Origin of the sequence: Planktothrix prolifica NIVA-CYA 540 (genome assembly GCF_963864145.1) — a bacterium.
GTDB classification, from domain to species: Bacteria; Cyanobacteriota; Cyanobacteriia; order Cyanobacteriales; family Microcoleaceae; genus Planktothrix; species Planktothrix agardhii.
This window is the reverse complement of record NZ_CAWLTW010000001.1, coordinates 3,505,774-3,563,444: the sequence shown is the minus strand read 5'-3', so window position 1 is coordinate 3,563,444 and position 57,671 is coordinate 3,505,774. Positions and strand designations below refer to the sequence as shown.

Below are 57,671 nucleotides of genomic sequence, written 5' to 3'. Positions count from 1 at the left end.
CATTGGGGTATTGGGCGATCGCATTTTCTAATTCTTCTAATTCAGGATGTTCAGGCGGTTGACGATTTAGTATTTTTCGATATTGTCTTTCAAAGTTATTATCGTCTAAAATTGCCTGACTTTCATCAACCATTATGGAATGGGGAAGGGAAATAAACCGACTATTAGAAACTGGATCAATTTCTAGGGGTTGGGGAAGTCGATAAACGCGAAAATAAGCCAGAAAAATATGACCCCGTTGTTCTAGGGTTTTGTGTAAGGCTGCTGCTGTCCAAACGGTTAATTTTGATAAGGTTTCAAACTCCTCTGGTTGATCCAATGTTTGGCAAAGTTCACATTTTGCCCAAACTTTAATTTTAACTTTATCCTGATTGAGTTCTGCAATACTCTGTTTAGCAATTGGAATAAAACCCGGACGATAATATTGTTCTAAGGGTAAGGAATTAAATTCTATATCCGTCGGATAAAGGGCAAATAGTCGCCCTTGTCCCATAAATATTCTAGGCATTACTAAGATATTTCGACCTTGGTTTAAAGCCTCAATATCAGGCGCGGGTAAACAGAAAGCTGTTGCTATAGATAGCTGATTCATGATAGGTATTGATGTTGATTTTCTCCTTTTTCCTTTTTTTTCAACTGAAAAAATTTCCCCCAAAATCAATGGGCGATTTAAGAACATCTTGATCATCACTACTAGGAGGAATACTAATGGGGATATCTTCATCAATTAAACCATCGGGTGCTTGACCGGAAGGGTCACTCAGAATTTCACAAATGATGTAATTTTTGATCACTAATTCTGATTTTTCGATAAAATCAAAAATTTGTTCTGGTTTTAACCCATAACTTTCTTGATTTTTGTAAACTGCGTATATGGCTAATAAAGGTTTAATATCTTTCTCTGGGATACGAACCCATTCTCCACCTTTTTCGTCTTGCAGTTCGTTGAGATATTTGTGTGCTAATCTGGCAGTTTTGCCAATGGTTTTAGATCGAACTAAACACCCTCGCGTTAAATCAAATCTTTGATAATCCCCAAGTTGTTTAAGAATGGCTTGAAGCGCATTTCCGCCTGATTGTTGCATCACAGCTAATCCAATTTTAACAGCTTGATCGTTTTCTATGCCATTAATTTTGAAATGAAGATAACAGTTTGTCTGTTTAAATCTTTGGATACTTTCAATTTTGACATTTTCAATCGTTTTTCCAATAATGCGTTCAAAGCTAAAAGCTAAGGTTTCCGCAAGTTGATCACTGTCTTCTAAAAGGTCAGTAATCTTCTGTTTAATTTCTGCAAGTTCGTTTTCAAAAGCAGGTTTAACGATATCTAGGTTAGCTAGAGAATCAATTTTGTCTTTTTTCCACTGGGAAGCACACCAACCCAAAACATCTCTAGTCTTTGGTCTTAGCTTCCCTAATTCTATCAGTTGAGCTTCCGTAAATGGATATAAAGGATGAGGAGGAACAACTTGATGCTGGGTGTAAAATTCCTTTAACCATTGAGATACTAATGCGATGACATCATTTGGCTTTAAATAGTTTAAAGAAATTGGTTTTCCCAATTGAGGATAACTCGCAATTCTATGGATAACTGCTTCGGCTTGTTGCAAAGATTTAACATTCTGTAACCAAGTGGGTTCATACATTGCCAGAACCAATAAACCTCGCTTAATATTATTGAATAAGTCTTTAGCGAAACTCGCAGTGATTTGGGGTAAGGAAAAACCCGTTAACTCATCAATATAAGGTGCATCAAGTTCATCAAAACAGATAACCGGAATTTTATATTGACTAACTAAATTCAGAATTTGGCAAGTTGTCTTAAAAGATTCTACTTCTTTTTCTCCAGTTTTGAAGTTGGGTAATCCCATATCTTGAGCTTGTCTTTCTGCTAACTCCATCCCCGATAACCAATAAGTTGCATAGATGGCGTGGGAACGAGAAAGTGTCCATAAAATAGCTCTGATTATATAAGGATTTTCAATGATTTGATTTTGTTTGGGAAAAATTAAGTCTGTAAAATGATCTACAGCCTTAGTTGAATGTTTATTTAACCAATCAGGAAATCTTTGAATATATTGTTCTGCGGTATAGTTCCATCCTTTAGCTTCATTAATTAAATGGGCAGCTATTTCTTGCCATTGCATGATTCCTTCATATTGACCATAAGCTCTTAAACTAGAAGTTAGGGTTTCCAGAAATTTGCTTTTGATTTTAGAGAGTTTTTCTCCATATTCTCCCATATAAATAAACAAGACTTGATCGGTTTGTTTATAATGATGGCGAATGCGACTAATTACTTGAGTTTTGCCTAATCCTCGATCACCAACAACTGTAATTCCTACAGTTTGCATAGAATTTTGATTGATTTTATGAATCACATCAAAAACTGTATCAGAAACATGAGCATTAATTGAGGGGACATCAGGTAAACTTTTGCCCCAAACTTGAGAACTTCTAACCACTGTATGTCCAGCAAACGGGTTATATTGCTGAATCAAATCGTCAACCTTACTAAACTCAGAAGCAGTCATAATTTAACCAAAAATAATGGGTGAATAAGGAATCATTAGAAAAGCTTTATAACCGTTTAGCATAACAACATAAGCCGACCAGTTCGGTGCTGATAGAATCTTCAATTTTGTCTGGTGCGCTATCTTCCACACTACCTCCAATCAGTTGAACAAGATCATTAGCTTGCATTTCTAACATCCATTCATTGAACTGTGAACGACTAACTTGATCGCCGATAGTCCGACGAATGCGATAAATCGGGACTAAGTTATCGTAATTATAATCTTTATTTAATTGATCATACACTTGAAGGGCGATCGCTTTAAACTCCTCATAAGAAGCGATGGTAACTTGTTTAACAGATGTTAGAGGAATTCCTCCTTGATGCAGTTCTCGAATTAACGCAATTAACCCATTGGCTAACCGAGACGCCACAACAGTTGCATCAAACACAAAGTCAGGATTTATTAACGAATCGATTAATATTTGTTTTCCGGTATCGGTGAGTGATACCATAGGCGTTTGATTTTGTTTATAAATTTTGATTACATCCGCCGCTTGCAGTTCGTCGTAAAGACTTTGAGAAACACCAATCTTTTTTCCCTTGCGTTTTTGCTTAACTTTACTGGTCAATTCACTTTTTTTAACCGTTCCGTCCTTACAACTCATTGCCCATAATGTCAAGAGGAAACGACTTTTTTCAACTGTTTCAGTCACAGCAGAAATAGAACTAGAAGCATCTATAGAAGGTGTGGATGACATATTATTGATGACAGGATTGAATAAACCGATCAAATTTTACATCAAATGGGGATTAATTAAAAGTAAAAATGTTCATTTTAATGAGTACAAATCCGTATATTCTCGTAGAGTTTATAAAATCTTGATACCAAGGTTGATGGATTTCCAGGCTTTTGACATTGACGGGACATTTTTCTTAAAATAATTCTGTGGATTGATCAATATCTGTCCAACATCGACTAAGCTGTTCTTAAATTAGACCATCCGATTTATCGGTTTCCTCATGTCCGTTTCTTCCTCTCCAAACCCCAAATACACAGAACTACTTAATCGCCTCACGGAGATTAACGATATTAAATCGGCAATTTCCCTGTTGTATTGGGATCAAGCCACCTATATGCCGCCTGGGGGTGCTCCGGCCAGAGGGCGACAAATGGCCACATTACGCCGCCTCGCCCATGAAAAATTCACCGATCCGGTTTTGGGAGAACTCTTAGAAGACTTACGGACGGAGGAAGCTAACCGTCTCTATCCCTCCCTAGAAGCCAGTTTAATTCGTGTCACCTGTCGAGATTATCAGCGAGCGGTACGGGTTCCTTCAAAGCTGATGGCACAGATATCCCAGCATCAATCTGCCTGCTATGATGCCTGGGCTAAAGCACGGGAAGCCCAAAATTTTGCTATTGTTCAACCTTATTTAAAAACCACTTTAGAATTGAGTCAGGAATATGCCTTGTGTTTTCCAGGGTATGAACACATAGCCGATCCCTTAATTGATCAACAGGATCAGGGGATGACGGTGGCAAAGGTGCGATCGCTATTTGAACCTCTGCGTGAACAATTAGTTGCGATCGTAGAAGATATTGGTAGTTGTGTTCCGTTAAACAACTCTTGTTTACATCAAAATTTCTCTCCTAAAGAGCAGATTAAGTTTAGTCTTGGGGTAATTCGATCTTTGGGGTACGACTTAAATCGAGGACGTCAAGACAAAACCTTGCATCCGTTTATGACGAAATTCTCGATTGATGATGTTAGAATTACTACCCGTGTTTATGAACACCATCTGGAACAAGCCTTATTTAGTACCATTCATGAGGCGGGTCATGCCCTCTATGAACAGGGAATTGCACTGGAGTTAGAAGGTACTCCCTTAGCGGGGGGTGCTTCCTCTGGTTTGCACGAAAGTCAAGCTCGTTTATGGGAAAATGTCATCGGTCGCAGTCGCGGGTTTTGGGAATGGTTTTATCCTCGGTTACAGGGGGTGTTTATGCGGCAGTTAGGACAAGTTACAACTAATCAGTTTTATCAAGCAATTAATAAAGTTACTCCTTCTTTAATTCGTACCGATGCCGATGAAGTTACCTATAATTTACATATTATGATTCGGTTTGATTTAGAGTTAGCAATGTTGGAGGGAAAATTAGCCATTTCCGATTTACCTGAAGCTTGGAATGAGCGATATAAAAAAGATTTAGGGGTGATTCCAACAACAGATATTGAGGGCGTATTACAGGATGTACATTGGTATATTGGACTAATTGGGGGAATGTTTCAAAGTTATACGTTAGGGAATTTAATGGCGGCTCAAATTTATCATACTATCATTAGTTTTGATCCTGAAATTCCTTTTGAAATTGAACGGGGAAGTGTGAAGCGGTTATTAGAATGGTTGCAACAAAATATTTATCAACATGGTCGAAAATTTACCACATCAGAATTAATGGAACAGGTGACGGGTTCTCCCCTGAAAATTGATCCATTTATTCATTATCTGCATAATAAATATGAATATCTCTACAATTGTAAATTTTAATTACAAAAGATGTCGATATAAATGTAAGGGGAGTTCTGTCCGTTTTTTAAAATCCAGAAAAGATTTATAACTCCCACGCTTTTTACGTTCTAAAACAACGATTTTAGCCGCGTTGATATGGAGTCCTAAACTCACTAATTCATCTATGGATAAAACATTTAACCGTCGCCAGGAATGATGAATCTCTTTGTTTATATCAAAACCAAATGAAACTAGAGGTTCAATGCGTGTTAAAGTAGCTTCAGGAATCCCAATTAATTCTGAAAGTTCTTCTAAACTCGTGAAATTATAGCCCTCTCGTTTCATTTCTTCAATTTCATTAGCATAAACAATCGGTAAATCTAAGCCATGAACTAATTCATGTTTAGAACAATTATTGATATCAATTTTGTCTCGATGTTTAGCAATTAATTTAATCAGGTTGGATTCATTGGATTTGGTTAAAGAATTAGGATAGGTTTTAGCTAGAAATTCTTTTTTTAGGGCGATCGCCGTGGCAATTTGAGCAATCCAAATGATTCCACTTAACGAACTATTTGATAAGATAAAAGCCGTCGCTACAAACCCTAAACCGATGTAAACCCAGGATTGAGTTTTAGTTTTACTTCCCGCATAGACAATGGCTAATCCTCCTAATACGGGAAATAAAGACCAGTATAACCACTGTGGGGTTTTCTGAAACCATTGGGATAGATTAGACACCTTGAATGTCACTCCTATTAATATTTACAATTCATTTAATAATTTGCGACGTTTTTCTTCATATTCTTCGGCAGTAATCGCATCTTGATCATAGAGTTTTTTCAGTTGAGAAATGGCGATCGTAACATCCTCTCGAGAATGACTCCCCCTTAAAACTGCGGTATTTAGACCCGGATTAAATCTAGCATCAAAGGTTTGATCAGACATTAATAATAAACTCATAAAATCAAAGAAGGCGAGAATAGCAGGAATAAAAGTCCACGAAAATAAAAAATAGAGAATTCCGCCAAAATTTTCCCCTAAATAAAACTTATGAATTCCAAATGCACCTAAAAAGAAAGCGAGTAAAGCGGCTAAAAATTTATTTTTCATGAGGTATTCTCCTGAATTTAAAATATTCAAAAGACTAATCAAAGTCAAATCAGTAGGAATTAGAGATCGATTTTACGAGTTGGGCTTTTGGAAAGCCTAGCTATCATAAAGTATAACAAAACTATAGAAGTTTGTACTTCTATGAGTGTTAAATATCCTTTCACAAAAATATTAGAATCCCAAGTCGAATTGAAATAAAAAATCATAAGACCCAGTACACCGTAGGACAGGAAACGGAATCGACTCCACAAGGGCTTGGGTTGATTAGTCTTAGAAAGAGTCATATTGAATTACACATCCTTATCAGTCAAAGATAAAACCTTATAAGATTTTCAAATCCTCTATATTACTTTAACACATCTATATTAAAGGATTCCGCAATCATTGAGTATTGGCATTTCTAGCCGTTGTTGTGAAAACTCGTATCCTGTGCTACACCATCTCTAAAAATATTTGCTATCTTCATAACAACACATATCTTCCTAGAGGGTAGTGGACAATTTGTCAAATACTTGTTACACTTGTTAATAATACTGGAGAACCCGTAAGGAGTCACCCATGAACCAACCCGCAGAATTATCTCTTGAGCAACAATTCAGCCTCACCTCCTTCAAGATGCAAGTCGGTCAAATGAGTCCAGAACAGGCTCAGGATTTTTTGATTAATCTCTATGAACACATGATGGTCAGAGAAAATATGTATCAACATTTTCTCAAACACCATTGGGGACTCGAACCAAATTTTGCTCAGGAGTAGACCTTGAAACTATTGCAGTCGGCGACCTCTATCTTTCACTTCTTTCCGTTGATCGGAAACAAGTTAAGGTAATGGGGCGTCAAACTGATGAGGTCGAATGACTTGGGGTTAAATTGATATTCAAGATCAACCCTGAACTCCTATTTATGATTTACGTTCTAGGGTCGCTTCCACCACACTGATTAAATTTAGGGAATGGCCCGCCATGATTGCACTGCAATAATAGTAGTGATTAGAGTCAACTTTTCTCAGGGTTTCAAAACCATTCCGACGTTGACGTTCATCTCCTAAAACTCGATAACGTTGGACAATTGATTCGGGGCTAATTAAACCTTCGCCTTCAATTTTTCCAAGTTGACTATGTTGTAAAACAAAGGTATATTCTCTTTCATTACCATCTAATCTTCCCCGATACTGTAAAATAATATCTTCGCGATCGCTATTGGGGAAAACTAATTTTGTCACCATACTGAACCAGTCGCTTTGATGCCAAGCAACCACTGTTTTTCCGCGAAGGGCAATTGGTATTTCGCCTCGGTCGATCCAATTTCCTTCTAATAACCATTGACCAGATTCCATCAAAAATGTGTGAGCCACAGTGCCACCTTTATTTGCACCAAGATTGAAAAAATTTTGTCGATTTAATTTATTGATTGGGATCGTATCATATTAGGAGTCAAGACCGGGTGAATTTCTCCCAATAAAACCTCTGAAACCGCGCCCGTTACCGAAGGTAAATTCCCAGGAATTTCTAATAGTCGCCAATAGGCTAAAACCGCAAAAGCGATCGCCTCTTTAAAATCAGCATTTAAGCCTAGTTCAGAAGTGGAAAAAACTGGAATTGGGGCGAATAAAGTTTGTAAACGCTGTTGTAAATAGTGGTTATGGCTACCTCCCCCACATAATAAAATCTGATCGGGTAATTCCGGTAAAAATTGACAATAACTGTGATGAATTGAAACGACGGTTAATTCCGTTAAGGTAGCTAAAATATCCGCCGGACTTAAATTATAGGGTTCAGCTTCCCTTAAACAACGTTGCCAATAGTCCACCCCAAATAATTCCCGTCCCGTCGATTTTGGGGGCGGTTGTTGAAAAAAATCCTGCTGTAACCACCTTTCGACCAGAGCCATACAAGGGGTTCCCGTCGCCGCCCAAGCCCCGTCCCGGTCATAAGTTTGAGCGCCCGCAGAAAAATACTGTACGGCCAAATCTATTAAGGCATTTCCCGGCCCAGTGTCCCAGCCTAAAATCTGGTTATCGGTTTTCGGGACATAGGTGACATTGCCAATACCCCCCAAATTTTGAATGCAGCGATCATAGTTGGGATGGCGGAGGAAATAGGTATCGAGAATTGGAACTAGGGGGGCGCCGTGACCTCCGGCGGCAATATCCGCTACCCGAAAATTACTGACGGTGGTTAAACCCGTTAACTGGGCGATTAGCTCTCCCCGTCCGAGTTGCAGACTGTAACCCAGTTGATGATTTTGGGGGGGACGATGAAATACAGTTTGACCGTGGGAGCCAATCAGTTCCGCAGGTTCAGAGGACTGTTGTAAACTTAAGGCAGCATCGGCAAAAACCGTGGCGATCGCATCATCTAATTCAGCCAGTTCGGACATGGATAGAGACTTTCCAGCACATACGTCCAAAATTTGCGATCGCAAGTCCACCGGATAGGGGAGGGTTGTCCCCGCCAGCAATTCTAAATGCCAATCCCCTGGGGAACCCGAAATCTCCACCAGGGCCCCGTCAATCCCATCCACTGAAGTTCCACTAATCAAACCAATCACACGCATGGGATTAACTATGATAGTTCACTCAATCGCGACCACAATCACCGTAATATTATCCTTGCCCTCCCGATCTTTAGCCGCTTTAATTAAAGCCGTAGCTGCGGTATCGCAAGCTCGAATTGATTTCAGGTTGGAAGCAATCACCCCGTCCGAGAGTTCTTCGGTCAAGCCATCACTACATAACAATAGGCGATCTCCCGACTGGACATCCATCTGATCAATCTCAATTTCCGAGAGATCTTCGCGTCCCAAACACTGGGATAAAACATGACGCCAAGGATGGGTGCGAGCCTCATCTTGCTTGAGACGGGAGGATTTAACCGCTTGAGCTACCCAAGTCTGATCTTCTGTAATTTGTTCTAATTGATGTCCCCGTAAACGATATAAACGGGAATCCCCGACATTGGCAAACCAAGGACTATCGGGATCTCGGAATAAAGCCACAACCGCCGTTGTTCCCATGTCTGAGCGTTCAGGATGTTGTTGCTGATCCTCTAAAAGTGCTTTATTGGCGGCGACAAAGGCATTTTTGAGGATAGTTTGGGATGCTTCAGAACTATCCCAATGCTCAAGAATATGTTCTTTAATGGTTTTAGTAGCAATCAGACTGGCTTCCTGGCCGCCTGCGTGTCCACCCATGCCATCGGCGACAATAAAAAAACGGCCATCAGGATCAATATAGTAAGCATCTTGGTTGACGTTACGAACATTGCCCGTATCCGTCATTCCAGCAAAATAACGTTTCATAAACAAGTTAAAGATTGACCTCTAGCTCCCAAGCGGATTGGGTTATCAAATTTTCTTATATCCACCCCTGGGGATCACTGCAAAGCTTTACAAGACAGATGACGAGTACAGGAGACATTTACATCATCCGATCCAAGCGATCAATCCGGCGTAACAGCCTTAAGAAAGCAATCCCCAGAGCAACAGCTAAGAATACTACAAACAGAGCTAATCCCACTTTATCACTAATGAATAACAGTGTCGCCGATAGAGTCAAGGCAGCGATCAAGACGGTGTAATTCGTCCCCATTTGCACATTACTCATCCGTCTTAATGCCCGGTCGGTTTCCGCTAGACGAACCCGCATTCGCAGATCTCCTTGTTCAAGTTTTTCCAGGGTATCTTCAATGCGTCCTGGTAAACCGAAGGCCGAGGAACCGACTTGAACCGCTTGGCGACTGAATTCATTAAAAATACTATTGGCAGTATTGGGAAGATTTCCATTAGACATAAGCTGCATGGCAAAAGGCTGTGCCACCTCCATAAAGTTAAATTCGGGGTCGAGTCCTTTTCCGACTCCTTCTAAAGTGGAAAATGCCCGCATCACAAAGGTAAAGGTTGCGGGAAAACGAAACGGTTGGTCATAAGCAATTTCGTACAAATCATCACTAATGGAGGCAATGGATTGATTTTCAAAGGGTTGATCCATAAAGTTGTCCAGCATATACTGAACCGACCGACGCACTGGCCCGATATCTCCGGTGGGGGCGATCGCTCCCATGGCAATTAAGGATTTAACCACCCGATCACCATCTTTTTGAGTAATTCCAAATAGGGTTTCCATGAGTTTTTCCCGCAGATTGGAGGTAATTTGTCCCATCATGCCAAAATCATAGAAAATCAATTCTCCCCCAGGACTCACCGCAATATTACCTGGGTGGGGATCGGCATGGAAAAAGCCATGGTTAAGGAGTTGTTCTAAATAGGCTTTTGCCCCCATTTCTGCGAGTTCTTTGCGATCGAGTCCCGATGCTTCTAAGGCTTCATAATTACTAATTTTAATCCCCGGAAGATACTCTAAAGTCAGAACTCGGGGGGAGGTATATTGCCAAGAAACCCTCGGCACTTTCACCCAATTAAAACTGCGGAAATTACGCCTAAATGTATCGGCATTTCGACCTTCATTCAGGTAGTCTATTTCTAACCATAAAATCCGACAACATTCGTCATAAATTCCGACCCAATCTCGACCTTTTCCCCAACGGGGATGATTTTGGAAATAACGAGCAATGCCTCGCAAAATCGCTAAATCAATTTCAAATAATTTTTTTAGTCCGGGGCGCTGAACCTTAACCACCACGTCTGCACCCGAATGGAGTTGGGCTTTATGAACTTGGCCTAAACTGGCGGCAGCTAGGGGAATTGGATCAAAATTCTGGAATAAATTTTGAACGGTTTTACCCAGATCTTCTTGAATAATTTCTTCACTTTGTTCATAGCTAAAAGCCGGAACTTTATCTTGGAGTTTGGAAAGTTCTTCTACATATTCAACGGGGAATAAATCAGCCCGGGTGGAAAATAATTGTCCGACTTTAATAAAAGTTGGCCCTAAATCTAAAAAGGTTTCCCTTACCCAAATCGCTTGCGCTCGACGACGAGCATTTTTTTTATCTTCGGTAAAACCGCCCCAGTAACTCCATTTTTTACCATCGACCCACAACCAAGTTAACCACGTCAGAACAAACGTCCAAATATCAATAAAACGTCGTTGACGGGAATAATTTTTGCGGTTCCAACGGTAGGCTTTTCCCCCATAATTTTTGCCGGGAGGAGTGACTAAAGGCGGATTTATTCGTGGTTCTGAACCAGAACCACGAACTGAATTATCAACAGGAACTGACACAACCGTTTCCACAATGAAGTTAACCCAATAAGCGCGTATTTTGACTACAAAAGAGTTTAAACGGTACGATTACGGTACTGTTGCAGTTCGGAGCGTAATTCCGCAACTTCGGCCCGCAGTTCGTCAATAGTAGCCTGTAAGTCTACGGGTTCACTGTTAGAGGTGGGAAAGTTACTATCGCCAACAACGGTTGCCACTTCTTGGGTGGCGCGTTCCATCACCTGTTGGGTAAATGAGCGTAGATGCTCTTTCTGTTCGGCCTCAAATTTTCCGAGTTCACTCAAAGCGTTGGTCAGACTATTTCCCAGTTGTTCGTATAGTCCTTCAGCTAAGGCACGGCCTACAAAAAACGAATTCACGGCGGGTTTACTCATAAAACTTAAGTTTTGCTAACTTCGGTAACAAATTATAACCTGCCTTCCTCATCTTAAGGGTTTTATTTGGGTAAAAACACCTCTGTAGAGAGGTTGTATACAATGTCTCTACTAAATTAGACTTTTCATGCAACGTCTCTACTACATTAGTCGGGATTAATTCCTAATGCTCGGAGTCTTTCTGCTAAACGTTCAGCCCGTTGGTGTTCGGTTTCAGCCCGTTGACGTTCGGTTTCAGCCCGTTGGTGTTCGGTTTCAGCCCGTTGACGTTCGGTTTCAGCTAAGATTTGAGATTGAAGTGCGGCTTCTTGTGGGGTGGCAATTAATTCCCCGGCTGCACTAAAATAACGCAATTGATTGTGATAAATTCCCAAATATAATCCTAATACATGACTCCATAATAACCCCGATTCATTCAGTAAAATGGGTTCATACTCCTCACCACTTAAGCGAAATCCAGCTAACTCTAAATCTTCGGGAGAAAACCAGAAATATTCCGGGGTTCTAAACCGATTTTGATACAGATTTTTCTTTTCTCCTCGATCAATTTTTGCTGTAGAATCCGAGAGTAATTCTATAATTATATCGGGATATTTACCATCTTCTTGCCAGACAACCCAAGAGCGACGAGGACGTTTTGCCGTATTTTTAGCAACAAAAAAGTCTGGGCCTCTAAACTCTCGATTTTTGAGTTGTTGTTGACTATAATAAATAGTTAAATTGGCTCCAATAAAATAATCCTCTCGATCTCGCCAGAGCCAATCTAAACAAGAAGATAACAAGGCTAATTGTAAATAATGTAAAGAACTTTCCATTTCCGGTTCATCACTTTCTAATTGACTCGTATCCGGCATTAAATCTGCGATTTGTTGGGCTGTGAGTGCCATTGTATTTACCTCCGTTGTTAATAATTTTAACAGACAATCAGAACATTTATTTCATTTTTTATTCTCCATTTTTTGTGTTTTTCTTTTCATCGCATTTTTCTCCAAACATTCAATAATTTTATCGGAAATATCAATACCCGTAACGGTTTCAATTCCCTCCAGTCCGGGGGATGAATTCACCTCTAAAACCAATGGCCCTTGATGGGAACGAATCAAATCAACTCCTGCTAATTTTAATCCCATCACTTTTGCGGATTTAATCGCCATATTTCGTTCTTCTGCGGTTAATTTAACATTTTCTGCTTTCCCACCTCGATGTAAATTAGCTCGAAATTCTCCAGGGTTACTGATGCGTTTCATTGTCGCCACAACTTTATCACCAATCACTAAACAGCGTAAATCTTCCCCATCCGCTTCAGGAATAAATTCCTGAACTAAAACATCAATATTTAACCCTTGAAACGCTTCAATAATTGATTTAGCCGATTGATAGGTGTCAGCTAAAATTACCCCCATCCCTTGAGTTCCTTCCAATAATTTAATAATTAAAGGCGCACCCCCCACCTGTTGAATTAAACTATCAATATCCTTAATAGAAGTAGTAAATCCGGTTTTAGGTAAATGAATCCCTTCTTTAGCTAAACTTTGTAACGCATTTAATTTATCACGGGAACGAGCAATAGCTTGGGATTCATTCAAAGTCAATATTCCCATTAGTTCAAATTGACGGACAATCACCGTTCCATAAAAGGTTTTTGACGCGCCAATTCTGGGAATAATTGCATCAAATTCTTTTAAATATCTGCCTTCATAAATCACAGTGGGACTCTGGGAACTAAGTGAAATATGACATCTTAAATAATCAATAATTTCTATCTCATGCCCCCGTTGTTCCCCTGCTTGCCTGATTCTTCTAGTAGAATATAGGGAACCATCCTGGGATAAGATTGCAATTTTCATAAATAAACTTTGTTGTTGGGCTTTAGCCCCTCCTAAGAGCGCTAAAGCGCAACAACGAGGGCTTAGGTTTTTGGGTTTTTGGGACGATTAGGAGAACGATAGAAGGGACGTTTAACCACCGTTGCTGGGTAGGTTTTGCCCCGAATTTCAATATCTAAAGATTGACCAATTTTGGATAATGCTGTGGGAACATAGGCCATAGAAATGGCTTTTCCTAACGTTGGTGATAGGGTTCCACTGGTAATTTCTCCCACGGTTTGACCATTAAATAAAACCGGATATCCGTGACGAGCAATATGTCGTCCTTGCATTTCTAAACCCACTAATTTTTGAGTTACTCCGGCAGCTTTTTGCTGTTCTAAAGCTTGACGACCAATAAATTTTCCTTTAGTTTCCCAATGAATAATCCAATTTAAACCCGCTTCTAAGGGAGTAGTAGTTAAACTAATATCTTGTCCATATAAAGCCATTGCCGCTTCTAAACGCAGGGTATCTCTAGCACCTAAACCACAGGGAATTACCCCCGCAGTGGCTAAACTTTTCCATAATTCCACACCAACAGAAGGAGCAACCATGACTTCAAAACCATCTTCTCCGGTGTATCCGGTGCGGGCAATGAAGGCTGGTTTTCCGAGTACGGTGGTGGTAATATGACCAAAAAATTTAACTTCAGAAAGACTATCCCCGACAAAAGGCTGTAATGTGGCTTCAGCCTGGGGCCCTTGAACCGCTAATAGGACTTTATCTCGCGATAAGTCTTCTAATACTATCGCCTGATCCTCAATATGGGCAATAATCCAAGCTTTATCACGGGATTTTGTCGCCGCATTCACAATCATCACCCCTTGCGGCAGATTCGTTACCGGGTCAATCCCCTGATCATAAAAAATAATATCGTCTAAAATTCCCCCCTGGGCATTTAAAAGGGCGCTATATTGGGCTTCACCTGGCTGTAAACGGCTCAAATCCGAAGGGACAAGGGATTGTAAGGCTTCGATGAGTTTTTCCCCGCGCAGAACAAATTTGCCCATGTGGGAGATATCAAACATTCCCACCGCTTGACGGACAGCTTGATGTTCTAGGTTAATTCCGCTAAATTGAACCGCCATTTCCCAACCTGCGAAGGGCACCATGCGGCCATTCAGTTCAACGGAGACGTTATACAGGGGAGTATGAGAAAGGGTCGTTGTCATGTTCAGTATCAGGTTTCGGTTTTCGGGTGACGATGGGTTTTTGGGTCAATCGTTGAATTTCTCCCGTTGTGATTATCATACTACCGTTGTTAAACCAATTCTTAATACCCAACAACTGAGTTCTGATATTAGAATGGTTAGAACCGCTCAATTGTCGTTTTACAGGATTTATTCATGTCAATATTGGCAGCGATCGCCGTTCTTGCGGTGTTGATTTTCGTTCATGAACTGGGACATTTTTTAGCCGCCCGTTTCCAGCATATCCATGTTAATCGCTTTTCTATTGGCTTTGGCCCGATATTATGGAAATATCAAGGGTCAGAAACAGAATATGCAATTAGAGGTTTACCATTAGGGGGATATGTGGGATTTCCCGATGATGATCCTGAGAGTACCATTCCCAAAAATGATCCGAATTTACTCAGTAATCGTCCGGTTTTAGATCGTGCAATTGTGATTAGTGCCGGGGTGATTGCTAATTTGATTTTTGCCTATTTATTATTGGTGACTCAAATTGGAATTATTGGGGTTCCCAGTTTTAATCAGGAACCTGGTGTAAAAGTTGCAGAAGTTACTCAAAATGTTGATTCCGCCGCTCATCGGGCTGGAATTGAATCTAAAGATATTATTTTGGCAGTGGATGGTCAGGAATTAGGGGCTTCTGAAACTTCGATTAAAACCTTAATTGCAGCTATTCAAACCCATCCGAATCAACCTTTATCAGTACAGATTAAAAGACAGGATCAACTGGTATCTGTTAACCTGGTTCCCGATTTAGCAAGTGATGGGAAAGGTCGGATTGGAGTACAGTTAACCGCGAATGGCACTATTGTTCGTCATCGGGCTGCGAACCCAATTGAAGCATTAAGCAAGGGTGCAACGGAATTTCAACGGATTATTAACTTAACTGCATCTGGTTTTGGACAACTGATTAGTCGATTTAGTGAAACCGCAGAACAGCTATCTGGCCCGGTGGGAATTGTCAAATTTGGGGCCGATATTGCCCGTTCCGATCCATGGAATTTGTTGCAATTTGCGGCGTTAATTAGTATTAACTTAGCCTTCATTAATATTCTACCCCTTCCGGCTTTAGATGGCGGTCAGCTAGCCTTTTTGTTATTTGAAGCCCTGAGTGGTAAACCCTTACCTGAGAAAATTCAAGAAAATGTGATGCAAACGGGTTTGATGTTGTTATTAGGATTAGGGGTTTTCTTGATTATTCGAGATACGATTAATTTAACGGATTTAAGTTGGGTGCGATCGCTATTTCAACAGTAAATAATTAATATGGTGACTCAGAAAAAGCGTAACCCAAAACAACGCGCCTTGGAAATTTTATTACGACTAAAACGCTTGTATCCCGATGCAACCTGTAGTTTAAATTATCAAACTCCGGTGCAATTATTAGTCGCCACAATTCTATCGGCTCAATGCACAGATGAACGGGTAAATCAAGTGACTCCGGCTCTATTTGCTCGGTTTCCCGACGCCCAAAGTTTAGCCAAAGCCGATATTACGGAACTGGAAACCCTAGTCAGGTCAACGGGGTTCTATCGGAACAAAGCCCGCCATATACAAGGCTCCTGTCAACTGTTGGCGGAAAAATACGAGGGACAACCGCCAAAAGTGATGGAACAACTCTTAGAACTCCCAGGGGTGGCTCGTAAGACCGCTAACGTGGTGTTAGCCCATGGCTATGGGATTAATATGGGGGTGACGGTGGATACCCATGTTAAACGGCTGAGTCAACGGCTAGGACTGACTACCCATAGCGATCCAATTCGGATTGAGCGGGATCTAATGCCTTTGATTCCCCAGGAAGACTGGGAAAATTGGTCAATTCGCTTAATTTATCATGGTCGGGCCGTCTGTACAGCGCGTAGTCCAATGTGTTATAATTGTGAATTGTCTGATTTATGCCCCTCTGCTCAAGGATCAACCGTCCCCAGCGCAGGAAAAAAACTTGGCTTTAGCATAAATAATTATTTACAAGGAGAACAGCCTTAATATGGCTAAAAAAAGCATGATTGAGCGCAATAATAAGCGCAAAAGAACGGTAGAAAAATATGCGGAAAAACGCGCTGATCTGAAAGACCAGTTTGAGCAAGCTGGGTCTCAATTGGAAAAAATGGAAATTCACCGCAAAATCCAACAACTCCCCCGCGATAGTTCCAGAACCCGTGTCAGAAACCGTTGCTGGTTAACTGGACGTCCCAGAGGGTTCTATCGGGATTTTGGATTGTCTCGTAACGTTATCCGTGAAATGGCCCACGCAGGATTATTACCCGGTGTGGTTAAGTCCAGTTGGTAATAGATAGGGGCGAGATATCCGACGGTGGGTATCAAATGTCAGCTAAAAATAAGCTATAAAACTGAAAGTTAGTTGATTTTTTCTGATATAACAGGGAACAGCCCCCCCAAACCCCCCGTGCACGGGGGGCTAGGGGGGAAAACACTTTACCGTCTGGGTTCCAAGATCCGTCTGGTGTCTTAACTGCCTTGGCGGTTGCTATATCAGATCTCCCTTACCCCCCTGAATCAGTAAGGCTGTTTCATTTTACAGAATTGGGGAGTCAAATTGAGTCCCCAATTTTCGGCGAATCAGGCAAAAAAACTGAGTAATTATAAATAATTGGGATTTTTAGTTGGGAGGTTGATTATTCACCCATTTAAACCATTGTAAGAGCGATCGCCATCCCTTTAATTTGCCTAACCCCGGCGCAGAAATAGAAGCCAAACTTTCCAAAGAAATTAACGCCGCATATTGCAATCCCAAAAAGCTATCGACGGCCGCATAGGGGCCCCCCAAAGTAATTGCACCCGTGGCATACATCCGACCGCCTACAGCATCATTTAATACCGTAGAATTCCGCATTTCCACCAGTTCAAAATCATTCGCTACACTCAATCTTCCTAACGCATTTAATGGCAAATTATAATGAACTACTAAATCCTTTAATAAGGGATTTGTATTGACTTTTGCCTCTAATCCAGTCGCATCAATAATAAAATCCGCCTCTAACTCAAGGTGAGCATTTAACCCATGTTCTCGAATGGTTGTTAAAGTGCGACCCGTAGGACTGGGTTCCACCTGTTCAACGGTTCCAAAAGTAATCCGATACCACCCTTGGCGCAGTCCTTGATTAATAATATTTCGCCAGTCTTTTCGGTTAGCTGTGGTGGTTCCTCCCCACTGTTCTAAGAGTTGTAATCGTTCTTGGGGATTAGCTAATTCTAATTGTTGGCGTAAATCACCGCCCCAAGAGGCTTTGGGCCAGTTAAAGGGTTGAAATTCAAAATGATTTTCAATGGTTCTTTTTGCTTGTTGAAATTGATTTCCTTGGGCTTTGGGCGATCGCATTAAATGTAAAATTTGGATCTGAGAATTTTTAGATCTAGCTTCATAAAGACGCTGTAAAATTCGAGAAGCCACAATTCCCCGACCCCGGATAATTACTATTCCCCCCGATTGTTCTAAATGATCATAAATATGTTGATGATATTCATAGGCATTGACAACGGATTTAAAATCTTGGGTTTGTTCTCGATAAGTCTGTAAATCTGGAAGAAATTGAATCGCGGGATAACCCGTCGCTAAATGAACATATCGGGCAATAATAAAACCATGATCTCGACGATTTTCTGTAGAACAAGAATAGGCAATTGCATAACGTCCATCGGTAGTTTTTCTAATATTTTTTACCCGGCCATAGCGATATATTTTTGACCATTCAATCCGATTATCTTCTCGATCAATCGCATCAAAAACATGACCAGAACGGGGGGTATAGGTCTGGGCAAACGTTGGTTCAGAAAACACTTGCCAGAGTAAATTTAAAGCGGTGGAAAATTTGCCTTTACACCATTCTGTATAGGATTCTCGTAGGGCATAACTCGGCCATCCCCAAAGATTATCGGGACAGGAATCGGAATTAGACCGCAACCTTTCATGGGGAGGAATTTGGGAATTTGAACACAATCTTTGATAACGAGTATAGGGTTTATTTTCCATTCCTAACGCTATAATTTGATTAGATTTAACCCCGGAAATTCTGAGGGTATCAACCCAAATAAAACTCCCTAATCCTGCCCCAATAGTTAGATAATCAATTTGCTCAATCGGTAATCCTGTGGCTTGTAATTGGGTTAAAGAAACTTGAGCGGGATCGAGAAAGGATGGGGGTGGGAAACTCTCTTGATTTGATGAGGATATTGTCGGAGTAGAAAGATTGGGAACGGGTAAATCTGTTTGAGGATTAAAGGAAATTTGTGATAATTTTTGATTAGGAATGTTAAAAGTATTAGTAATAAAAGAAATTGTAATATTATATTCACCAATTTGTAAAGTATCTCCCTCTTGAATACAACAACGAGTTTGAACAATTCCATTTACTAAAATTCCATTTCGGCTTCCGGTATCTGTTAGCATCAAGTTTCCTTGTTCCCGGGTAATTAACCCATGAAAACGCGAGACTCTTTCCCCCGTTAAAACAATCCGAGAAACCTTTTCTCCATTCACCGTAGAAGGCATTCGTTCAAAAACCCTTCCTAATGCAATGGGTAAGGTTAGAACCGGGGTTCGCCATTCTCCTGTTTCTAAATTTTGCCAACTTAGTCGAATTTGCATCCGTTTTTTAGTCTTTATTTTTGAGATTTATCTATTATCTATTGGGTGGATAAAACCACACTAACTGCTGCTGCTAAGGACGTTCCACACCAAGGACAACCTATATTTAACTGTTCATAAGAGGAAACGCGATCGCATTGAGGACACTGTAAACCATATTGTACAAGATTGAGATGAACAGGAGCTTTTGATATTAGTTCATCGGGGGAAAATAATAGTGTTGGTGCAATTGAAAAATGTTCAAAAGAAACCGCAATTATTTCTAATTGCTGCTGTCCCAATTGTATGTTATTCCCTGAATTTAAAATAACCTCACTCGTTATTAACTTTTGATTATTAATTATTGGTGGGTTAGTTTCTCGTAAATTTTTCAGATAAAAGTTATGATTGGATGGATCAAAAAAAATTTCAATATGTAATCCTGATACCGTAGGATGGGATAATACAATATCGCAGCGTGTGGGATCTCGTCCAACCCGATAGGTTTTTTGATCATTTAAGGTTTGGGTGCGGGACTGACCAGCTTCTGTCCAATTTAGTGTCAGTTCGTTCATGGGTATTAATCTTGAGATATGGGGTTTTTATTTCAGTTTACCGAATACTATTTTAGGTGATCCTTAACGGTCAATTCTATCCTAGTTTTTTGATATAATTGCTTTTGTGGATCAAAAATGATTACGGTTAGATCTTAATGGTTTAGGCTGAAAGATGCGATCGCCGTTCACACTCTATAGTCTATCATATTAATCATGAATAAACTCTTAATTACAGGAGCTAGTGGTTTTTTAGGATGGCATCTTTGCCAAATTGCTCAAACTCAATGGCAAGTCTATGGCTTAACTCATTCTCAAACTATTGATATTCCTAATATTTATCTTTTTAAGACAGATTTAACGGATATTCCAGGATTAAAAAATCTGTTTCAAGAAATTAAACCCGATGCGGTTATTCATGCTGCGGCTCAATCTCAACCCAACTTTTGTCAACAGTATCCTGAAATATCCTATCAAATTAATGTTATCGCTTCTTGGGAAATTGCTAATCTTTGTGCTGAGTTAAATATTCCCTGTGTTTTTACTTCAACAGACTTAGTATTTAATGGTTTAAATCCACCCTATACAGAAACCGATCCCGTATCCCCAATTAGTTATTATGGGGAACAAAAAGTATTAGCTGAACAGGGAATGTTAGAACGCTATCCTCGAACAACTATTTGCAGAATGCCCTTAATGTTTGGGGATGTTCCTAACCATACCACCAGTTTTATTCAGCCTTTTATTAAAACTTTAAAAGCAGGAAAAGAGTTAAATTTATTTGTAGATGAATTTAGAACTCCCGTGGGGGGAAATACCGCAGCTAAGGGATTATTATTAGCCCTAGAAAATATATCAGGAATTTTGCATTTAGGAGGAAAAGAACGGATTTCTCGTTATGAATTTGGCTTACTCATGGCTGATATTTTAGAGCTTCCAAAGCATTTAATTAAACCCTGTTCTCAAGTGGATATTAAAATGTTAGCACCTCGTCCTCCTGATGTTTCTTTAGATAGTTATAAAGCCTTTAATTTAGGATATCAGCCCCGATCAATTCGGGAGGAATTAAGTAGATTAATAGTAGATTAATAATTCTCATGGTAAGCTGGAATCTATAATGCAATACATGAGCGAGAGAATAGATATCAAAAAACAACAATACCATTCGCTAAAAATAAACAAATAGGAGCATCAATTTATGTATAACACGAAAGCTTATTCCGCAGCCAGTGCAACATCAGCGCTGTCCTTCACCCAGATCGGACGACGCGATCTAACCGAACACGACGTACAGATTGAGATCCTTTTCTGCGGTATCTGCCACTCCGACATCCATTCGGTGCGTAACGAGTGGAGCAGCGTCATGCCCACTACCTACCCAATTGTCCCCGGTCATGAGATCGTCGGCCGTGTTACCCAGGTTGGCTCGGCAGTTACGAAGTACAAGCCCGATGACCTCGCCGCGGTTGGTTGCCTGGTTGACTCCGATGGTACTTGCCCCCATTGTCAAGCTAATCTTGAGCAGTTCTGCCCGAACCTGACCTTCACCTTCAACTCTCCCGACAAGCACCTCGGAGGCGTTACTTATGGGGGCTACTCCGATAGTATTGTTGTTGATGAACGCTTCGTTCTGCGAGTTCCTACTAACCTCAATCTCCCTGGAGTCGCGCCACTTCTGTGCGCCGGGATTACAACCTACTCACCCCTGCGTCACTGGGGCGTTACCAAAGGTAAGAAAGTTGGTGTGGTCGGTCTTGGTGGGCTGGGTCACATGGGGGTGAAATTTGCTCATGCGTTTGGAGCCCATGTCGTTGTCTTTACGACTTCACCCGATAAGAAAGAAGACGCGCTCCGTCTTGGTGCCGACGAAGTGGTTGTCTCCCGCAACGCCGACGAGATGCAGCAGCACGCTGGCAGTTTCGATTTTATTCTCGATACCGTCTCCGCTAATCACGATATTAACGCCTATCTCAATCTGCTTCGCCTTGACGGTAACATCACCCTTGTCGGTGCCCCGGAGAAACCCCTGGATGTCTCGGCATTCAGCCTGATCATGGCTCGCCGCAGTCTTTCTGGCTCTAGTATCGGTGGGATCGCCGAAACCCAAGAGATGCTCGACTTTTGTGGCAAACACAACATCACTGCCGATGTCGAAGTTATCCCAATCCAGAAGGTTAACGAAGCCTACGAGCGACTGCTCAAGTCCGATGTGAAGTACCGCTTCTGCATAGATATGGCATCCCTTAAATCTGCATAAGCGCCCGTCCCTATATCATTTGCAGAGGTCAAGACTTGGGCGGTTTAGAATTGATGAGGGCAGAGGCACTGATTGATAATTGGTATGAAATTCAAAGAAATTTATCTTTAGAGTGGGAATGGAACCCTAGATGTAGGGGTAATTCATGAATTACCCCTACTATTGATAGCGGTGATGCGTAAGTCCTGTATACTGTAGTTCAGGTTTTGACCTAGCCTAAAGTTCAGGTTGTTTCCCCATCTATCGGTTAGTTTAGAACTCAACTTTAAGGGAGGCTGATTTTCTGCCTTTGCTCTTAAGATTGAACTACTGGGGAAGAACACCTAAAAAACTTTATTATTCCTCGGAATATTAAGTGAAAAGGCTCAGTGTTCTTAACAACAACTACCCAATTTTTGAGTCGCTTTAGAAAAAGACATGAACACCTTAGAATATACATTGCGCTTTACTAAGGATTCTTTCCTGAAAGTTCGACCCTTAGAAACCTCCTATTTATCTCCTGATGAAATTCTGACTTATAAAGCTGGAGATGAAATTCCCATTAGTGCTTATACTCCCAATTTACAAGGGAAATATATTCGGGTTTATTTAGAGGAATTTGATGCACGTTCAATAGAAACTGCACCCAAACAATATTACTGTTTTGGGGATGATGTCGAAATCGTATTAACGGCGGTTTCTCGTGGCGAAGAACCCAGTCAAAAATATCCCCCTGTTCTCCCTCCCAAAGTCGATTTAAAAGTCCCTTATCATTCTCAACTCAATAATTTAGAACATCCTCTCGGTGCTTGTAATGTTACTTCTGTAGCAATGGTTCTCAAATATTATGGCATTGATTCTCGCAGTGCCCAAGATATTAATAATGATGTACAACTCGAAGATGTTCTATTTCGTAAAACAGAAGAATGGGATGAACAATATGGATATACAGGTGGAGAAAGAACTCGCCATATTCCGGCATTCCTTCAACGTCTTTTAAAAGAATGGGGTCAAGAATACGGGCCTGGTAAACTTCAAAATACTACCTTTAAAAATGTTACCACAGAACTAGAAATTAAACAACATTTGGCAAAAGGAAATCCGGTTATTGTTCACGGCTTTTTTACCAATTCTGGTCATATTATTGTGATCAAAGGATATGACGAGCAAGCCGGAGTTTGGATTTGCAATGATCCCTATGGCAAATGGTTAGGATATCAAGGAGGATATGATAACGATGCAAGCGGTGGAGATGTTCCCTACAGTTACAAAGATCTGCACGCCGTTTGGGATGTAAGTGGCGAAAGTTGGTGTCATTTTCCCCTATCCTAAACCTTTCTAAGAAGAGGATTTTTGGAGTTGAATTTCAGTGAATTGAGCAACCGAAACGGTCACAATACTGATAACCTTTATCACTTTCACGAATCATGAATCAGCTTGATGGAATTGCCCAAAAACTCATAGAACTTGATGAAGATACCCTCAAAGCACAACTTGCGATTCAGGAGCAAGAAATAGCAGATGAATCAACCTCTCGTTCTGCTTCTTCGTTAGACAGTTTAGAAGCGGCATTAATAGCAACGCCTAGAGGTGGGTTTGATCCAGAGATAATTAATGCAGGCGATCGCTTCTTCCAAAAATTGAACGTCAAAGCTTATCAATTAATGTGTAGTGATTTGTTTGACGATCAGGAATTGAAACAAAAAATTCAAGACGCTTACAAAGAAAACTCCGATAAAGCTGCGGCTTTATTAGCTCCAGTTTTAGCCAGTCAGTTAGGGTTAGCTTCTTCTGTAGCTGTTCTTTTGGCTGTGTTAATTATCAAAACCCTTTCATCAGCCACAACTGGTATTTCTTCCGCTACTTCTGATACGATTTGCGAACTTTGGAAAACTAAAGTTGATGATTCTATTGATAACCCTCAAGTATCAGGATCAGAAACAATTTCCTCAGAAGCGATCGCTAATTAATCAACCCCTCAGACAACAATAATTAAGGAGAAAAAAATGGAACGGACACTCGAAATTTTTCCCGATGGTAGCATTTATGAATATAAAGATGGTTTAGCCGTTAAAGCTATTCCGACTCATAAACAAGTCAAATTACTGCAAAAAGCCTTACAATTCACCCTCGCAGAAACCTTTACTATTGTTGCTGCTGATCAAGTTCCTCCTGTTGTGACAGATAGTGCAACTCGTGGCGGAATGACCATTAATTCAGAAGGAGTTAACTTAATTAAATCCTTTGAAGGGATGGAATTAGAAGCTTATTTAGATGCTGTTGATGTGTGGACAATTGGATACGGACACACCAAAACTGTAGAACCTGGAATGGTGATCACAGAAGCCCAAGCTGAAGAATTACTCCGTGAAGATTTAGCAGAATTTGAAGAAGCTGTTACAGAAGCGGTGCAAGTTTCGATTAATTTTAATCAATTTTCAGCCTTAGTTTCTTTTTGCTTTAATTTAGGTGCAGATTCTCTATTTCAATCTACCTTATTAAAGCTTTTAAATCAAGGAGACTTTCAAGGGGCGGCGGATCAATTTCCCCGGTGGAATAAAGCCGGAGGTCAAGAATTAGAAGGATTAACCCGACGAAGAAAAGCTGAAAGAGCCTTATTTTTAGGACAAGATTGGACGGTTTTTTAATCAGTAGGACGATGCTTTGCCCATCACTCACTCCTTTAAATTCAATAGGCTTATATCCCCTGATTCTAGCGAGAACCTACGACCTAAAGGGACGTTTGAAACGAGGAATCAGGGGGTCAAGTTCAGTGGAACTAGCTTTTAGGCTAGGGTAAAAACTGAACTTTTGGCTAGGTGCAGAATTGGCGAGGTGTAGTAAATTGGGCAAAGCAAGCACAATCGTAGTTTATTGTTCGTTCAGATAGACGATAGAAAGGACAAAATTCGATGGATACTTTAGGGTGCATTCAGGCGTGGTTAATTTGGCAGGAACAGCAAGAACAGTCAGAAGTTCCTGAGATTCAGATTTCCTCTATTCCTGGTTTACTGATTTTGATTTTGATTCTCACTCCTCTAATCGATTTACATCCTGTACTCGCTGCACAATTATTAGCTAGAGGAAGTCGAGGTCAAGGGGTTGTGGAGTTGCAGGATAATCTCAAACAAGCTGGGTGTATGCCTGGAAGTGTTAGAAGTACGGGCTATTATGGAAAAATTACGAAAGCTGCTGTGAAAAAACTACAACGAACTCATGGCTTGAGAGTGGATGGAGTTGTGGGAGAACAAACTCGCAATGCTTTGGACTCTGGTAAAACTTGCCAGTCATTAGCTAGTTCAGGAGTTCTTAAGATGGGAAGTCGAGGGGAGAATGTTCGTCAGCTTCAGGTTCAACTGAATAATTGGGGATTTCCAGTTAAGAAAGTAGATGGTGTTTTTGGAAAAGAAACTCGTGTGGCAGTTATTCGGTTTCAAAATTATCATGGTTTGAAGCCAGATGGTATTGTTGGGCCGAAGACAGCCAAAGTTTTGTGGACACCTCGAACTCAAGTTTCGCAAACTTCTGTTAGATCAGATAACACTGCTCAAAAAAATAAAATTTCTTACCAAGATCTTGCAAATCTTCCTAATACAAGTGTACAAGCTCTAAAGCCAAAAGAGTTTGAAACTCTTCAGAATGCTTTAGACAGCAGTGACAAGCAAATTCGCTACTTAGCAGCTTTTAAGTTAGCAAGTGAATTTGATGATCAAAGTGTTTTCAGATGTGTTGGGGTTGGTAAAGCAGACTATAATCCCTGCGATCCCAATGTTATTACTTTAATTATTAATTCATCAAATCAAGAGGATGATTCTAAAATACCACAATATAAAGAAGTTAAGCTACCAGTGGATAAAATGTTACGCATTTTCGATGATGCCATAGAGAAAGAAAATGATCCGTTTCTTCAATTTAGTGCGGCGGTGGCTCGAACCTGGATTTACCAACCCCCAACAAAGCAAGTCATTGAAATTTTAAAACTAAATCTAGAAAATAAGGATGAAATTATTGCAGAAGAAGCTCTTAATTCATTGAAACAGATAGCGAGCAATTCTCAGTATGTACAAGAGCTAACAGCAGATACAACAGTACAAGCTTTGATTACTCTTTTTAAAAGACAACCAGATTTTGGGAGTTTCACGACATTGAGTTACCTTGCTGCAACAGGTAATACAAAAGCACTACAGGCTTTAGATAATTTTTTGACAAATCCTAGTGATGGTGATTTTGCTTCAATTTTTGCTTCAATTTTAGGTAAAGAGAAAGGGCAAACAGTATTCAATACCCTCAATTCGGTTATTGAAAATAAGGAACTAGAAACACAAATACGTTCTAGTGCAACTGAAGCAATAGGACAAATTCATTTTACAGAAGAAAATGTGAGTTTGAAAAGTCAAGTTATAGATACTCTTCAGAAAGCTTTGGAAGATTCCGATGAAGACACTGAGGTTCGCTTTGCTGCTGCTGTAGCATTGGCTCAAATTGGACTTCCGAAAGACTCGCCTATTAAGAGTAGAGTTGTAGAGACTCTGAATACTATTCTACAAAATACAGATGAACAAGAAACGGTTCGCATTAATGCTGCTAACGCTCTTGCTAAAGTAGGCGGAAAAGAAGCATTAGGTATCCTCAAGGATGTTCTTAATAATATGAATGAAACTGAAGATGTACGTTCTGCCGCGGCTGGAGCATTAGCAGAAATTGGAGGAGAACAAAAAGAAGAAGCAAAAACTTTCCTCAAGAAAGCACTTAACAACTCAAAAACACCAGATCCAGTTCGGATTAATGTTGCTCTTGCTGTAAGTAAATTTGACTTAAATAGTGCGTTGTCGGCACTTACAAAAATGTATGACAAAGATCCAAAGATTGGAGCCGTAGATAGTCCAGCCGTGGCTTTGGTTTATATAGGACAAGAAAAGCCAGACAGAGTAGTAGAATCATTACAGCAATTGAGCAAAAAATATAAAAATACGGGTCGTCAAAAGAGAAGTATGGAAACAGATAAGATTATAGAATATATCAAAAATCCATCTCTTAATATATATTTTGATCCGAGAGGCGGATGTTGTGACGGTACTAAAGAAAGTCGTGATGCTTTTATAAAAGAAGCTAAAAAAAGACTTTCTAGCTCCCGTACCAAACAAAAAAGGTAAAATGCTCGTCAATTCTGATCTACATCAATTAAATAAAAAATATGAGAAAATTAAAAGGTGATTTTAAGAATCAACAACTAACAAAAAAAGATCTAAGCAATTCTGACATTAGAGGTTTAAGGTTGAATTTTTTAAACCTTAAAAGTTCAAATTTTAGCTATACAATAAATGGAGTAAGCTTATGGATTAAATATGGAATAATATTTGCTTGCCTGGTTTTTCTTACTGTATCTGGAGTGCTTATAGGTTGGTCAAGTTTTGCAATAGGTGATGAGTTATTTTTACCAGGTAACAAACTTGCCGTAGGAATAGTTACCTTATTAATTCCTCTTATATTTTTAGGACTTTGTATATATATTGAGTTTAAGAACAGTCTTGCTTCTTTTACCCTTGCAATTTTTAGTTTTCTCGTTTTTGCTGTTGCTGTCTCTCCACCTTCGGAAAAGATCAGAGAATTTACAATGCCTTTATTGTTTGGAGTGCTAATTGATATAGGATTCATAGCAGGTTTTACTATTTTAACTGAAACTATTGTCACTCTAGGAATAATTATAGTTAAAGTTTCAAAACTAAGACTTTTAAGTATTAGCTTATTTTTTGCTCTAGCTGGTGCTATTCCTAGTACGGTTTTAAACAGAATATATGACCTCATTTTTAAAGATTCTTTTGGCAGCTTTCTTGTATCATTTATACTAACTATTTTCTCGATAGTTATGGCGTTATATTTCAGTTTAAAAGCAATGAACGGAGAACGTAAATATTTAGTATTTAAATCATTTGCTATAGCTTTATGCTCGAAGAAAGGAACAAACTTTTATGGCTCAGATTTAACGGATGCTGACTTTACAGAAGCCCTTTTGGGAAATACTGATTTTAGAGAAGCTAATCTAACTCGTACTTGTTGGTTGAATGCCAAAAACCTAGATAAAGCTAGAGTTGAAGGAACCTATTTAGAAAACGAAAAAATTCGGCAACTGGTTGTTACAGGAGATGGACGAAATCAGAACTTTGATGGTTTAGATTTGCGGGGATGTAACTTACGAAATGCAGACTTAACCGATGCGAGTTTCATTAATGCCAAATTGAGTGAAGCGACCTTAGAAGGAGCAAACTTAACACGCGCTAAACTCGCCAAAGCTCAACTGTACGGGACTAACCTCAAGAATGCAATCTTAACAGGTGCTTGCATTCAAGATTGGGCAATTTCCCTCGATACCCAATTTGAAGGGATTAAATGTGAATATGTTTATATGCGTTTAGAAACCAAAGAAGACCCCGATCCTTGGCGTAAACCGGATAACCGCAATGAAACCTTTAAAGATGGGGACTTCAGTGATTTTATCGCGCCGATTATTAAAACTCAAAAACTCTACCAAACTCAAAATATTGATTTGCGGAGAGTGGCAGAAAATTATACAATTTTGGATATCTTTCACCATCAAGGAGTCGATCCAAGTGCAGCCGCGATCGCATTTCAGAAATTAATCGAAAAATACCCAGAAGCCGGACTAAAAGTGCTTTCAATCGAAGGACGAGGAAACGAAAAAATTCACTTCCAAGCTCAAGTTACTGATGATGCTAACCGTTCAATTCTGAGTCAAGAATATAGTGCCATCTATAACCAAATTAAATCGGGAACTTACAGCGACTTACAAGCATTTTTAGCCGCTGTCGCTGAAAAAGATCAGCAAATTGTCCGATTTCAAGAGTTACTAGAGAATGCGATTCAGCAACCTAAGTTTTATGTGGAAACCTATCAAGAAACTCGCGGTAATATTACCATTAGTAGTGTCCAAGGCAATATCAGTGGTGTCGTTGGCGGTGATTTAACGGGAACTGTCGATGTGTCCCAAGGCGATACAGAAATTTCAGGCGATCGCAATATTGAAATTAACAAAGGCGATTATCGGGAAACCTCCGTTAATGACCAAGGTAGTTATATTGAAGGGAATGTTCAGAACAGTTCCGAACCCGAAGAAAGCTAAATTTCGTGATGATATCTTCCTGATAATGTTATAATCAAAACAGCAATTTTTTATATTACTAATTATGTCTGAAGGATTACAAACCTCAAGGCTTCAACAAGCACTAGATACAGTAGAATCCCTCTCAATCGAGGAACAAAACCTCATCGTTGAAATCTTAGTTAAGCGCCTACAGAGAAGTCGCCGAGAACAACTACTCCAAGAAATTAAAGAAATTCGACAGGAAGCGGCAGAAGGCATGATTATAGTGGGTTCTGTAGATGATTTTCTTCGGGAGTTAGAGAGGTGAGAAAAATTGCTTGGCTTGAAAGTTAAAAGCGATCGCATTATTCTTAAAACCTTCCTAACTTTTGCTATCTTGCCATTCTTCCAAAGCACCAATTACAAAACTCGCGGCTGGATGATTGAGAACTTGCTCAAACGCACTAACACCCCCCGCTTTTAATGCACCAATAACTCGCTTCATCAACGCTGGATTACTTTCTATTTGTTCGATCACTTCCCCTGCTATTTTCATCTTTCCCGTCATCGTATTCGTGGGGTTAGTTTTGCTGAGTTGTTCAAGCAATTGTTGAATTTCATTCGCCACTTCAGCAAGATTTGACTTTTCTGCTGAATTATTATAAGAATTTGCTTCAATATAACGACCTTGACCCTTAATCGATATTTTACGGTAATCACCTGTCCCAATACTGGTATTGGTACTGGTATTCGTATAATTTCCCGTTCCAATATTAATGTTACGTTCCCCTGTCATTTTTTTATCTCCTGAGTTAGAAACAGTTGAATCGGATTGAGTGGGTTTAATCAAACGTGAAGTTTTAACAGTAGACTTTTCAACCTTTTCCCCATACCAGCGAGGAATAAATTCTTGAGAGATTCCAGCCATCATAATGGCATTACATCCTAAATTATAAGCAAAATTATAAGTTTGACCTGCTCCTAACGCATCATAAAAAGCCACAGAAAATTCAATCGCGGCTCTATCATCAATCGCCTGACTCATGCCAATCACATAATTAATATATTTGGCGATTTCTTGAGCTTGCACTTCTGAAGAACAGGCATTGAGTACCACACATTCCACCTGTTCAGAAAATAATTGAAAAAGTCCTGCGATCGCTTCCGTATCCACTAACTTTTGACATCCGCTATCATCTTCAAAAACTAAACCATTTTCCCCCGATCCATGTCCGCTAAAATGAACAATATTCGGTTGATTATCTAAAATTGCCCTGCGAATATCTCGATAGCGAGTCGCTTCTGCGGATTCAATTGAAAATAAATCCCTAGACTGCGATCGCTTCAACCCTTCTTTGATTTCTCGCATTTCTTCATCCAACCGTAAAGGACTTGTTCTTTTAGGGTTAGCCGATAAAATCAAAATCTTTCGATGAATAACATTATCATTCACAACTTTATTTCTCCTCAAAGATATTTTCAAGGGACTGCTTTAGAATTTCTGTCTCTGTTTAGTGATTCACCGCTACAACATTCTTTTCATGAACAACCTAATTTTCGAGGCGATCCAAGCCAGTAAGGGGGTTTCAGCCTCTAAAATATGCGGTTTAAATGCTTAACAGCTTATCATTATATCATGCTCTTGATAATGATTTAGGACTGCTATAATAGCAATAAACTGATAACTGATGACTGAAATTTAAGCTGAAAGTTTAATCAATAAACTTGTAACTTTTGCGCCTAAACTTTCTACATCCTGCTGTTGTTTGGGATCTTTTAAACTTCCATCGGAATTAAAGGCTTCAAAGGCTTGAGAAATAGAGCGTTGTTGAGGAATAACTAATACCCCAATACTTTCTAAAATAGCCCGAACATGAACTAACCCGCGCATTCCTCCAAACCCTCCAGGGGAGGCGCTCATAATCGCTGCAATTTTATTATTAAAACAAGCTAATCCCGGTAAATTGGGTTCGGGACGGGATGCCCAATCAATGGCATTTTTTAATAACGGTGTAATCGAACTATTATACTCAGGACAGGCAATTAATAAGCCTTGATGGGCTAACATTAAATCTTTGAATTGACGAACAGCCACCGGAATACCCTGTTGGACTTCTAAGTCTTCATCAAATAAGGGCATCGGGAAATCCCGTAAATCAATATAGGTGACTTCCGCCCCGGCTGTTTTGGCTCCGGCGGCTGCAATTTGGACTAACTTTTTATTATAGGAAGTTTCCTTAGCACTTCCAGCAAAGGCGAGAATTTTGGGGGAATTTACCATGATGGTATCCTAATTATTTCTGCGTATTATTATAAGTTAAAGTTGGGGAATTTGCCAAATTTTTTGCTTGAACAATCGGGCAAAAATCCGATAATTGTTGCAGATGATTTAGGGTAATTTCGGGTTTATCTCGGTACATGGTCACTTGTCCACTAATATAGACGTAACTCCGTCCTAACCCCGTATATCGTTTATTAATTAAATGAATGATAGGAGAATCTTTATTATTACTAGCTTCAGGAATCCATAATTTTAAACTTCGGTCTTTTGTTCCGGTATGAATAATCCCACTATTCCCAATCCATTTAGTAATTCCCTCCTGTAAATCACAGAAAATAGTAATAGATTGTTGCTTCATTGCTGCTAATAATATATTAGGATAATCTAAACGCACGGATAACACGCCATTCGGTTGTCCATAGTGACGAAAATCATCCACAATCGCAGCGCGTAACGACCACCAAGGCATTAAAATAGTATAGTTTCTAAAAGCATTACTTTCGTTGGTTTGGCGATTCCAAATCATGCGATTATGGGCTTGGGCATCGGCTTCAGCCCGCATCATTTCTTGATGATATAATCGAGAATTTCCATATTTAATAAAATAAGGACTCCAACCTTCCTTAATTAATTTTAAATTATAATTTTCTCCCTGTTTATGCACATAACAAATTAATCGTCCGTGATGATCTCGATATTTTTCTAAACACACTTCTGCTGGTTCATTGCCATCAAATTCAATATCGACTTTTGTTAAAAAACTATGTTCATTCATAAAATATTGTTGTGCCATTTCTGCGGCGGCAATTCCGGCATTTGTTCGGGGTTTAGAATCATGGTTAAGTATTTCTTCGGTATCCACACAATCGAGTCTTAAAAATTCTCGCTTATCATTGAGTAACACCTTGATTGTGTCCCCATCCACGACTTTTGTGACTTGTAAATTTTTAATCCGAGTTCCCACAATATTTGATTTTCCTTTTCGTTATAATTGATACAATTTCTCTTGGTACTGGCATTAATCGTCGTCGCCATAATACCATAGTTGGTTAAAATTGCATCCTAAATATTGATTAAGATGAAACTTATTAGGTATAATTATTAAAGATGAATGATCCTAACCTGATTTTACAGGTTGTTTTTTACAAATCCGAACTTGGCAATCAGCCTGTTAGAGAATGGCTAAAGTCCTTATCCCCTAATGAAAAGAAAATTATTGGGACAGATGTTAAAACCGTGCAGTTTGGTTGGCCTATGGGAATGCCCTTGGTTAAAAAGTTGGTAGCCAACTTATGGGAAGTTAGAATATCTTTAGACAATAAAATTGCCCGTGTTATTTTTACGGTTAAAGATGATAAAATGATCTTGTTACATGGGTTTATTAAAAAATCTCAAAAACTTCCTGAAAAAGAGTTAGACATTGCTAAAAATAGATTAAATAACTTATCAATCAATTAACATGAATAATCAATATATTGGCAGTAATTTTGATACATTTCTTGAAGAAGAAGGAATATTATCAGAGGTAGAAGCAATAGCAATCAAAAGGGTAATTGCTTACCAAATTCAAGAAGCCATGAATCAAGCCGGACTTTCAAAAAGCGAAATGGCTAAACGAATGAACACTAGCCGATCTTCTTTACAACGGCTTCTTGATCCTAAAAATTCATCTTTAAATTTACAAACAATTACTAAAGCTGCATTAGTATTGGGTAAAAAATTAAAAGTTGAATTTGTTTTAGAATCCAATAGCGATCGCGGCTTGTCCTGATAATAATTTAATCACCTCTAGGAAAATTGTTAAAGTGTGATCGCATCCGATCAAGTTTTTACCTAAATTTAGAGCTATAATATTAATCAATTCAGTTAGACAAGGAGATTTTTCTCATGGCACTGATGACAATAAAAGACTTAGAAAACTTACAAGCAACTCTCTCGGAAGCTGGACAGGATTACCAATTAGAACTTGAAAATGGGAAAATTATCGTTATGGGGCCATCAGATATTATCTCTAGCGAAATAGGTGTCCGTTTAATTGCCTTTCTTTTCGCTTGGGTTGAACCTCGTCGCTTAGGGCGAATATTTGACTCCGCAGGAGGTTTTATCATGCCCGATACTAACTTAAAAGCACCAGATGTTTCTTTTGTTCGTGCATCTCAGCTACAACAAAGTGTCCGATACTTTGCCAAATTAGTTCCAGATTTAGTTGTAGAAATTAAATCTCAAAGTGATCGAGTTAAAACACTAGAAAAAAAACTCAAAAAGTTTTTAGAATTAGGTGCAATTGTGGGAATTTTGATTGACCCTGATGAATTGACTGTTACCGTTTATCGACCGACAGGGGAACCCATTATATTAGCAAATGAAGATATTTTAACTCTACCCGAACTATTTCCCGGTTGGGAATTATCAATTTCTGCATTATGGCCGCCTATTTTCACAGAAGCAGAAGTTGATGATTAAACGAGAGGTTCTATTAAATCAATAATTTGCTCAAATTGATATTGACGCACCAGTTTAGTCAAGATTTTAGCTAAAGCAGCTTCGGTTTCAGGAATTTCTGGAATTAATCTTATGATTTCCTGATCATCTGCTTCGAGAACTGCTTGATATAATCTGAGCACCCATTCCTGGGGCATTATTTGGAATTGTTCTGTAGTTAGTTGGGATAATTCATTGATTTTTACTCCTGTTTGGCTATTTCCATCTGTCATATCTTCATAAATATATTTGATTCCTAAATGTTTAGTTAATATTTCAAAAATTGTATATTCTTTAAAGGGTTTTCTCATAAAATCATCACATCCTGCTGACAGAGTAATCGCTTTTTCTTCTTCTAAGACACTCGCAGTTAAAGCAATAATCGCGGTAGCATTACCTTGAGTCGTTGACTTAATATATTTAGTGGATTCATAACCATCCATTACAGGCATTCTCATATCCATCAATATTAAATGGGGTTGCCATTCTTGCCAAATTGCGATCGCTTCCTGTCCATTACTCGCTTCTTTTACTTCAAAGCCTAAAGGTGAAAGTAATTTAATTAATAATTGACAATTAATCGGTTTATCATCTACTGTCAAGATTTTGTAAGTCGGTTGTTCCGGTGCTAGTTTTAATACTCTTTTAGGATTAATGTGTTCAATTTTATCAGTTTCTTTACCTAATTGTACCACAATTGAAAATTGAAAAATTGTGCCTTTTCCTAATTCACTTTCTACCGTAATATCTCCCCCCATTAACTGCACAAATTGACGACTAATTACTAATCCTAATCCGGTTCCTTAATATAACGAGGTAGATTTTCACCGCGCACAAAAATTAATTCTAATCCAGCATTAAACGCCCTTAAATGTAACATATCTTCCAAGTCATCTAACAATTGATATAGGTCAAAATCCTTTTGATTTAAAGTAGTTTTTTGAGCTTCAATTTTAGAAAAATCTAAGACATTATTAATTAAAGTTAATAAATAATCACCACTTCGTTGAATAATACCCGCATTTTCGTATTGTTCAGAAGGTAGATTTTTTGTGCGTAATATTAACTGAGAAAAACCAATAATTGCGTTTAAAGGCGACCTTAATTCATGGCTCATATTAGCAATAAAGCTACTTTTCGCTTTATTTGCTACTTCGGCTTTTTCCTTAGCAATTGCTAATTCTGTTGTTCTTTGATTAACTTTTTGTTCTAAAATAATATTTTGTTCTTTAATTAATTGTTGATTAAGTTCAGCATTTTTTAAGGCTTCTGCTTGTGCTTGCACTCTTTCTTCTTTAATTAAATTAATCCGATCTGCTAAAGCAATAGAAAATAATACTACTGATAAAGTAAAACCTAATGCTAAACTTTTCTCAGTATAAAAATTATAAGGTATTAATGAAAATACACTTAAACCATGAATAGTTGTACACAAAATTGGAGCTAACATTGCTAATAAAAAATATTTAGCTGGTTTATATTTTTGTTTCCATCTAATTATAGCGATGATTAAGATCATGATCGAGATAAATAAACTATTAAAGGTTATGATAAATGAATATTGATAATTTTTGAAAAAACTAATAAATCTGATTAAGATCACACTAAGATCAAAAACAATGAGAAATATACTTGTAAAAAAGAAAAATTTATCTATTTTAGGAATATATTTTTGGGTTTGTAAGAAAGATTGAGTAAATTTAATCCACCCAATTAAAGTAAATAAGGCCATTAAAACTGAAATTTCAGGATAATTAGGGAAATTGCTCCATAAATATTGATGTCCTATTCCTTCACGGCTTAGTTGGAAAAATAAATAACCCGTAATAAATAAAATATAATATAAATAACTTCTGTCTCGTAAGGATATAAATAAAAATAAATTATAAACAATCATCACCAGAATAATTCCGTAGGATATTCCTAAGAATAAAATATTACCTTGATCCTGTTGCCAAAATATTTCTAAGGAGTAAATATTTAAAGGAATTGTGAAACCAAGTTGTGAAGTTAAACGTAAATAAATAATTTGTTCGTTTTGATGATCAAAATGTAAATTAACAATAAAATAACGGTGGTTAAATTCTCTGGTATGAAAGGGAAAATCTCTACCAGTTTTAATAAAATTAAATTTATTTCGATCTGGTTTAGGCAAATAAAAATCTACTGTGCCAATACGAGTATCACTAAAAATTAAAAGCCAATTTTTAATTTTAATTGCTTCATTTTTTACCCGAAAACGTACCCAAATGGCTGAGTTTTTTAGTCCTAAGTTGGGGACTTTTTGCTGACTAGGGATAAATTTTTGATTAACTACATCTTCAATCGTTAATTCTCTAGTTTTATCTTCAAATATTTCTAAATTTAAACCTAAAGGATATTTTGTTATTTTATCAATTAAAACAACAGGATTTACACTTTCTATTTCTTGGTTGGTTTGGGTATAAGCATGAGATATTGTTACCAATAAAAACAAGGTAGATAAGATAATAAAAGAGATAATTTGTTTAAATTTTTTGCTGCTATTTCTATTCGTAATTTATCAAAGGTTCAACTAAATCAACTAATTTCTCAAATTCAAATTGCTTGGCTAATTTTGTTAGAGATTGTATTAAAGAACTTTCTGTTTGCGGAATTTCTTTAATTAATTCTATCACATCATTTGTATTTGCTTCTAAAACAGCTTCATAAAATTGATTAATCCATGCTTGATTCATACATTTAAAACCATCAGATGTTAAAGATTTTTCTTCGATAACTGCCAAATTTTGATCATTATTTTCAGCATATATATATTTAACTCCTAAATGTTTAGTTAATACTTCAAAAATTGTATATTCTTTAAAGGGTTTACGCATAAAATCGTCACATCCTGCTGACAGAGTAATCGCTTTTTCTTCTTCTAAAACACTCGCAGTTAAAGCAATAATCGCGGTAGCATTACCTTGGGTCGTTGACTTAATATATTTAGTCGCTTCATAACCATCCATTACAGGCATTCTCATATCCATAAGAATTAAATGAGGTTGCCATTGATTCCAAATTTCTATAGCTTCCTGTCCATTACTCGCTTCTTTTACTTCAAATCCTAATGGTGTTAATAATTTCATTAATAATTGGGAATTAATCGCTTTATCATCTACTGTTAAGATTTTGTAAGTCGGTTGTTCCGGTGCTAGTGCTAATACTCGTTTAGGATTAATTCGTTCAATTTTAGTTGATTCTTGACCTAATTTTACATTAATCGAAAATTGAAAAGTTGTGCCTTGTCCTAATTGACTCTCTACCGCAATATCTCCTCCCATTAACTGCACAAATTGACGACTAATTACTAATCCTAATCCCGTGCCTTCTTGGGCTTCTCGTCCTGATTCTGTTTGGGAAAAAGCCTGAAATAAATTGCCTAATTCTTCTTGAGAAATTCCCTTTCCTGTGTCGCTAATTGTAAAATTTAAAATATAATTTTGATTGTCTTGATTTTCCTGGCTATTAACACTTAAAATTACTTCACCTTTTGATGTAAATTTAATCGCATTCCCTAATAAATTGAGTAAAATTTGGCGTAGTTTTACTCCATCAGCATAAAGATAACGAGGTAGATTTTCTCCACGGACAAAAATCAATTCTAATCCCGCATTAAATGCCCTTAAATGTAACATATCTTCCAAATCATCTAACAATTGATATAGGTCAAAATCCTTTTGATTTAAAGTAGTTTTTTGAGCTTCAATTTTAGAAAAATCTAAGATATTATTAATTAAAGTTAATAAATATTCCCCACTTCTTTGAATAATTCCCGCATTTTCATATTGTTCAGAAGGCAAATTTTTCGTGCGTAACATTAATTGAGAAAAGCCAATAATTGCATTGAGAGGACTCCGCAATTCGTGACTCATATTGGCAATAAACGTACTTTTAGCTTGATTTGCAACTTCGGCTTTTTTCTTAGCAATTTCTAACTCTGCTGTGCGTTCCTTTACACGATTTTCTAACTCTTGATTTAATTGTTTTAACTTCTTTTCTGCTTGTCTCCGTTCACTAACTGTAGCTAATAATACTAGATTAGTAATAGTTATTACAGCCATAAATGTTTGTAATAATAGTGTTGCCTCGCTGATATTTCCTGTTCTCGCTATAAATGGGCCCCACCATAAAAATTTGATAAAATCGAGATCATTGATACTAAAAATGTAGCAGTAATCGAGATTCTGTGATCAAATTTTAAAGTTGCCCAAATAATAAAAGGTAAAGGTAAATATTCTATCGGATAATTAGCAAGATGCTGATCAATTTTTTCAAAAAAGATTAGATAACTAATAATAATAATTAGGCCCAATAGAAGGAAAGATTTAACCCTTTTTCTCACCAATTTGGACTCAGATAAAATTTGCCGATCCGGTGGCTGATTATCTAAATATAATAATAGAATTAAGGGAGTAAAATTTAATATTCCCATCACATTACCTAGCCACCAATTCCAGAAAAGATTAATAAAATTACCCCAATCTCCTTCAGGAGATACGCAAATAAAATCATTCCACATCCCTTCTTTAAATAAACAAATAGTTGATATTTGCAAAATTGTTTTAATTTGAGTAGAAATTATCGCCCCCCAAAATATCAACTTAAAGACATCACTTAAACGACTTAAACGGCGATCAAACTTAAAATAATCTAAACATTTTACTGCAAATAGGGTTTGTAATATTTCACCGATTGGAGGCATAATTGATGTAGTAAAATCAACTTCATCTGGGAACAAAATGATGTTTAATAATATAAAACTAATTACTATACCTGGCCAAACCCTAACCCCAAATAATAACATTAGTGCTAGGGCGATTCCGGCGGGTGGCCAGACAGCCAGAGCAAAAGGATCTATTAACTGAAGTTTTAGTGATAGAGTCATCCCGGCAATATAAATGATAGTAAATGTGATGAGTTGAAACTTATAATTTCTGGATAGCGATCGCTTCATTTGTTGTAGATATCCCTGAATTGGTTTGAATTTTTTGCTACTTTGGTTATTTATAATTTATCAAAGGTTCTATTAAACCAATAATTTGCTCAAATTTATTTAAAAGTTACTAAGAGGCTGATTTATAAACTGTGATAAATTTTAAATACTATAAAAAATCTAGGGAAGATCACAAAATCAACACTAATAACTAATAACTAATAACTAATAACTAATAACTGATAACTAATAACTAATAACTGACAACTGATAACTGATAACTAATAACTAATAACTGATTTACGCCCCTCCCCGCAATTTCTCTAATACACTGCGATCCTGTAGCGTAGAAGTATCTCCCGTAATTTCTTGACCCGACGCCAGCGATCGCAATAACCGCCGCATAATCTTCCCAGACCGGGTTTTAGGTAGATCATCCGTAAACCGAATTTCCCCAGGACGGGCTAAGGCGCCAATTTCCTTGACAACGTGCTTCTTGAGTTCCTGTGCTAACTCATCGGACGCCTCTTTGCCTTCCTCCAAGGTGACAAAAGCCACAATCTCCTCACCCTTAATTTCATCGGGTTTCCCAACCACCGCAGCCTCAGCCACCGCGTGATGGGAGACTAAGGCTGACTCAATTTCCATCGTCCCTAAACGGTGTCCCGACACACTGATCACGTCATCTACCCGACCCATAACCCAGAAATAGCCATCTCGGTCTTGATGGGCTCCATCCCCGGCAAAATAGAGGGGAATACCATCTTTTGGTTTCAAATATTCCCAATATGTCCGCCGGAAACGGTCGGGATCACCATATATCGTCCGCATCATTCCCGGCCAGGGATAGCGCACCACCAAATAGCCGCCACTTTCATCGGTTACGGGGTTTCCTTCCGTATCTACCACATCCGCTAAAATCCCAGGAAAGGGTAAGGTAGCCGAACCGGGTTTTGTTGGGGTCGCTCCGGGTAAGGGGGTAATCATAAACCCGCCCGTTTCCGTTTGCCACCAAGTATCGACAATCGGGCATTTACCGTTACCAATTACCCGTTGATACCACATCCAAGCTTCGGGGTTAATCGGTTCTCCCACGGTTCCTAATAGGCGCAGAGACGATAAATTACGGGACTTGGGATGGTGTTCGCCCATTTTCATAAATGACCGAATTGCGGTGGGTGCCGTATAGAAAATCGTCACCCCATATTTTTCCACCACATCCCAGAAACAACCGGGGTTAGAAGTACGCGGCGCCCCTTCATACATTAGGGTTGTCGCGCCGTTGGATAGGGGCCCATAGACAATATAACTGTGTCCAGTAATCCAACCGACATCGGCCGTACACCAATAGACATCGGTATCCTGTAGGTCAAAAGCCCATTTATTGGTAATGTGGGTATAGAGGTTATATCCGCCCGTGGTGTGAACAACGCCCTTGGGTTTGCCCGTTGTCCCACTGGTGTAGAGGATAAATAACATATCTTCACTATCCATCGGTTCGGCGGGACAGTCGGCGGAAACTCCCTGTCTGAGATCATGCCACCAATGATCCCGTCCCGGTTCCATGTTAATTTTTTGGTTAGTTCTTTGTACCACTAAAACGTTATCAATACTGGTAGCCCCGGCTTCAATGGCTTTATCGACTTGTTCTTTTAAGGGAACAATGGCATCTTTACGCCAGCCACCATCGGCGGTAATCACTAATTTAGCTTCGGCGTCCACTAACCGATCTTTAAGTGCTTCTCCGCTAAACCCCCCAAAGACAACGGTATGGGGCGCACCAATCCGGGCACAGGCTAACATAGCAATGGCGGCTTCGGGTATCATGGGCATATAGATGCCAATCCGATCACCTTTTTGCACTCCCAACTGTTTGAGAACGTTCGCCATTTGACAGACTTCTCGATGCAGTTGCAAGTAAGTTAAAGTTCGGGTATCCCCCGGTTCTCCCTCCCAAATTAAGGCGGCTTTATTTTTCCGCCAGGTGGTTAAGTGCCGATCTAAACAATTATAGGAAATGTTAATTTTGCCATTGACAAACCATTTGGCAAAAGGGGGTTGCCAGTCTAAAACCTGATCCCATTTTTGAAACCAATGGAGTTCTGTTTCCGCTAGTTCTGCCCAGAACGCTTCCGGGTTGGCTTTAGCTTTGTTAGAGTCGATAGGAGCGTTACCACTCCTACCTCTCCTTCAGAACCGTGCATGAAACTTTCGCTTCACACGGCTCCTTGATAATTCCACCTTTGTTATAGGTACGATTCAAAACGGATTGAGGTCGTAATTCTCGACTTGTTCTAAGGGATTAACCTTATTTTTAGTTAAGGAACCATCGTGAGCCGTTTTTATGTCGTGACAATGTTTATGTAAAAGTTGAAGGTTATCGTAGGTGTCTTTTCCACCTAACGATGTTGGTTTAATATGGTCAACTTCTACAATGTCTGTACTTGTGAAATACAGACCACAGTGAGGACAAATACCCTTTTGTTTTTTGATTAATTTGGAAACTCTGCTAGGAGTTTCAGGATATTCGCCCCTTCGTTTACTCCAGTAAATCCAGTCTCCATTAAACGGACTAGCCTTTCCTTTGACCTTTGTATGCCTTACGATTGGCGTACTGGCGTGGTTGAATAATTCTATTCCGTCTTCTGTACTGAAACACCAATCTTTATCGCCTACTGTTCTCCAGTATTTGTCTTTATTGATGCTCCCTTTTCCCCTCGTTCTTGCCCATGCTCTTAACTTATCGTAGGTTAGTGTATCTACTTTTGAAAAAGTTGCTTTACTAACCACTGTTGTGTAATAGTTTGACCAACCCCTAATAATTGGATTTAGCTTGCTAATTAAAGCAGCTTGTGGGGCTGTCTTATGGGTATCTATTACTTCAGCTATATTGACAAGATGAGTTTTAACTTTGGCTTTTGAGGGTGTGATTAATGTCTTAAAACCTAGCGGTGTTCCGTGCGTGTTGTTCGCACATCGGTAGTTGCCTACTCTGTGTTGTTGTATATGGAATCCTAAGAACTCAAACCCAACATTTCCATCAATTTTATTGAGGGTGTGGGTTAATTTTGTTTTACTTGGTTTTAATTCCAATCCCATGTCACTTAACCATTTTGCAATTATCTCTTGACACTTTTTGACTACGTTTAAATCATCATGGATTATTACGAAATCGTCGGCGTAACGGATTAAACTTAGGGATTCACGTTTATGCTGTTTGTTTTGTTTCCCTTTTAGAGTTTCGGCGTATTGCTTGACTCTTTCTTCCATACCATGTAGGGCAATATTCGCAAGTAAGGGTGAAATTACCCCGCCTTGTGGTGTACCATCATTAGTAGGAAAAAGTTCTTTTCCGTCCATGTACCCTGCTCTTAGCCACGCTTGAATTTGACGGCTTAATGTAGGGTATGTGTTTATCTTGGAGATTAATGCTTTGTGGTTTATGCGGTCGAAGCATTTGGCAATATCAGCATCCAATACATATTTGGACTTGTATCTGATACTCAAAAATATTGCTCCTATTGCATCGTGGCAGGAACGTCCTGGTCTGAAACCATAACTGTTTGGCTCAAATTTAGCCTCCCATTCTGGTTCTAACGCTAGTTTAACTAACGCTTGCAATGCGCGGTCGTTGATTGTGGGTATTCCGCCCCCCAAACCCCCCGTGCATGGGGGGCTTGGGGGGGGTTTCTGTTGTACCAGGTTTGGGAATATTAACTCTGCGAGTTGGTTTTACCTTATTGGTTAACTTTAATCGTCCTACCAAGTTCATACGTTGCTTTGGGGTAAGAGATTTAATTCCATCTACTCCAGCCGTATTTTTGCCTTGGTTATCTTGTGTTACCCTGCGAACCGCAATACATTTAGCACTCCAGGAATTAATCAGGGTCTTTTGAAGTTTACGAACTGCTTTAACATCGCCTCGTTCACTCGCTTGAAATATGCGCTTTTGCAACTTGAAAGTTACCCTTTCCAGCTTGCGCCAGTTAAGGTCTTTCCATTCCACCGTCTGAGTTTTAATCAGCGTTTTAGACATTTGTATTGCTACTTGTTCTATTTCTTTGGAATTACCGAGTATCTGTCAGCATATCCTTGTCATTACAACAAGGCATTCGCTTTTGATACCATCCTTTCCCCATATACCATTCGTTAGCTACTTACTGGACGCACGACCTCTCCAGAGATATACAGGGGTTACTTCGTTCCGATTACACATTTGTTTGAAGTCTTTAGCGTGATGCTATCCACCGGGTTTTTTGGGCGGTGCTTATAAGTCGTTAAGAAATACGCTTATGCCCTATCCTTGCCTTTTGGCTTGGTGTTAATCAAGATTGTTCTTGATTTAGCCATTACACCATCACAACTAACGATGGTTCAGACACATCTTTGCTTTCGCTACGCATGGACTTCTTGCTCAGTAGTTACCAGATTTGGCTTCCAGTAGTTCTACCCTTTTAACCCCGCTTTAGCTTGTTGGTTGCTACCCAGTCAAACTAGGGGTTATGCTTTCACCTCAGCACTTGAGGGATGGGACTTGTAAATTTTTGTTACTTATCTCTTAATTTCGTAACATTTCGTTACTTTTTAGAGATTTTGTGGCATTTCTTTACTCACCCATAAATGTAATCAGTTATCACCAGTTTCATCAACTGGGTTAACCGTCCCATAAGCTTTTCGGCTTATTTTAGGTTAAACGAATCGCACTTCATAGAGTTGTTTATACTCCTCTAAGGTTTTAATGTGGGCATTCTGGGAAAACTCTGGTGTTGGTTTAAACAACCGATTTTCTTGCAAAATCGATTCTATCGTAGGTTGTGACATAATCAGTAATCAGTCATCAAGTATTGGCATTACCAGTGTAAGAGTTAAGAGTTAAGGGTTAAGAATGGGCTTGATAATTCTTAACTTTTCGGATTACTGATTACTTTTGACTGATTACTGTTTACTGATTACTAATTATGGAAATGATTGGTCAATTATTAGATCGGAGATACCGAATTGTTCAAGTCCTAAGTTCGGGAGCCTTTGGACAAACCTATCTGTCTGCGGATACCCGACGTCCGGGTCATCCTCAATGTGTTGTGAAACAATTGCGACCACCTAATAATAATTCTAATACTTTAAAGACCGCATTACGATTATTTCGCCAAGAGGCAGAAATTTTAGAACGGTTGGGAAAACATGATCAAATTCCCCAATTATTAGCTTATTTTGAAGATCATAATCAATTTTATTTGATCGAAGAATTTGTTAGTGGACAGCCTCTTATGAAAGAGTTAGTTCCCGGGGTTCCTTGGTCAGAAGAACAGGTGATTTTATTAATCGAAGATATTTTAGAGATTTTAGTATTTGTCCATGATAATCAAGTGATTCATCGGGATGTCAACCCTTCTAATTTAATCCGTCGTAAATCTGATAAAAAATTAGTATTAATTGATTTTGGTTCCGTCAAAGAAGTCAGTACCCGACTCGCCGATGGTAATGGTCAAGGATTACGAACCATAGCCACGGGAACTCCGTTTTATATGCCCATTGAACAGTTCCAAGGTCATCCCCAATATAATAGTGATATTTATGCTGTGGGGATGATTGCCATTCAAGCAATTACGGGGTTAGAAGCTTCAGATTTACCTAAATTACAAGACCCAAGTTTATCGAGTACCGGAGAACCGAGTTGGCGAAATTATAGCAAAGCTAGTGCAGGGTTAGCCCAGGTTATTGATCAGATGGTACATCCTTATTATAGCAAACGCTATCTGACTGTAATTGATGTCTTAGATGACTTAAGAAAGGCAACCGGACGATCAGGATTTAATATTAATAAGTTAAAAAGTTTCCCAATTTATCAAGAAGAAAAAAAACCGATTCCTTGGCCTAAAATAATTGCAATTACCACAACAGGATTAGTCAGTTTAATCGTGATTTTTGGCTTGCTCCAAGTTTTAAATCGTCCCGATCCCGTCAAAGCTGAAAATGCCTTAAAAAGAGGCGTGGAAAAAGTCAATCAAGGTGATCCAAAAGGTGCAATTCGAGCCTTTAATCAAGCCATTAAATTTAATCCTAATAATCCCGAAGCCTATCATAAACGTGCCAATGCTTACTATGATTTGAAGGAATATGAACAAGCCTTGGCAGATTACACTAAAGCCATTGAACTAAATCCTAAGTATGTCAATGCTTATTTTAACCGGGGTTTAACTCGTTATGATATGTCGGATTTATCTGGGGCTTTGGCTGATTTTAACCAAGTCTTAAAACAAGAACCTCAAGACGGAGATGCTTTCTATAAAAGAGGTTTAATTCATTATGATTTAGAAGATTATACCGCCGCCATTAATGATTATAATACGGTTTTACGACTGCAACCGAAAGAAAGTAAAGTCTATCGTGCTAGGGGGACTGCATTGGTGAAATCAGGGGATTTACAAGCAGGAATGGCCGATTATACCGAAGCTATTCGCCTAGAACCAAAGAACCCGATAGGATATTATGATCGAGGTCGAGCCAGATTTCATTTAGGGGATTATCAAGGGGCGTTAGCTGATTATAATACCGTCCTACAAATTGATCCTAATAATTCTGAAGCCTATGCAAATCGTTGTAGTGTTTATATTAATTTATGGGACTATGATCAAGCGATTAAAGATTGCACCGAAGCGATTAATAGAACTCCGAATGAAGTTGCCTATAATAATCGTTGTATTGCTAATTTGAATTTAAAAGATTACCCCAAAGCGATTGAAGATTGCTCAAAAGCTATTGAAATTAAAGGAGATGATTATAAAGCCTATAGTAATCGAGGATTAGCCCGTTCCGCCGCCCAGGATTATGAAGGAGCAATTGCTGATTATACCCAAGGAATTAATATTAATCCCAATGATGCCGAAGCTTATGGGAATCGTGCCCAAGTTCATGTTAGAATGAAAAATTATGATAAGGCGATCGCCGATTATGCTCAAGCTATTCGTCTGAAACCTAACTATGCTGCGGCTTATTATGGACGAGGATTAGTTAGAGTTGAAATCGGTGATAAAAGTGGCGCTATTAGTGATTTTGAACAGGCGGGAAAACTCTATTTGGAACAAGGCTTAACGGGAGGTTATAAGGATGCCCAGTTCCAAATTAAACGCTTACAATCAGGAAGTTAGTCGAGTTTATCTCCCAATTCGATTTTTAAAACCAGAGGCTTTAAATTGTTTGAGTTGCAGAGGAGTTTCCAGGTTAGAAGGAATCGAAATTCTAAATTCAAAATCACTAATTCCAGGGGGAACTGTATCAATACTCCCTAACCGTCCTCGATTTTGCATCACTGGGTTATTGGTCGCATCATAAATCCGACCAAAAATATCGGCATCTACAACAACTTTTCCCGATGTATTATTCGCTTTTCCGGTAATAATAAAACAGTTGGCATCTTGACTAGAACCACTAGATATATACCCTTCTGCTAATTCAGGAGGACAGTCTTTGTAACTTAAATCTTGAAGTTGAATCGGAATTAATGCCCAAGCTGGGGGAGTCCAAAAACCGATGATTAAAATGCAGAAACAAAGGCAAAAAATAATCGGTGAAATTCTAAATTTCATACAATTTTTGAGTTATTTTATATTTAGATATTGTTGGAGAGACTGACGCATAATCTCGACGGGAACAGGTTGCTGTAACCACAATTCTAAGGCGGCGGCTCCCTGAATTACTAACATTGGTAATCCATTTAAAATCAGCGCACCTCTAGCCCCTGCTAAAGTCAAAAATTGGGTGGTTTCAGGAACATAAATTAAATCATAAGCGATCGCACCCAATTTAATTTTATCCAGCACCGACGCCTCAACGGGAGACTCCTGAACGTGAGGATACATTCCCACCGGGGTCGTATTTACCAATAAGTCCGCTTGGGGAAGCAGACTCGATAATTGTTCCCAGGGACAGGTTTTGACCGCAACCGATAGGGGGGAAGTGATCCAACTCTGTTGAAATGTGGCCAATTTTTGGGGGTCACGACCGACAACATAAATTTCCCCGATCCCTAACTGGGCACATCCAGCCACCACCGCCCGCGCCGCCCCGCCATATCCCAAAATCACGGCCACTTGATCATGCCAATGTTGATGATACACCTCTAGGGGAGTCAGAAAACCCACAACATCGGTATTGGTGCCACTCCAACCCTTATGAGTCCGCCAAACAGTATTCACCGCCCCGACGGACTGGGCCAGGGTTGTCACTTCCGATAAAAAGGGTAAAATCGCCTGTTTGTGGGGAATAGTAATATTAAATCCCTGAATTCCAATAGCTGCAAATCCTTCGAGGGCGGTTTTTAAATGATTAGGAGAAATAGCAAATGGCAGATAAACATAATCCACTCCTAAATGGGCGATCGCGGCATTGTGCATCACCGGAGAAAGGGAATGTGCAATCGGATCACCGATTACTCCTAATAGTTTGGTTGTGCCTTTAATCATAATAACGGGAATTCAATATCTATTTGATTATAGTGGTGATCCCAAGAATATGAAAACATTATATATTTCGATATAATGAATGTATTAATTGGGATAAGTTGATATATGCCAATCGCAACCGACCGACCAATTCAACAGAAAGCACTCAGCTTTGACGAGTTTATCGTTACTTATCGTGACGATAACCGTTATGAACTTATTGATGGAGATATATTTGACTTGGAACCAACAGGCTTGCATGAAGAAGTTGCAGCCTTTATTACCACAAAGGTATGCGTCCAAATCGACCAAATGGGATTGCCTTGGTTTGTGCTTCAGCGAGGACTTATTCGCCCTTCTAACATGGGAATGACTGCATTTCGACCCGATGTGGCAGTTATTGACCGACATGAGCTTACTAAAGAACCAATTTGGAGTGAGCAGTCAATTCTGACCCTAGGCAGTTCAATTAAATTTGTAGCGGAAGTTGTGAGTAGCAACTGGCAAAATGATTATGCCCGTAAAGTTGAAGACTATGCAACTCTGGGCATTCCCGAATATTGGATTGCCGACTACGCTGGATTGGGAGGGGTTCGACATATTGGGAAGTCCAAACAGCCTACTCTCTCTATCTGCACACTAGCAAATGGAGAGTATGAAATTCAGCAATTCCGTGGCAATCAGATAGTTATTTCGACTACTTTCCCTAACCTAAAATTGACAGCCGCAGAAATTTTGAAGACTTTTTAAAAAATTATTAATCTAAAGTGTGATCGCTTTACAATGTGAGGTAAGGGTGAAATAGATAATCTTGACATATCGAATTCTTTATTATGTCAAAAATGTATTGATTATTGAAACTAAATCGTTTAATTTTGTTATTTTACTTGCGATTTTTATGTAAATATTTGCATAATCCAAACATTCTATAGTTCTTTCTACGGTATCTTTTTTCTTATTTTTATATGCTTTACCTACAAGCTGATAGATATCATGTAAATCCTGGGCTGGATGGGAGCGTAAAGTCATATCATCAATACAAGGGTCAAAGCCTACTCTTGATACTATAAAAGAGTTTGTCAGAATCGTATCAACACAGGTGAAGTGATTGCATTCAGATAAGAACCACGACTCAATTTCATTCACAGCCACCACAATTGCAGTGTTAGCAGGTAAAGGCGGAGTTACTTGGCGATTTCGTTTTACAGTACCATTTAGCAACTCATTTTCAAATTGAGTTAAGTTCGTTTCTGGACATAGATTTTGCGGATAAAAATCTAACAGACCAATTATTTGAGTATGCCCTTGTGAAAATAATGTCTGATAGTTGTCTATAATTCTTGATCTTACACTGCTATCACCCCTACAATCGTGAATCAAAGCATAATGCTTAGGAGAAACTGGATTTGAAGCTGTTTTAGGATAAATATTTTTTGTAGGTCTTCTTCCATAACCTTGAAATTGCTCTAGTTCAACTGAAATATTTTTTTGTCCTGCTATTTCTATGAGTAGCTTATTTATAAAAAGCTGTTCTGTTTGTCCTTCAACAAAAAAAGTAATTTTTTTCATGGTTATTCTTCAATTTCAAAATCTTCAATGTAGTATTCGTAGGATAGGAAATCAAAGTTATTAAGCCCTGTACGTTGAAATTCTTCAAAAGTTGATTTAGAATTTCTATAATTATAAAATAAAGACTTTTTGGGTATTCTTTGAATAACAGACCAATATTCCAAAGGAACTTTATTCATTACAAATCTATCATTTGTGGTCATGATAACTTGGACAGATGAATCTTTTATCTTCTCAATAATAAGTTCAATAAGGCTGTTAGATCTATCGTAATCTAATCCTTCTCCGATATCGTCAATCAAAATGCAACTTGGAGTCTTGCTTAACAAAGAATAATTGAGTTGCACAAGGAGTGATAAAGCCCTGAACATTCCTTGAGACATTTCTGTCTGATCTGTAATACCCTTTAAATCTCTCTCTTGTACATTTAAGCCATATACAGGAATAGGAAATTTTTTTAAGGGACTTACTTCTATTTTTTGTAGATCGTATGAAATTGCTTTCATATCCTCAAGTATGGTATTTACAAATGAATCGGGAAATTGCTTCTCCCCCATACAAAAAATTCGAGTTACCTCATCACCATCTTTTAAATCTACTTCGTCACTATCATATTTGACCAGATTTATATCTTTTAGAAAAGCGTTTTTACCTAATGGAGTCCCAAAAGGATAGTAATTTAAGTTTTTCCCCCAAGAATATAACGTTTCAAAGAAAGAATGTTGTTTTTTATCTCTTTTTGATACAGCTAATACATCATCATCTGTCTCAAAAGCTAATTTTTTCTCAGCTCCCTCATACCAGAGAATCCCTTCAGTACGGTTTAACTTTTCTACATTATTAACCGTTAAAGTCTCCTGAATGATTTTCCCATCTTTGAAATCCAAATAGTATTGTATTTCTCCCTCATCACTATCGAACCTTAAATTATATTCAGTAGTTCCAAAGCCTAATGAATTAAGCCGGGATATTTGCACATCCCCACAAAATAGGTCTGCAATATGGCGTATGGCATCGATTGTTTTACTTTTGCCTGTTGCATTTTTCCCTACGATGAGATTCATCCCAACGAAAGAGAGCCATTGTCCAAATTCATTATTTAGAGGTTTCCCTTCAATTGACCACTCATCAGGTTGATTCTTAAAACGGGAAATCTTTATTTCTTTTAATTGCACTTTTTTCTTTCCCTATACTAGGTAGTTGACCTAAAACACTTTAATCTTAATCTAAAAAATAGTTAAGTTTTGGTGGATTGCTTCGTCTTACAACACTTCGGACAGTTTGCGATCGCCAACGGTGGAATAAGGGGTTTAGGCTTTCGTTTAGCCTCGATCGCTAACGGTAGAATAAGGGGTCTAGGCTTTTACTCAAAAACTGTCCGGGGTATTGATCTTACACCAAAATGTAAAACATTAGTTGAGCAAGCGAAATGAAAAAAACTTTTTCACTTGCTCTAATTTGCTTTGCAGATCGCTCAGGTGAACTCCTATCAGATTAGAGTCCAAGCGACCATCGCACTCTAAAACACATCAAATCATCTGAGAATATTTGTAGTTGGATGAAATAGCGATCGCCAATCACAAACTTGAGAAAATGATTGTTGAGGCAATCTCTGGTAACACGACATGAAAACATTATATATTTCGATTTAAAAATAAGGTGGGCTATGCCCACCCTCCTAAAATCCTTACAATCCATCTAAAAACATCAAAAAAATCCGTGTAATCCGTGTAATCCTTCTAAATCCGTGATCAAAATTCCTGAGCTTCTGCCAAAATTGGGTTAATATCATACCAAAAATGTTGGGCTTGGTGATATTCAAACACCCATAAACTTCTTAATAGGGTTTGATATTCCATTTGACCACTTAATTTTTTAGTTGCTGCAACTTGACGTAACATTTGTTTTTCTTCGGCTTCAATAGCTAAGGTTAATTGATGGCGACGTTGTAAAATTACCTCCTCTAAGGATTGTCTAGTTAATGGAGGATCTTCTTTTTGCAAACAGCTATATAACAAAATTAACAAACTGCGAACATGACCGCCACTAATGGTACAAAGTCGATCTAAAGTGTCAGGACTATCAAAAATATTTGTTACTAAGTCTGGATATTCCTTCGGATCAATACCCGGAAAAGCTCGAGCCATTACCATTTGGCGTAATAGTTCAATTCCTGCTTCGCAGGGTGTTCCATCTTCAAATTTTACCGTCACCATTGGTAAAGTTTTTGGGTCGCTCCCAAAGCGATTCATCAGTTGTCCTAAATCATTAGAAAAAATTAAACCCAACGGAATCGTATAAACAACATGACAATTGAGTTTATTCAGTTGTTCGCCCCGATCAATAAATAAATATTCCGGTTGCGGGCGTCCGGTACTATTTTTGCTATCAATAATTCGGTCTAAATTATCAACAATTACGACCAACCCCTGTTTTCCCATTTGTTTCAATTGTTGGATCGAGGGTTCTAATAATTCTTTATTGATCGCCTCTAAAATATTATTAGTTCGAGGTTCTAAATATTGACGCAATAAAGACCTTAAATCTCGACTATCTTTGGTTTTAGCCGTAATATTTCCAATTCCCGTTGATAGGGAAAACTCCCCTTCCGTACTTGCAGCTAACGTCCCAATTCCGGGAACATTAACATCTCCTTTTAAATCAATTTCTGTATTTAAAACCCCGATCACTCCACTGAGTAAACTTTTAAAGCCTTTAGGTTTTAATTTAATTTGTAGGAGTTCAATACTTTCACTGACTTGACGGGCGATCGCTAATAAAATATCAGTAATATCCACATCCGCCATATCTAAATCCTTACTCGACTCAAAATAAACGACATGGAATCCTTCTTTTTTGAGTTGAGCTTGAAGTCGGAGTAATTCCGTTGACTTTCCCGATCCAACATGACCAGTAAAGAGTTGACAAGTGGGGCGATCGGGTGATAAACGAGTAATTGTTCGGGAAATTTGCTCAATTAGTTTCCCACCGCGTGCAGGAGAAAAATCAATATAATATTGTTGATCTTCCGGGTTTTCTACATTCAGGGTTTCAGCCGGATTAGAAGCTTTAAAAAAGCGAGATAAATCAAGTTCCATTGTTATTGAATGAGTTTGAACGTTGAATTGATTCTGTATCTATTATTAAAGGATTAGTAGGCTAACCACAACCCAAAACTAAAACCGAGACCGGAAATTATCCCTAAAATCAAAAAGGTATAAAACCCATTGTAGGACGCAAGTAATTTTTCTCCCGCCACCATTTGCGCCACAACCCCAGCAACCAAAGCGATCGCACCCCAAGCAGCAATAATAAGCTCTGGCTGTATTTGTTCAATCACCCGCATGATGGCTTTCTGACCCGCCCCAATGCCAGCCCCGATCCATCCCCCTAATAGTAATCCAAATAAACTCCCCGTTCCTAGTTTGGCTCTGGATTGAAATATTGCATCTAAAATAATCCCTAACATTAACCCCATAATCACCCCAAAACCCCCACCGAAAACTGAACCTAACCAGTTTCCCCGGCGAGTTCCGGCAATTAACCCGGCAATAGCAGCAATTCCCATCACCGTCAACAGTCCAATTACCGATTTAGAGGCTGTTTCTGAGCCTGCGATCGCCCCTAATCCGATGCCGACCATCCCCCATACCGTTGCTGTAATTACCCCCCCAGCTTCCTTTCCTAGCACCCAACCAGCGATCGCCCCAGCAAACATCAACGATATTAACCAAGGTTGAGACGAATCCGAATCCTTACTGGCGACCAAGGTAATCGTAAACCAAGCAATTAGGCCAAATATCCAAACCCAGAAGGGAATCTTCAAAGTTATTAAAATCCAAGCGATCAGCGTATAACAAACAAACACCCCCGTTAGCCAACCTAGAGGGATAGTTGGGGAAGTTGGGGAAGTTGGGGAAGTTGGGGGAGTTGGGGGAGTTGGGGGAGTTGGGGGAGTTGGGGGAGTTGGGGGAGGTGTGAAGGTTGTGAAGGTTGGGGGAGCCGGGGAGGTAGGATAACTTAAATGGGTTTTTAGGGTTTCGTAGGCGTGGCTAATTTCTTTGAATTTTGCTTCCGCTTCGATTTGTAAGAGAGAATCTTGGGGATAACGATCGGGATGCCATATCAATGCTAGATGGCGATAGGCTTGTCTCACTTCCTCTAAGCTTACCCCTGGTTTTAGGTCTAATATTTTATAATATTTTTCAATCTCCACGTTTGCAATTTGTTGACCTGCTGTTATTCTAATAAGTCCGGTTCTGCTGCGACAATTTTGTCATACAACGATTGAAAACTAAACCAACCCATATAATGGCTACCAACTTGACTAAGGGTTAAATCAGCTATTTCAGGATTAATTAATATCGGTTTTCCGGCAGCTTCCGCCATTAATTGTACCTGACAAGAGCGTTCCATTGCAATAAACCACCAGGCTGCTTCATCTACCGAATGACCGACAGTTAATAATCCATGATTTCGCAAAATAGCTGCTTTTTTATCCCCCAAAATATTAGCTATTCGTTGGCCTTCATTCGGGTCTAAAACGACTCCAGTATAATCATCAAATAAGACATGATCCTGATAAAAAGAACAAGCATCTTGAGTCAAAGGATCAAGTAATCTCCCTAAAGAAGCCCAAGTTTTTCCATATAATGAATGGGCATGGGCCGCCGCCACGACATCAGGACGGGCTTGATGGATTTGGGAATGAATGGCAAATGCGGCTGCATTCACGGGTTTATTCCCTTTGACAACTTCCCCTTGATGATTCACTAACAATAAATCCGATACCCGAATCTGGCCAAAATACATTCCAAAGGGGTTAACCCAAAAATGGTCAGGAAATTCAGGATCACGGGCGGTGATGTGACCCGCAACTCCTTCATCAAAACCATAGTGGGCAAATAACCGAAAGGAGGCAGCTAACCGTTGCTGACGATGTAGACGTTCATCTTCGACTCGTTCAAAGCTGGGGGGCTGGGGTAGATTAAACTGAATCATGATTTCCTGAATAGGTTTCCGTCTTCTGTTGTAGCTCAGGTTGAGGCAAGAAAAACTTTTTTTGAAAAAGGGGTTGACATTCCCAGAGAAACAGAGTAGATTAGTAAATTGTGAGGGAGAAACAAGCGAACCAAAAGAACGCAAAGCCCTCAAAAACAGGAAAAGTTTTATAGAGCTTTCCTGGTGTCTATGGCTCAGTGGAACCACTCCGATCCATCTCGAACTCGGAAGTGAAACGTTGACACGGCGAAGATACTTGGCGGGTAGCCGCCTGGAAAAATAGCTCGGTGCCAGGTTAATATCAAATAAAAGCCTGCTTCCAGTGATAAATCGGAAGCAGGCTTTTATATTTTAATCTCAGAAACCCGGTTTCTTTGATCCGCTTGATACCCCTAACTCCCTCACCAAGCCGGATCAGAGGATCAAAAAAAATATTTTAAAAAAGGGGTTGACATTCCTAGAGAAATCAAGTAGATTAGTAAATTGTGAGGGAGAAACGAGCGAACCACAAGAACGCAAAGCCCTCAAAAACAGGAAAAGTTTATAGAGCTTTCCTGGTGTCTATGGCTCAGTGGAACCACTCCGATCCATCTCGAACTCGGAAGTGAAACGCTGACACGGCGAAGATACTTGGCGGGTAGCCGCCTGGGAAAATAGCTCGGTGCCAGGTTAATATCAAACTAAAGCCTTCTTCCAGTGATAAATCGGAAGGAGGCTTTGGTATTAGAAACCCGGTTTCTTGTTTCTTTGACCCCCGGTATTATAGGATGTTTTGATATTTCTCGTGAATTAAATATGAATGCGATATTACCTCCTAGGGTTATTTTAGATCCCCTATTACAACAATGGTTATTAGAAGATATTGGACGAGGCGATCGCACGACCGCCGGATTATTAGTCGGAAATCAGATCAAATCCGCCGATTGGATTGTTAAAGAAAAGGGTGTGATCGCCGGATTATCTATTGCTGAAAGAGTGTTTCAACTGTTGGATCATCAGATAGAATTTACTCCTTTAGTTAAAGAGGGAGAATGGTGTGAAAAAGGGACAAAAATTGCATTTTTAGAGGGGAGTTTAGAAGCATTATTAACAGGGGAAAGAGTCGCGTTAAATTTAGCGATGCGACTGAGTGGAATTGCTACGGAGACGCGGAAATATGTAGAAGCGATCGCCGATTTACCCTGTCAATTAGTGGATACCCGCAAAACCACACCTGGATTAAGATTATTAGAAAAATATGCTATTCAAGTCGGTGGGGCAAAAAATCATCGGATGGGATTAGATGATGCGATTATGATTAAAGATAATCATATTGCGGCGGCGGGGGGAATTGCAGAAGCGATCGCAAAAATTAGAGAAACCATGCCTTATCCTTTAACTATTGAAGTCGAAGCAGAAACTTTAGAACAGGTTAAAATCGCCTTAGAACATGAAGCGGATATTATTATGTTAGATAATATGTCCTTAGAGTTAATGAAAGAATCTGTTAATATTATTCGTGAATATAACCCCAGAATTAAAATAGAAGCATCGGGAAATATTACTTTAAAAACTATTCGCTCAGTTGCAAAAACCGGAGTTGATTATATTTCAACTAGCGCCCCGATTACCCGTTCAAATTGGTTAGATTTAAGCATGAGAATCTAAATTAAACTTTAGGGGCGAGTAAACAAACCTCGCCCTAAGATTACACTTTTATTCCTAACAACTACTTAGAAATAAAATGTACCCAAAAACTACCATCAGGTATGCAAACACGGCGGATCAATAGATAGGAATAATTCAAATAAGATCCACTCAAATCCGTGCGATAACCGGAGGAAAACCATTCCCCATAAGGGTCATGAACAATAAACCCATATTCGTCATAACCCACCACAGGCATAATATGACCAAAGGAGGTGAAATATCCATGAATTACAGCAGGATTTCCAGCCGCAATCCAATCTTTGATATCATCTATGGTGCCATTTTCAGTAAAATAATCCTGACAGCCATAATCTCGAACAATTCGAGCTAAATCGTTGGGATTGTGGCGACTGTAGCCTTTATCAATAGCATATTGATAGAGTTCATCTTCAAACTGACCAGAACTGGTTTTGCGACGAGCTTTCAAGTATTCCAAACACATTGCTATGGATGTCACATTGCACGATCCCGTCGGATTAAACCAGTTATCCAATTGAGATTTATAGGGAACATTGAGACGGAAACTTTTGGGAAGCGGTTTAGGATACACCCGGCTGCCATTTTCATAAATTTCAGCGTGTTCTCCCCAAATATATAAGACCGAATATCCCCCGTAGGATTCAGTGCGTAAAGCGACTCGTAAATGTCCGCGAATGGGATCGTAGGCTAAAACACTAAATTCTTTATCGGCGGGAATCGCAAATTTTTCCGAGTCATTTAGTTGAGAAGAAGCAATCGGTTTAACTTTAAAAACTGTACTTTTGACCGTTTTCAGAATTGGGGTTGCTACGGGAATCTGTTCCCGTTTTGCTTCTATTAGCTTTTTCGCCGTTACTGCGCCCAGATAACCCGCTTCACCACACTCCATCAACTTCTGAAATTGGTGTAATCCCGCCGTTGATTTCGGGCCAAAAACCCCATCCACAGGCGGATCAAGTAGTCCTAAATCAATTAGTCGAGTCTGAACTTGGCGGGAAAGTTCGTCGTCTTCAGAAATACCTTTAATATCATATCGAGTATTTTTACCGAGAAAATCTTGTAGTTTCATCAGAAAAATGGGTAGAAACCCCGTCCCATTCGACAAGCTCAGGGCAAGCCTTATAGGACGGCTTTATATTTCCCCTTTCAGGGAGGAGGGTATGGTGGCCCTCCTAACTCCTATTTCTAGGGTAAAGTTAGCTGAGTGCTTCGCACACGCTACGCGAACGCCAAGGTTTTAAGAGCTTGTTAGGCTAGTAGCACTGTCTTACCCCTCGTAAAACTGTTTAACTACTAACGACAGAGCCAGGGACTAGCTACGCATCCAACAGGGTGTCTTGACTCACAAAAACGTAGTCAGTTAAGACTTAGGCTGGTCAACTAACTGAAGTTAGAGGCACCGGGCGCGTAGCCTGCGCTCCGCGCATAGCCCCGTCACAGAGAGTGCGGGGTGCTGACAGAGGCTAATTCTCACCAATGACTCAAAAAACATGGAGATCAAAGTTGTCAGGACAATTTTACCATTATTAGTCCCCAGAAATTTCCCAACTCTGGGTTTTCTTTAATTCAGGGAACGTGATTTTACTGATAACTCTTTAACTGTTAACTGTTAACTGTTAACTGATGACTGATGACTGATGACTGTTTGAGGAAGGTTTCAAAATCACAATTCCATAGGCATCAGGAGACAAATACCGTTGTGCCGCCTGTTGAATGGTTTCTGAACTCAAACTTTGAATATGATCGGGGTAATGGAGACCCGCAGTTAAATCCCCCACCAAAGATTGATAGTATCCATACAACCCGGCGCGATCGCTAGGAGTTTCATTTCCAAAGATAAACCGATTTGCCACCTGCATCCTAACTTTAGCAATTTCATCTTCGGTAATTAATTCGCTTTGGATTTGACGAATATGATCGGTGAGAATTCCTTCAACCAGAGCCAAATTCTCCACGGGCAAACGGGCTGAAATATAAAATACCCCCTGCCAACGCTGGGTCATATTACTCGCAGAAATCGACGAAACTAACCCCCGATTTT

The 57,671-nt window shown here is 39.1% G+C and carries 51 protein-coding genes, 2 rRNA genes and 3 pseudogenes (2 of these 56 only partly in view); 21 read left to right on the top strand and 35 right to left on the bottom strand.

The window, feature by feature from the left end:
• The 3 genes in view from AC559H_RS15955 to AC559H_RS15945 are tightly spaced (at most 46 nt apart) and all read right to left on the bottom strand, a layout consistent with a single transcriptional unit that may run on beyond the window.
• Positions 1-592, bottom strand: the start of a protein-coding gene (locus AC559H_RS15955) for a DUF1802 family protein (RefSeq protein ID WP_026795982.1). Its footprint begins 956 nt before the window's first position; 592 of the gene's 1,548 nt are visible here — the first part of the coding sequence; the start codon lies at positions 590-592; its stop codon lies beyond the left edge, outside the window.
• Positions 593-632: 40 nt separating this feature from the next.
• Positions 633-2,534, bottom strand: a complete 1,902-nt coding sequence (locus AC559H_RS15950) for a hypothetical protein (RefSeq protein ID WP_036832998.1) — start codon at positions 2,532-2,534, stop codon at positions 633-635.
• 46 nt (positions 2,535-2,580) lie between these two features.
• Entirely contained in the window at positions 2,581-3,276 is a 696-nt protein-coding gene (locus tag AC559H_RS15945; protein WP_051319672.1) for a hypothetical protein, read from the bottom strand.
• 262 nt (positions 3,277-3,538) lie between these two features.
• Between AC559H_RS15945 and AC559H_RS15940 the strand changes: the two genes are divergently transcribed.
• Positions 3,539-5,068: a carboxypeptidase M32 gene (locus AC559H_RS15940; RefSeq protein WP_026795980.1), complete on the top strand. Its 1,530-nt coding sequence runs from the start codon at positions 3,539-3,541 to the stop codon at positions 5,066-5,068.
• Here AC559H_RS15940 and AC559H_RS15935 read toward each other — a convergent pair whose 3' ends face one another.
• A complete protein-coding gene (locus AC559H_RS15935) occupies positions 5,069-5,770 on the bottom strand; it encodes a helix-hairpin-helix domain-containing protein (protein WP_026795979.1) in 702 nt (233 codons plus the stop codon).
• Positions 5,771-5,794: 24 nt separating this feature from the next.
• Positions 5,795-6,142 carry an NINE protein gene (locus tag AC559H_RS15930; RefSeq protein ID WP_026785316.1) on the bottom strand — a complete coding sequence of 116 codons (348 nt, stop codon included), beginning with the start codon at positions 6,140-6,142 and terminating at the stop codon, positions 5,795-5,797.
• A 558-nt stretch (positions 6,143-6,700) separates the two neighbouring features.
• Between AC559H_RS15930 and AC559H_RS15925 the strand changes: the two genes are divergently transcribed.
• Entirely contained in the window at positions 6,701-6,898 is a 198-nt protein-coding gene (locus tag AC559H_RS15925) for an NblA/ycf18 family protein (RefSeq protein ID WP_026785317.1), read from the top strand.
• Positions 6,899-7,042: 144 nt separating this feature from the next.
• On the opposite strand, the gene AC559H_RS15920 is transcribed toward AC559H_RS15925, so the two are convergent.
• From AC559H_RS15920 to gcvT, 8 genes are all read right to left on the bottom strand, one after another.
• Positions 7,043-7,495 carry a hypothetical protein gene (locus AC559H_RS15920; RefSeq protein ID WP_026795978.1) on the bottom strand — a complete coding sequence of 151 codons (453 nt, stop codon included), beginning with the start codon at positions 7,493-7,495 and terminating at the stop codon, positions 7,043-7,045.
• A gap of 44 nt (positions 7,496-7,539) precedes the next feature.
• A complete protein-coding gene (locus tag AC559H_RS15915) occupies positions 7,540-8,697 on the bottom strand; it encodes an anhydro-N-acetylmuramic acid kinase (RefSeq protein WP_036832992.1) in 1,158 nt (385 codons plus the stop codon).
• 18 nt (positions 8,698-8,715) lie between these two features.
• A complete protein-coding gene (locus AC559H_RS15910; RefSeq protein WP_026785320.1) occupies positions 8,716-9,441 on the bottom strand; it encodes a PP2C family protein-serine/threonine phosphatase in 726 nt (241 codons plus the stop codon).
• 118 nt (positions 9,442-9,559) lie between these two features.
• A complete protein-coding gene (locus AC559H_RS15905; protein WP_026795976.1) occupies positions 9,560-11,323 on the bottom strand; it encodes an ABC1 kinase family protein in 1,764 nt (587 codons plus the stop codon).
• A gap of 56 nt (positions 11,324-11,379) precedes the next feature.
• On the bottom strand, positions 11,380-11,697 hold the full coding sequence (locus tag AC559H_RS15900; protein WP_026795975.1) for a DUF6825 family protein: 318 nt from the start codon (positions 11,695-11,697) through the stop codon (positions 11,380-11,382).
• A 146-nt stretch (positions 11,698-11,843) separates the two neighbouring features.
• Positions 11,844-12,584 (bottom strand): Uma2 family endonuclease, encoded by a 741-nt coding sequence (locus AC559H_RS15895; RefSeq protein WP_026785323.1) that lies wholly within the window; start codon positions 12,582-12,584, stop codon positions 11,844-11,846.
• Between the two features lie 51 nt (positions 12,585-12,635).
• Complete coding sequence (rimK, locus tag AC559H_RS15890) at positions 12,636-13,544, bottom strand: 30S ribosomal protein S6--L-glutamate ligase (RefSeq protein WP_026785324.1); 909 nt, start codon at positions 13,542-13,544, stop codon at positions 12,636-12,638.
• A gap of 62 nt (positions 13,545-13,606) precedes the next feature.
• Positions 13,607-14,737 (bottom strand): glycine cleavage system aminomethyltransferase GcvT, encoded by a 1,131-nt coding sequence (gene gcvT, locus AC559H_RS15885; protein WP_026795974.1) that lies wholly within the window; start codon positions 14,735-14,737, stop codon positions 13,607-13,609.
• Between the two features lie 174 nt (positions 14,738-14,911).
• Between gcvT and rseP the strand changes: the two genes are divergently transcribed.
• Genes rseP through rpsN form a run of 3 tightly spaced genes read left to right on the top strand, consistent with a single transcriptional unit; the run spans position 14,912 to position 17,048 of the window.
• The gene (rseP, locus tag AC559H_RS15880) at positions 14,912-16,015 is read left to right on the top strand and encodes an RIP metalloprotease RseP (protein WP_026785326.1); all 1,104 of its coding nucleotides are present in this window, start codon (positions 14,912-14,914) and stop codon (positions 16,013-16,015) included.
• Between the two features lie 9 nt (positions 16,016-16,024).
• Entirely contained in the window at positions 16,025-16,744 is a 720-nt protein-coding gene (gene nth / locus AC559H_RS15875; RefSeq protein ID WP_051319671.1) for an endonuclease III, read from the top strand.
• A 1-nt stretch (position 16,745) separates the two neighbouring features.
• The gene (rpsN, locus tag AC559H_RS15870) at positions 16,746-17,048 is read left to right on the top strand and encodes a 30S ribosomal protein S14 (protein ID WP_026785328.1); all 303 of its coding nucleotides are present in this window, start codon (positions 16,746-16,748) and stop codon (positions 17,046-17,048) included.
• Positions 17,049-17,378: 330 nt separating this feature from the next.
• Here the strand turns inward: rpsN and AC559H_RS15865 are convergent, their stop codons facing one another.
• Positions 17,379-19,364, bottom strand: coding sequence for an FHA domain-containing protein (locus tag AC559H_RS15865; RefSeq protein WP_026795973.1), 1,986 nt, complete (start codon positions 19,362-19,364; stop codon positions 17,379-17,381).
• Between the two features lie 38 nt (positions 19,365-19,402).
• Positions 19,403-19,918: an FHA domain-containing protein gene (locus AC559H_RS15860; RefSeq protein WP_026795972.1), complete on the bottom strand. Its 516-nt coding sequence runs from the start codon at positions 19,916-19,918 to the stop codon at positions 19,403-19,405.
• A gap of 195 nt (positions 19,919-20,113) precedes the next feature.
• Here AC559H_RS15860 and AC559H_RS15855 point away from each other — a divergent pair, with 195 nt between their 5' ends.
• From AC559H_RS15855 to AC559H_RS15830, 6 genes are all read left to right on the top strand, one after another.
• A complete protein-coding gene (locus AC559H_RS15855) occupies positions 20,114-20,986 on the top strand; it encodes an SDR family oxidoreductase (protein ID WP_026785331.1) in 873 nt (290 codons plus the stop codon).
• A 109-nt stretch (positions 20,987-21,095) separates the two neighbouring features.
• Positions 21,096-22,154 (top strand): NAD(P)-dependent alcohol dehydrogenase, encoded by a 1,059-nt coding sequence (locus AC559H_RS15850; protein WP_026785332.1) that lies wholly within the window; start codon positions 21,096-21,098, stop codon positions 22,152-22,154.
• Between the two features lie 417 nt (positions 22,155-22,571).
• On the top strand, positions 22,572-23,465 hold the full coding sequence (locus AC559H_RS15845; RefSeq protein ID WP_051319670.1) for a C39 family peptidase: 894 nt from the start codon (positions 22,572-22,574) through the stop codon (positions 23,463-23,465).
• 95 nt (positions 23,466-23,560) lie between these two features.
• A complete protein-coding gene (locus tag AC559H_RS15840; protein ID WP_026795971.1) occupies positions 23,561-24,103 on the top strand; it encodes a hypothetical protein in 543 nt (180 codons plus the stop codon).
• 36 nt (positions 24,104-24,139) lie between these two features.
• Positions 24,140-24,781 carry a lysozyme gene (locus tag AC559H_RS15835; RefSeq protein ID WP_202806317.1) on the top strand — a complete coding sequence of 214 codons (642 nt, stop codon included), beginning with the start codon at positions 24,140-24,142 and terminating at the stop codon, positions 24,779-24,781.
• A 264-nt stretch (positions 24,782-25,045) separates the two neighbouring features.
• Positions 25,046-27,286, top strand: coding sequence for a peptidoglycan-binding protein (locus AC559H_RS15830; RefSeq protein WP_051319669.1), 2,241 nt, complete (start codon positions 25,046-25,048; stop codon positions 27,284-27,286).
• Positions 27,287-27,443: 157 nt separating this feature from the next.
• Here AC559H_RS15830 and AC559H_RS15825 read toward each other — a convergent pair whose 3' ends face one another.
• Positions 27,444-27,938: a hypothetical protein gene (locus AC559H_RS15825; protein WP_051319668.1), complete on the bottom strand. Its 495-nt coding sequence runs from the start codon at positions 27,936-27,938 to the stop codon at positions 27,444-27,446.
• An 88-nt stretch (positions 27,939-28,026) separates the two neighbouring features.
• Here AC559H_RS15825 and AC559H_RS15820 point away from each other — a divergent pair, with 88 nt between their 5' ends.
• Entirely contained in the window at positions 28,027-29,271 is a 1,245-nt protein-coding gene (locus AC559H_RS15820; protein WP_052331199.1) for a pentapeptide repeat-containing protein, read from the top strand.
• Between the two features lie 64 nt (positions 29,272-29,335).
• Positions 29,336-29,560, top strand: a complete 225-nt coding sequence (locus AC559H_RS15815; RefSeq protein WP_026795969.1) for a hypothetical protein — start codon at positions 29,336-29,338, stop codon at positions 29,558-29,560.
• A gap of 54 nt (positions 29,561-29,614) precedes the next feature.
• On the opposite strand, the gene AC559H_RS15810 is transcribed toward AC559H_RS15815, so the two are convergent.
• The 3 genes from AC559H_RS15810 to AC559H_RS15800 all read right to left on the bottom strand — a co-directional run bounded on the left by AC559H_RS15810 (position 29,615) and on the right by AC559H_RS15800 (position 32,477).
• Positions 29,615-30,685, bottom strand: coding sequence for a CHAT domain-containing protein (locus AC559H_RS15810; protein ID WP_051319666.1), 1,071 nt, complete (start codon positions 30,683-30,685; stop codon positions 29,615-29,617).
• A gap of 246 nt (positions 30,686-30,931) precedes the next feature.
• Positions 30,932-31,513, bottom strand: coding sequence for an NADPH-dependent FMN reductase (locus AC559H_RS15805; protein ID WP_026795968.1), 582 nt, complete (start codon positions 31,511-31,513; stop codon positions 30,932-30,934).
• Positions 31,514-31,526: 13 nt separating this feature from the next.
• Complete coding sequence (locus AC559H_RS15800) at positions 31,527-32,477, bottom strand: thermonuclease family protein (protein ID WP_051319665.1); 951 nt, start codon at positions 32,475-32,477, stop codon at positions 31,527-31,529.
• Positions 32,478-32,620: 143 nt separating this feature from the next.
• Here AC559H_RS15800 and AC559H_RS15795 point away from each other — a divergent pair, with 143 nt between their 5' ends.
• From AC559H_RS15795 to AC559H_RS15785, 3 genes are all read left to right on the top strand, one after another.
• Complete coding sequence (locus AC559H_RS15795; protein ID WP_026785337.1) at positions 32,621-32,971, top strand: type II toxin-antitoxin system RelE/ParE family toxin; 351 nt, start codon at positions 32,621-32,623, stop codon at positions 32,969-32,971.
• A 1-nt stretch (position 32,972) separates the two neighbouring features.
• On the top strand, positions 32,973-33,284 hold the full coding sequence (locus AC559H_RS15790) for a helix-turn-helix domain-containing protein (RefSeq protein ID WP_026785338.1): 312 nt from the start codon (positions 32,973-32,975) through the stop codon (positions 33,282-33,284).
• A 116-nt stretch (positions 33,285-33,400) separates the two neighbouring features.
• Complete coding sequence (locus AC559H_RS15785; RefSeq protein ID WP_026785339.1) at positions 33,401-33,976, top strand: Uma2 family endonuclease; 576 nt, start codon at positions 33,401-33,403, stop codon at positions 33,974-33,976.
• Here AC559H_RS15785 and AC559H_RS15780 read toward each other — a convergent pair.
• The 7 genes and pseudogenes from AC559H_RS15780 to AC559H_RS15750 form a co-directional block, all read right to left on the bottom strand.
• Positions 33,973-35,891 (bottom strand): annotated as a pseudogene (locus AC559H_RS15780) (7TM diverse intracellular signaling domain-containing protein). The gene AC559H_RS15785 and the pseudogene AC559H_RS15780 overlap by 4 nt on opposite strands.
• Positions 35,892-35,975: 84 nt before the next feature.
• Positions 35,976-36,461, bottom strand: a pseudogene (locus AC559H_RS15775) (7TMR-DISMED2 domain-containing protein); the annotation flags it as partial.
• Positions 36,462-36,522: 61 nt separating this feature from the next.
• The gene (locus AC559H_RS15770) at positions 36,523-38,079 is read right to left on the bottom strand and encodes an ATP-binding protein (RefSeq protein WP_026785342.1); all 1,557 of its coding nucleotides are present in this window, start codon (positions 38,077-38,079) and stop codon (positions 36,523-36,525) included.
• A gap of 47 nt (positions 38,080-38,126) precedes the next feature.
• Positions 38,127-38,972: an MASE1 domain-containing protein gene (locus tag AC559H_RS15765; RefSeq protein ID WP_026785343.1), complete on the bottom strand. Its 846-nt coding sequence runs from the start codon at positions 38,970-38,972 to the stop codon at positions 38,127-38,129.
• A 279-nt stretch (positions 38,973-39,251) separates the two neighbouring features.
• Complete coding sequence (acs, locus tag AC559H_RS15760; protein ID WP_026785344.1) at positions 39,252-41,114, bottom strand: acetate--CoA ligase; 1,863 nt, start codon at positions 41,112-41,114, stop codon at positions 39,252-39,254.
• A gap of 96 nt (positions 41,115-41,210) precedes the next feature.
• Positions 41,211-42,987: pseudogene (ltrA, locus tag AC559H_RS15755) on the bottom strand (group II intron reverse transcriptase/maturase).
• Between the two features lie 653 nt (positions 42,988-43,640).
• Positions 43,641-43,772, bottom strand: coding sequence for a hypothetical protein (locus AC559H_RS15750; RefSeq protein ID WP_267879857.1), 132 nt, complete (start codon positions 43,770-43,772; stop codon positions 43,641-43,643).
• 137 nt (positions 43,773-43,909) lie between these two features.
• Between AC559H_RS15750 and AC559H_RS15745 the strand changes: the two genes are divergently transcribed.
• A complete protein-coding gene (locus AC559H_RS15745; protein ID WP_081694827.1) occupies positions 43,910-46,099 on the top strand; it encodes a serine/threonine-protein kinase in 2,190 nt (729 codons plus the stop codon).
• A 6-nt stretch (positions 46,100-46,105) separates the two neighbouring features.
• Here the strand turns inward: AC559H_RS15745 and AC559H_RS15740 are convergent, their stop codons facing one another.
• Both AC559H_RS15740 and AC559H_RS15735 read right to left on the bottom strand, forming a co-directional pair.
• A complete protein-coding gene (locus AC559H_RS15740; RefSeq protein WP_026785346.1) occupies positions 46,106-46,537 on the bottom strand; it encodes a hypothetical protein in 432 nt (143 codons plus the stop codon).
• A 12-nt stretch (positions 46,538-46,549) separates the two neighbouring features.
• Positions 46,550-47,413, bottom strand: a complete 864-nt coding sequence (locus tag AC559H_RS15735; RefSeq protein WP_026795965.1) for a shikimate dehydrogenase — start codon at positions 47,411-47,413, stop codon at positions 46,550-46,552.
• A 105-nt stretch (positions 47,414-47,518) separates the two neighbouring features.
• Here AC559H_RS15735 and AC559H_RS15730 point away from each other — a divergent pair, with 105 nt between their 5' ends.
• Complete coding sequence (locus tag AC559H_RS15730) at positions 47,519-48,142, top strand: Uma2 family endonuclease (protein WP_026785348.1); 624 nt, start codon at positions 47,519-47,521, stop codon at positions 48,140-48,142.
• Between the two features lie 81 nt (positions 48,143-48,223).
• Here AC559H_RS15730 and AC559H_RS15725 read toward each other — a convergent pair whose 3' ends face one another.
• From AC559H_RS15725 to AC559H_RS15705, 5 genes are all read right to left on the bottom strand, one after another.
• The gene (locus AC559H_RS15725) at positions 48,224-48,961 is read right to left on the bottom strand and encodes a DUF4276 family protein (RefSeq protein ID WP_026795964.1); all 738 of its coding nucleotides are present in this window, start codon (positions 48,959-48,961) and stop codon (positions 48,224-48,226) included.
• Positions 48,962-48,963: 2 nt separating this feature from the next.
• Complete coding sequence (locus AC559H_RS15720; RefSeq protein ID WP_026795963.1) at positions 48,964-50,136, bottom strand: ATP-binding protein; 1,173 nt, start codon at positions 50,134-50,136, stop codon at positions 48,964-48,966.
• A gap of 576 nt (positions 50,137-50,712) precedes the next feature.
• Complete coding sequence (locus AC559H_RS15715; RefSeq protein ID WP_026795962.1) at positions 50,713-52,059, bottom strand: P-loop NTPase fold protein; 1,347 nt, start codon at positions 52,057-52,059, stop codon at positions 50,713-50,715.
• Positions 52,060-52,112: 53 nt separating this feature from the next.
• Complete coding sequence (locus AC559H_RS15710; RefSeq protein WP_036833664.1) at positions 52,113-53,177, bottom strand: J domain-containing protein; 1,065 nt, start codon at positions 53,175-53,177, stop codon at positions 52,113-52,115.
• Between the two features lie 23 nt (positions 53,178-53,200).
• Complete coding sequence (locus AC559H_RS15705) at positions 53,201-53,962, bottom strand: class II aldolase/adducin family protein (RefSeq protein WP_036833666.1); 762 nt, start codon at positions 53,960-53,962, stop codon at positions 53,201-53,203.
• 179 nt (positions 53,963-54,141) lie between these two features.
• Here AC559H_RS15705 and rrf (AC559H_RS15700) point away from each other — a divergent pair.
• The 3 genes from rrf (AC559H_RS15700) to nadC all read left to right on the top strand — a co-directional run bounded on the left by rrf (AC559H_RS15700) (position 54,142) and on the right by nadC (position 55,609).
• A 5S ribosomal RNA gene (gene rrf, locus AC559H_RS15700) occupies positions 54,142-54,258 on the top strand.
• A gap of 257 nt (positions 54,259-54,515) precedes the next feature.
• Positions 54,516-54,632, top strand: a 5S ribosomal RNA gene (gene rrf, locus AC559H_RS15695).
• 125 nt (positions 54,633-54,757) lie between these two features.
• A complete protein-coding gene (gene nadC / locus AC559H_RS15690; protein WP_026795960.1) occupies positions 54,758-55,609 on the top strand; it encodes a carboxylating nicotinate-nucleotide diphosphorylase in 852 nt (283 codons plus the stop codon).
• 61 nt (positions 55,610-55,670) lie between these two features.
• Here the strand turns inward: nadC and AC559H_RS15685 are convergent, their stop codons facing one another.
• Together AC559H_RS15685 and AC559H_RS15680 are read right to left on the bottom strand one after the other, a co-directional pair.
• Positions 55,671-56,699, bottom strand: a complete 1,029-nt coding sequence (locus AC559H_RS15685) for a C39 family peptidase (protein WP_026785355.1) — start codon at positions 56,697-56,699, stop codon at positions 55,671-55,673.
• A gap of 547 nt (positions 56,700-57,246) precedes the next feature.
• Positions 57,247-57,671, bottom strand: the 3' portion of a protein-coding gene (locus tag AC559H_RS15680) for a M16 family metallopeptidase (protein WP_026795959.1). 901 nt of this gene lie beyond the right edge of the window; the window shows 425 of its 1,326 coding nt (coding positions 902-1,326); its start codon lies beyond the right edge, outside the window — the gene reads right to left on this strand; it ends in the stop codon at positions 57,247-57,249.

Coding starts and splice junctions, on each gene's coding strand:
- AC559H_RS15950 (WP_036832998.1), bottom strand. CDS start 2,534: ATGACTGCTTCTGAGTTTAGTAAGGTTGACGATTTGATTCAGCAATAT.
- AC559H_RS15945 (WP_051319672.1), bottom strand. CDS start 3,276: ATGTCATCCACACCTTCTATAGATGCTTCTAGTTCTATTTCTGCTGTG.
- AC559H_RS15940 (WP_026795980.1), top strand. CDS start 3,539: ATGTCCGTTTCTTCCTCTCCAAACCCCAAATACACAGAACTACTTAAT.
- AC559H_RS15930 (WP_026785316.1), bottom strand. CDS start 6,142: ATGAAAAATAAATTTTTAGCCGCTTTACTCGCTTTCTTTTTAGGTGCA.
- AC559H_RS15925 (WP_026785317.1), top strand. CDS start 6,701: ATGAACCAACCCGCAGAATTATCTCTTGAGCAACAATTCAGCCTCACC.
- AC559H_RS15915 (WP_036832992.1), bottom strand. CDS start 8,697: ATGCGTGTGATTGGTTTGATTAGTGGAACTTCAGTGGATGGGATTGAC.
- AC559H_RS15910 (WP_026785320.1), bottom strand. CDS start 9,441: ATGAAACGTTATTTTGCTGGAATGACGGATACGGGCAATGTTCGTAAC.
- AC559H_RS15900 (WP_026795975.1), bottom strand. CDS start 11,697: ATGAGTAAACCCGCCGTGAATTCGTTTTTTGTAGGCCGTGCCTTAGCT.
- AC559H_RS15895 (WP_026785323.1), bottom strand. CDS start 12,584: ATGGCACTCACAGCCCAACAAATCGCAGATTTAATGCCGGATACGAGT.
- rimK (WP_026785324.1), bottom strand. CDS start 13,544: ATGAAAATTGCAATCTTATCCCAGGATGGTTCCCTATATTCTACTAGA.
- gcvT (WP_026795974.1), bottom strand. CDS start 14,737: ATGACAACGACCCTTTCTCATACTCCCCTGTATAACGTCTCCGTTGAA.
- rseP (WP_026785326.1), top strand. CDS start 14,912: ATGTCAATATTGGCAGCGATCGCCGTTCTTGCGGTGTTGATTTTCGTT.
- nth (WP_051319671.1), top strand. CDS start 16,025: ATGGTGACTCAGAAAAAGCGTAACCCAAAACAACGCGCCTTGGAAATT.
- rpsN (WP_026785328.1), top strand. CDS start 16,746: ATGGCTAAAAAAAGCATGATTGAGCGCAATAATAAGCGCAAAAGAACG.
- AC559H_RS15865 (WP_026795973.1), bottom strand. CDS start 19,364: ATGCAAATTCGACTAAGTTGGCAAAATTTAGAAACAGGAGAATGGCGA.
- AC559H_RS15860 (WP_026795972.1), bottom strand. CDS start 19,918: ATGAACGAACTGACACTAAATTGGACAGAAGCTGGTCAGTCCCGCACC.
- AC559H_RS15855 (WP_026785331.1), top strand. CDS start 20,114: ATGAATAAACTCTTAATTACAGGAGCTAGTGGTTTTTTAGGATGGCAT.
- AC559H_RS15850 (WP_026785332.1), top strand. CDS start 21,096: ATGTATAACACGAAAGCTTATTCCGCAGCCAGTGCAACATCAGCGCTG.
- AC559H_RS15845 (WP_051319670.1), top strand. CDS start 22,572: ATGAACACCTTAGAATATACATTGCGCTTTACTAAGGATTCTTTCCTG.
- AC559H_RS15840 (WP_026795971.1), top strand. CDS start 23,561: ATGAATCAGCTTGATGGAATTGCCCAAAAACTCATAGAACTTGATGAA.
- AC559H_RS15835 (WP_202806317.1), top strand. CDS start 24,140: ATGGAACGGACACTCGAAATTTTTCCCGATGGTAGCATTTATGAATAT.
- AC559H_RS15830 (WP_051319669.1), top strand. CDS start 25,046: ATGGATACTTTAGGGTGCATTCAGGCGTGGTTAATTTGGCAGGAACAG.
- AC559H_RS15825 (WP_051319668.1), bottom strand. CDS start 27,938: ATGAGGTCATATATTCTGTTTAAAACCGTACTAGGAATAGCACCAGCT.
- AC559H_RS15820 (WP_052331199.1), top strand. CDS start 28,027: ATGAACGGAGAACGTAAATATTTAGTATTTAAATCATTTGCTATAGCT.
- AC559H_RS15815 (WP_026795969.1), top strand. CDS start 29,336: ATGTCTGAAGGATTACAAACCTCAAGGCTTCAACAAGCACTAGATACA.
- AC559H_RS15805 (WP_026795968.1), bottom strand. CDS start 31,513: ATGGTAAATTCCCCCAAAATTCTCGCCTTTGCTGGAAGTGCTAAGGAA.
- AC559H_RS15795 (WP_026785337.1), top strand. CDS start 32,621: ATGAATGATCCTAACCTGATTTTACAGGTTGTTTTTTACAAATCCGAA.
- AC559H_RS15790 (WP_026785338.1), top strand. CDS start 32,973: ATGAATAATCAATATATTGGCAGTAATTTTGATACATTTCTTGAAGAA.
- AC559H_RS15785 (WP_026785339.1), top strand. CDS start 33,401: ATGGCACTGATGACAATAAAAGACTTAGAAAACTTACAAGCAACTCTC.
- AC559H_RS15770 (WP_026785342.1), bottom strand. CDS start 38,079: ATGGCTGTAATAACTATTACTAATCTAGTATTATTAGCTACAGTTAGT.
- AC559H_RS15765 (WP_026785343.1), bottom strand. CDS start 38,972: ATGAAGCGATCGCTATCCAGAAATTATAAGTTTCAACTCATCACATTT.
- AC559H_RS15750 (WP_267879857.1), bottom strand. CDS start 43,772: ATGTCACAACCTACGATAGAATCGATTTTGCAAGAAAATCGGTTGTTT.
- AC559H_RS15745 (WP_081694827.1), top strand. CDS start 43,910: ATGGAAATGATTGGTCAATTATTAGATCGGAGATACCGAATTGTTCAA.
- AC559H_RS15740 (WP_026785346.1), bottom strand. CDS start 46,537: ATGAAATTTAGAATTTCACCGATTATTTTTTGCCTTTGTTTCTGCATT.
- AC559H_RS15735 (WP_026795965.1), bottom strand. CDS start 47,413: ATGATTAAAGGCACAACCAAACTATTAGGAGTAATCGGTGATCCGATT.
- AC559H_RS15730 (WP_026785348.1), top strand. CDS start 47,519: ATGCCAATCGCAACCGACCGACCAATTCAACAGAAAGCACTCAGCTTT.
- AC559H_RS15725 (WP_026795964.1), bottom strand. CDS start 48,961: ATGAAAAAAATTACTTTTTTTGTTGAAGGACAAACAGAACAGCTTTTT.
- AC559H_RS15715 (WP_026795962.1), bottom strand. CDS start 52,059: ATGGAACTTGATTTATCTCGCTTTTTTAAAGCTTCTAATCCGGCTGAA.
- AC559H_RS15705 (WP_036833666.1), bottom strand. CDS start 53,962: ATGATTCAGTTTAATCTACCCCAGCCCCCCAGCTTTGAACGAGTCGAA.
- nadC (WP_026795960.1), top strand. CDS start 54,758: ATGAATGCGATATTACCTCCTAGGGTTATTTTAGATCCCCTATTACAA.
- AC559H_RS15685 (WP_026785355.1), bottom strand. CDS start 56,699: ATGAAACTACAAGATTTTCTCGGTAAAAATACTCGATATGATATTAAA.